This window comes from Streptomyces sp. NPDC005195, assembly GCF_040608315.1.
Lineage (GTDB): Bacteria > Actinomycetota > Actinomycetes > Streptomycetales > Streptomycetaceae > Streptomyces > Streptomyces kaempferi.
Map to the genome: position 1 here is coordinate 56589 of NZ_JBEXHZ010000022.1, position 56152 is coordinate 112740.

Below are 56152 nucleotides of genomic sequence, written 5' to 3' on the forward strand. Positions count from 1 at the left end.
TCGGCGTCGGCGTCGTCGTCGGACAGCCGGGGAGTCAGCCGCCGAGCCCCCGGTACCTGGCCTCCAGACCCGCCGCCCCCTCCTGCGTCAGCGAGCCGAACAGCCGCAGCCGGGAGATGCCGCCGTCCGGGAAGATGTCCACGCGCGCGTGCGTGCCGACGGCGGGCGCGGTGAGGGTGAAGCGATGGCCGGTGTCGGGCTGGAGGCGGGTACGGGGGAGGATCTCCCTCCACTCACCGTCCTCGCCGTCCCGCACCGACACCGACGCCCAGCCCGCGCTGTTGCCCTTCAGGTAGGCCGTGTCGATCTCCAGGGCGCGGATCTCCGACCGGGCGACGAGCTGGTAGCGGATCCAGTCGTGTCCGGTGTCACGGCGTCGGCGCGTCTCCCAGCCGTCGTCCATCTTGCGGGAGCGCCCCGGCTGGATGGTGTTGGTGGCGGGCGAGTAGAAGCGGTCGGAGGCGTCGTCGGCCCGGCCGCCGTTCTCCAGGGCGACGACGTCGAAGGTGCCGAGCGCGGAGAGCCACGCCGGGTCGGGGACGACCTCGCCGTGGACCCGCAGGCGCGCGATACCGCCGTCGGGGTGCTGGTTGACGCGCAGGTGCGTGAAGCGCTGTTCGACGTCGACGGCGAATCCGTTCGCCGCGTGACCGCCGACCGCTGTGCGCGGGACGAGGGTCGTCCACTTCACGTCGTCCGCCAGCAGCTCGCTCGGCGACGGGGAGCCGGGCATCGACACGCCCTCGACCGACACCGCCTGCGGGTAGTTGCCGCGGAAGTGGGCCGTGTCGACGACGATGCCGTGGATCACGCCGGGCGCGCCGAGGCGGACCAGCGCCCAGTCGTGGTCCTCGGCCGTCGGCCACGGGTGGTCGGCCGAGACGCCGCGCCTGCGCCGGGTCTCCCAGCCGTCCATGATCTTGCCCTTGTGCCCGAAGTGCTCGGGGTCGAACTCGGCGCGCCCGGGGACGAGGAGGTTCTCCCGTTCGGCGAAGAACTCGTCGTTGGCGGCGACGACGCCCGCGCCGAGCCGCCGGTCCGCGAGGTCGGCGTCCTGCGCGAACGGGAACTCGGCGGTGCGGTAGTCGGCGTACGGGTCGCCGCCGCCGTAGGGGTTCGCGTCGCCGGTGAAGCGGGGAATCGCCGTCACGATGATCAGGTCTGCCTTTCGGGGAGTCGGCCGGTGCGGGCGCACGTGCGGGTGCGGGTGCCGGTGCCGGTACAGCGGGTACGGGTAGGGGGTACGTCACGTGGCCACGGACGGCCACGGGGGCTGGGGATGACCACTGGGGCCGGAGGGCGGCTACGGGTGCCGGGAGAGGAGTTCACCGGCCGGCTCGGTGAACCGGCCCTCGGACATGACGCGTTCGCCACGCAGCCAGGTGGACCTCACGACCCCGCTGAGGGTCCTGCCCGCGTAGGCCGTGACCCGGTTGCGGTGTTCCAGCGCGGCGGGGTCGACGGTGAACGTCCCGTCGGGCGCGAGGACGGCGAAGTCGGCGTCGTGGCCCGCCCGGATGGCCCCCTTGCGGTGGCCGAGGCCGACCAGCCGCGCCGTGCCGGCGGACATCCAGCGGACGACGTCCTCCAGGCCGTGGCCACGCCTGCGGGCTTCGGTCCAGACGGCCGGCAGGCTCAGTTGCAGGCCCGAGATACCGCCCCAGGCGGTCGCGAAGTCGTCCGTCTTCAGGTCGGCCGTCGACGGCGAGTGGTCGGTGACGATGCAGTCGATCGTGCCGTCGGCCAGCGCCTGCCACAGGAGGTCCTGGTTGGCGGCCTCACGGATGGGCGGGCAGCACTTGAACTCGGAGGCCCCGTCCGGGACTTCCTCGGCGGTGAGCGTGAGGTAGTGCGGGCAGGTCTCCACGGTGAGCCGGACGCCCTCGGCCTTCGCCGCGGCGATCAGGGGCAGCGCGTCGGACGACGACAGGTGCAGCACGTGCACGCGCGCGTCGAGGCGCCGGGCCTGCGCGATCAGGTTCTCGATGGCGGTGTTCTCCGCGTCGCGCGGGCGTGAGGCGAGGAAGTCGGCGTACCGCCGGCCGCCCTGGTGAGGGGCGGCGTCCAGGTGGTGCGGGTCCTCGGCGTGCACGATCAGCAGGCCGCCGAACCCCGCGATCTCGGCGAGGGACCGGGCGAGCCCGTCCTGGTCCAGCTCCGGGAACTCGTCCACGCCGGACGGCGACAGGAAGGCCTTGAAGCCGAACACGCCGGCGTCGTGCAGGGGGCGCAGGTCCTTGACGTTGTCAGGCAGCGCGCCGCCCCAGAACCCGACGTCGATGTGGGCCTTGGAGCGCGCGACGTCCCGCTTCGTACGGAGGTGGTCGACCGTCGTCGTCGGCGGGAGGGAGTTGAGCGGCATGTCGACGATCGTGGTGATGCCGCCGGCCGCGGCGGCGCGCGTCGCCGTCCAGAAGCCCTCCCACTCCGTGCGGCCGGGATCGTTGACGTGCACGTGGGTGTCGACGAGGCCGGGAAGCAGGACGTCGTCCCCGAAGTCCTCCAGACGGGCGCCGGGCGGCACCTCGGCGTCGTGCGCGAGCACGGCCGTGATCCTGCCCCCGGTGACCGCGACCGAGGCGGCACGCGTTCCCTCGGGAGTGATGACACGCGTCGAACGCAGCATCAGTTCGATCTCTCCGACCTCGGACACCCGGACCCCTCTCGCCGCCGCTGTCGCCTTCCGATACCGCTGTTTACTTCCACGTAACGGAATTCAACGTTCTGTTGAAGGAGTCTTCACTCCCGCCTTCCCGCCGTCAAGAGCACACTCCACGCTCCACGGCGGGTACGCGCTCCCTGGATGTTTCCACAAAATGGAAATATACTTCCACAAAGCAGAACGTAGTCATGCGCCACGGAGGAGTCAACCGACACACGGGTAGGCTGCATCACTGCCTGTCAGCCTCGAAAGGACCGCGCCGTGCCGACGTCCCGCGCCAGCGACGCCCCAGCGCAAAACGCCTCCGCCAAGTCGTCCGCGCCGAGCGGTGGTGTCCAGTCCCTCGAGCGTGCCTTCGATCTGCTCGAACGCATGGCCGACGCCGGCGGCGAGGTCGGCCTGAGCGAGCTCTCCGCCAGCAGCGGGCTGCCGCTGCCCACCATCCACCGGCTGATGCGCACGCTGGTGGTCTGCGGTTACGTACGCCAGCAGCCGAACCGCCGCTACGCGCTCGGCCCCCGGCTGATCCGGCTCGGCGAGTCCGCGTCCCGGCTGCTCGGCACCTGGGCCCGCCCCTACCTCGCGCGTCTGGTCGAGGAGACCGGCGAGACGGCGAACATGGCGCTGCTCGACGGGGACGAGGTCGTCTACGTCGCACAGGTGCCGTCCAAGCACTCGATGCGCATGTTCACCGAGGTGGGCCGGCGGGTGCTGCCGCACTCCACGGGCGTGGGCAAGGCCCTGCTCGCGCACACCCCGGCGGACGAGGTGCGCGCGCTGCTCGCCCGTACCGGCATGCCCGCCGCGACGGAGAAGACCATCATCACACCGGACGGTTTCCTCACCGCGCTGGAGGAGGTGCGCCGGCTCGGCTACGCGGTCGACGACAACGAGCAGGAGATCGGCGTCCGTTGCCTCGCCGTCTCCGTTCCCGACTCCCCCACCGCCGCGGCCATCTCGATCTCCGGTCCCGCCGGCCGGGTCACCGAGGCGGCCACGGAGAAGATCGTGCCCGTGTTGCAGCAGGTCGCCGTGGAGCTGTCGGAGGCCCTGGCGAGTTCCGGCCCGAACGCCTGACGGGACCCGCCGCCCGGATCCACGCCGGATCCACGCCTGGAACGCGCCGCCAAGCGCGCCCGGCGCGCACCGAGCCGTCACGGCCCGAGCCGCCGCTGCCGTGACGGCCGACTCGCGCGTCCGGCGGCCGGCCTGCGCATCCACGCACCCAGGGGCACCCCCGGCATCCGCTCCTCCTCCCGCCGATCGGCATCGCTCCGCTCCCCTTCCCGCACCCATGCGTGGGCGGCTTCCCCGCGACTCCCCCCGGGTCCCCGAAGTCGGTAGGCTGATTGGCCTGCCCCACAGGGCCAATCAGAGGGAGTTGGCATGGTGAACGGACCGGTCGTCCACGGAATGGACAGGACGCTGGGAAGCCGGCAGCTCGCCGGGCTGCTGTCCGCCGCGCCCCGCACCGACGGCCGCCTCGGATACCGCGCCCTCGCCGACGGGGTCCGTACGCTGCTCCTGCACGGCCGGATCGCGCTGCACGTCCGGCTGCCCGCCGAGCGCGAACTGGCCTCGACGCTCGGGATCAGCCGCGCCACGGTGACGGCGGCCTACGACCTGTTGCGGGAGGACGGGTTCGCGCGCAGCAGGCGCGGTGCCGGGACGTGGACGGAACTGCCCGACGGTCACCGCCCGGCCAATGTGGCCTCCTTCCCGGCCGCCGACGGGGTGATCGACCTGGCCGTCGCGGCGCCCGGCGCGCCCGAGCCGCAGCTCTCGGAGGCGTTCGCGGAGGCAGCGGGACAGCTGACGCGGCAATCCTCGACGCCCGGTTATCACCCTTACGGGATAACGGAGTTGAGGGCCGCCGTCGCCGAGCGGTTCACCCGGCGCGGGCTGCCGACGCTGCCGGACCAGATCCTCATCACGAACGGTGCGCAGCAGGCCCTCTCGCTGACGCTGGGGCTGCTCGGACGGCCCGGTGACCGCATCCTGGTCGAGAACCCCTCGTATCCGAACGCGCTCGACACGATGCGGCGCATCGGGCTGCGCACCACCCCCGTTCCCGTCACGGAGGACGGCTGGGACCCGGGGCTGATCGACGGCGCGCTGCGGCAGGCGGCGCCCAGGCTCGCGTATCTGATCCCCGACTTCCACAATCCGACGGGCCGTCTGATGCCGCCCGAACAGCGTCTGGCCGTACTGGAGTCGGTGCGCGCGACGGGTACCTGGCTGGTGGTCGACGAGACGATGACGGACATCGCGCTGGAGATGCCCTCGCCCGTCCCGTTCGCCTCGCTCGCCCCGCGGGGGACGGGCGAACAGATCGTGACCGTGGGGTCGTTGAGCAAGACGCACTGGGGCGGGCTGCGGCTCGGCTGGGTGCGCGCGGGGACGCGGCTGATCACGGAACTGGCGACGGCGCGGGTGCCGGTGGACATGGGCGGTTCCGTCCTGAACCAGTTGGTCGCCCTCGGACTGCTGGCGCGCACGGACCAGGTGCTGGCCGAGCGGCTGCCGCGGCTGCGGGCCCAGCGGGACGCGCTCGCCGGGTCGTTGGGCCGCCATCTCCCCGACTGGCGCTGGAAGTTGCCGCCGGGCGGTCTGTCCCTGTGGATCGACCTGGGACGTCCGATCGCGTCGCCGCTGGCCCGCGCGGCTCTCGCCCAGGGGGTGCGCATCGAGGGCGGCGCCCGCTTCGGCGCGGACCCGGGCACCCATGAGTCCCGGCTGCGCTTCCCCTACACCCTGGCGCCGGAGGTGCTCGACGAGGCCGTACGCCGGGTCTCCGCGGCCCTGGACGGCGGGCTCGACGCGGCCGGCGCGGACACCGGACGCCCGCGCTGGGTCGCCTGACCGCGTCCGATCCGGCTACCGCAGCGGCGGCCGTCCGAACAGTTCGACCGCGCTGCGCACCTCCGCGAGGCCTGTCGCCAGCGCGCTGACCGAGCCGATCGCGCCCGCGATCAGCAGCAGGGAGCGGCGCAGCCGCGGGATCTCGGGGGCGCCGCTGAGGGCCATCGCGGCGAGCGCCGCGAGTTCGTCCTCGGCGATGCCCCGGTCGGGGAACTCCGCGGGATGCACCGCGAGTTCACGGCGCAGCCGGGAGACGGCCGTCCGCAGTTCCGCCACTCTCGGGTCCTCGTCGCTGCCGGTCACTGACCTCTGCCCCAAGCTCCGCAACACAGCTCTCTCCCCCCTCGCCCATCCCGGCGCGCGGGTGTCTCGCCCGCACGCCCGCATGTCCTGCGCCCCAGGGCGTCGGTCGGGCACCGAGGGACGCGGGCCAGTAAACGCCACCCGGTGAGGTGGGCGCCACAGCACGGACCGAAATTCAGCCCCCCGAAACCGTGCGGTTGACGCGCGGTCAGGTATGCAGGACGTATGACGCACAGGGAAGACCAGGTCGCCGGGCTGCTCCTCGCGGCGGGCGGCGGGCGGCGCCTCGGCGGGCGGCCCAAGGCGCTGCTCGAACACCGGGGGCGCCCCCTCGTGGAGCACGCCGTCGAAGTGCTGCGAGCGGCCGGGTGCACGCGCGTCCACGTGGTGCTGGGGGCGGACGCCTCCGTCGTTCGGGAGCGGGCACGGCTCGACGGATGCGTGCTCGTCGACAACCTGGAGTGGGAGCGCGGGATGGGCTCGTCCCTGCGGGCCGGGCTCGGCTCGCTCGACGGTACGGGCGCGCGGGCGGCGCTGGTCTCGCTGGTCGACCAGCCCGGCATCGGGCCCGGGGCGGTCGCCCGGGTGCTCGCCGCGTACCGGGACGAGACCTCCCTGGTCTCGGCCGCGTACGAAGGTACGCGTGGCCATCCCGTCCTCTTCGGCGCCGCTCACTGGGCGGGCGTCGCGGCGAGTGCGACCGGCGACCGGGGGGCACGTGCCTATCTCAGGGAGCGGGACGCGGCGATCACCCTCGTCGAGTGCGGGGACGTGGCGGAGCCGTACGACATCGACACGGAGGACGATCTGGGACACCTTGAGTGAGCGGCGTGGCACTGAGCGCCATAGTGCCTCGACCCGGAGAATCTCGATATCAACAAATCATTGAACTTCCACCATGAGGAAACTACTATCCACTGTTCAGAAGCGCCGTGCTGCTCTCCAGGCGCTCACTGCCCTGCCCGGGTCGCCTGGCACCCGGTGCCACGCTCGCTGAAGGAAGTGACAGCTCATGTCCGCACCAGCGCCGTCCCCGCTGGCCATCGTCGACGCCGAGCCCCTGCCCCGGCAGGAAGAGGTCCTCACGGACGCGGCCCTCGCGTTCGTGGCCGAGCTGCACCGGCTGTTCACGCCCCGGCGTGACGAGCTCCTCGCCCGCCGCGCGCTGCGCCGCGCCGAGATCGCCCGCACCTCCACGCTCGACTTCCTCCCGGAGACCGCCGCGATCCGCGCGGACGACTCCTGGAAGGTGGCGCCGGCCCCTGCGGCCCTGAACGACCGCCGGGTGGAGATCACCGGTCCCACCGACCGCAAGATGACCGTCAACGCCCTCAACTCGGGGGCCAGGGTGTGGCTCGCGGACTTCGAGGACGCCTCCGCACCCACCTGGGAGAACGTGGTCACCGGCCAGCTCAACCTGACCGACGCCTACACCCGGAACATCGACTTCACGGACCCGAAGTCCGGCAAGTCGTACGCCCTGAAGGCGGACGAGGATCTCGCGACCGTCGTCATGCGGCCGCGCGGCTGGCACCTGAACGAGCGTCACCTCGTCGCCGCCGACGGCACGGCCGTGCCCGGCGCGCTCGTCGACTTCGGCCTGTACTTCTTCCACAACGCGCGGCGGCTGATCGACCTCGGCAAGGGCCCGTACTTCTATCTCCCGAAGACGGAGTCGCACCTGGAGGCCCGCCTCTGGAACGACGTCTTCGTCTTCGCGCAGGACTACGTCGGCATCCCGCAGGGCACGGTCCGCGCGACCGTCCTCATCGAGACGATCACGGCCGCGTACGAGATGGACGAGATCCTCTACGAACTCCGTGACCACGCCTCCGGGTTGAACGCCGGACGCTGGGACTACCTCTTCTCCATCGTCAAGAACTTCCGCGACGGCGGGCAGAAGTTCGTCCTGCCGGACCGCAACGCGGTCACGATGACGGCCCCGTTCATGCGCGCGTACACCGAACTCCTCGTGCGCACCTGTCACCGGCGCGGCGCGCACGCCATCGGCGGTATGGCGGCCTTCATCCCGTCGCGGCGCGACGAGGAGGTCAACAAGGTCGCGTTCGAGAAGGTCAAGGCGGACAAGGACCGCGAGGCGGGCGACGGGTTCGACGGGTCGTGGGTGGCCCATCCGGACCTCGTCCCGATCGCGATGGCCTCCTTCGACGCGGTCCTCGGCGACCGGCCGAACCAGAAGGACCGGCTGCGCGAGGACGTCTCGGTCGCCGCCGGTGACCTGATCGCCGTCGACTCGCTCGACGTCAAGCCCACCTACGGCGGTCTGGTCAACGCCGTGCAGGTCGGCATCCGTTACATCGAGGCGTGGCTGCGCGGCCTCGGCGCGGTCGCCATCTTCAACCTGATGGAGGACGCGGCGACGGCGGAGATCTCCCGCTCGCAGATCTGGCAGTGGATCAACGCGGGCGTCGTCTTCGAGAACGGTGAGAGCGCCACGCCGGAACTCGCCCGCAAGATCGCCGCCGAGGAACTGGCCGCCATCCGCGCCGAGATCGGCGAGGAGGCCTTCGCCGCGGGCAACTGGCAGCAGGCGCACGACCTGCTGCTGACGGTGTCCCTGGACGAGGACTACGCGGACTTCCTCACGCTGCCCGCCTACGAGCAGCTCACCGGCTGAGCCGCCGAGCCGTCATCTCTCCGAGTGGCCCAGGGACCTGCCCGGGGCCACTCGGTCGCGTACGAGCCTCTTGACCGCCGTCGGTTCCGGGAAGCCGTGCTCGCGGCGGTCCCAGACGATCTCGTCGTCGACGCGGACGACGAAGACGCCGCCGGTGCCGGGCCTGAGGGACAGCTCACCCAGCTCGGTCTCGAACGTGGTGAGCAGCTCCTGCGCCAGCCAGGCCGCGCGCGGGAGCCAGCGGCACTGGGTGCAGTACTCGATCTGCACGCGGTGAGCGCTCGCTGAGGGCGTCGTGGTCATTCGAGATGCACCGACCAATCCTGTTCCGCCGACGGTTTTCCATGCAGGTCCGGCACCCGCTTGAGCCAGTTCGGCCGCTCCCGTTCGGTCCGCGCCGCCCGGTCCGCGTTCTCGGCGGCGAGCTGTTCGCGGCTCGGGAAGTCCGTGGGCAGCCAGGCCGCCGACGCCCTCACCCGGGCGAGGAGGTAGCCGACGTACGCGTCCCGGGCCTCGTCCGGGGTCGCGAAACCGGGCTCGTCCGCGAGCCAGGCGTCCGGCACCTGGGCCGTGACCTCCCGCAGCAGCGACTCCGTCACCCTGGGCGCGAGCTCGGCGTCCGCCGCCCGGGTGTCCGGGGCGCAGCCGCCGAGCGCGTGGTGCCGGAAGTCGTAGGCCCTCTCCGGCGCGGAGGCGTCCCAGCGGTGGTGGAAGACGAGGGCGGCGCCGTGGTCGATCAGCCACAGGCGCGGCGGCGCGATGCCGAACGTGGGCCAGATCATCAGGTTCGAGCTGTGCACCGTGCGGTCGACGTTGACCGTCAGGGCGTCCAGCCAGATCACCCTGCCCGCCTCCAGCGGGTCGACCGCGAAGGTCCTGGCGACCTCCGGGGTGAAGTCCCGCGCGCCCGGCAGATAGTCCATCCCGAGGTTCACCCCGGCGCTGGCGCGCAGCAGGTCCTGGACCTCCTGGTGGGGTTCGTCCTCCGCGACCGCGGGGTCGAAGTGCACGAGGACCAGCTCGGGGAAGCGGAGCCCGAGGGCGCGCGCCAGCTCACCGACGATCACCTCGGCGACCAGCGCCTTGCGGCCCTGCGCGGAGCCCGTGAACTTCACGACGTACGTGCCCAGGTCGTCGGCCTCGACCAGCCCCGGCAGCGAGCCGCCCTCGTGCAGGGGCTCGACGTAGCGGTTCGCGATCACTTCTGTGAGCATTTTCCCAGGCTATCTGGCGGATGGGCCCCATCCTCGGGCACGAGGTGAGCATAGTGGTCGAGTGTGATCGTCGAGGGTGAGAGCCCCGGCCGGCCCGTGGACGCCACCACCGGCACGCCGCCCCCGTGCGGCCCGGGCGGCCGGTGCGGCCGGTGCGGCGCCCGTCGCGGTCACCGGTGGTTCACCGCCGAACCGGCGCCGCTGTCCATGGCAGGCCCCGGTCCCAAGCCCCGGCACGCACACCGCACTTGGACAGGAGGAACGAACATGACCACGACCGACCACGACGACATCGCCGTGCTGGACGCCGCCTTCAAGGCCGACGCGCACGACCGGTACGCGGAACTGCGTGCCCGCGGTCCCATCCACAAGGTGCAGATCCTGCGCGGCCTCGACACCTGGGTGGTGGTGGACCACGACCTGGCGAAGGTCGCTCTGACCCACCCCGCTCTGCTCAAGGACGCGACGCCGGCCGCCGACGCCCTCGAAGCGGTCGGGTTCACCGCTCATCGGCCGGAGTCCGGTCTGGGTGTCAACATGCTCAACGCCGACCCGCCCGACCACACCCGGCTGCGCGGTCTGGTCGCGGCCGCGTTCACCAGGCCCCGGATCGAGGCGCTGCGGCCGCGCGTCGCCGAGATCGCCGAGGGCCTCGCCGACGCGATGGCGCCGCTGGGCACCGCCGACCTCGTCCGGTCGTTCACCGGCCCGCTTCCCGTCCAGGTCATCTCGGAGCTGCTGGGCGTGCCGGAGGACGGCCGCGCCTCGTTCCGCGCGTGGACGTCACAGGCCCTCGGTTCGAAGGCGGAGAGACAACGGGAGGCCTTCGTCAAGCTCAACGGCTATCTGGCCGAACTCGTCGCCGAGAAACAGCGTTCACCCGGTGACGACCTGCTGTCCGCCCTCACCGCGGTGTACGACCAGCGGGACGGCCGGCTGTCGAAGGCCGAGCTGGTGGGCACCGCGAACCTCCTGGTGGTGGCCGGTCACGACACGACGGTGAACCTCCTGGGCAACGCCATGGTGGCGCTGTTACGCCACCCCGAACAGGCGCTGCGGCTGCGTGAACGGCCGGAGCTCCTGCCCGGCGCCGTCGAGGAGTTACTGCGGTTCGACCCGCCGGTCGAGTTCACACCGATGCGGTACGCGGCCGAGGAGATCACCCTCGGCGGCGCCCGGATACCGCGCGGGGGTGCCGTCGTGGTGGCACTGACCTCGGTCGGACGGGCCGACCCCGCCATGTCGGAGACGGAACGCGACGTCCTCGACGTGAGCCGCGCCGACGTCCGTCACCTGTCGTTCGGCCACGGCATCCACCACTGCCTCGGCGCGCCGCTGGCCCGTCTGGAGGCGGAGGTCGGTCTGGAGACACTCCTGCGCCGCTTCCCGGATCTGACCTCGGCGGTGCCGCCGGCCGACATCCCGTGGATACCCGTCGGGCTCATGCGTGGCCCGGTCAGCCTGCCCGTCACCTTCACCCCGGTTCCCGCGACGAACTAGGCCGAATCCGACCGGCGTACGGCCCGGATCCCGTCGAGGACCCCCCGTCGAGGACCATGCGAGGAGGCCCGTTCCGTCCGTGCCACGCGGTGCCACCGTGCCCTGCCGTGCCGTGCCGTGCGTTGCGGCGGCCGGTGTCGGTAGTGGTGGCGGTGGCACGGACGACGGGGCCTGGCAGGTCCGCGCGGGCCGGCGGGCGGCCGGGTCAGTCGCCGGCCAGCGGGTTCGGCAGCGGCAGATAGCGGGCGTCGGCGCCGTCCGCGCCGGTCCAGCGGAGCAGCAGATTCGTCTTGCCGGGCAGCGTGGGGGCGGTGAGCAGGTCCGTGACCGCGTCCGTGATCCCGGGCAGGCCGTGCCCGGCCAGTACGGTCCGTACGGCGGGCCAGGGGTCCCAGCCCGGGTGCCGCTCCGCGAGCAGGACGGCCAGCTCGATCACGTTGTTGACGATCAGGCAGTAGACCAGCCGCTCCCACCCGGCAGCCCGGTCCACGTCCGTCAGGAGTTTCACGCCCTCCGCGTCCCGGAACAGCGCCTGGACGGGCGTGCCGTCGGCGTCCACGGCCACCAGGGTGTTCTGCAGGTGCGCCTCCAGGACGACACCATGGCGCGCGAACGCCTCCAGCACCGGCGGTACGACGTGACGCAGATACGCCGCCCACCAGGCGGACGGATCGCCGAGTCCGTCGAGGGGGCTGCCCTCGAAGCCCTCCACGAGGGCGGCCGCGAGCAGCGGTGTGGCGCCCGGCGCGACGTGCTCGCGCAGCCCGTCGCGGACGAGGACGGCGAGCTCCTCGAAGGCGAAGTCGGCGGTCCGGTACCCCCGGTCGCTCAGCCAGGCCGCGGGGGCACCCGGTGGTGTGCGGTCCGTGGGCGTGCTCGCCGTACGGTCCGCCGGGGCGCTCATGGCCGTGAAGGCGGCCGCGGTCGCCGCGTCCGTGCGGCGCAGCTTCAGCAGGTCGTGCCGCCACAGTCGGCGGATGTCGTTGGTGATGCGCACGTCGAGGCTGAACTTGACGAAGAGGTCGTCCTCGGGCGCGTACAGCGTGCGGATGGCGGCCGTCGGCCACAGCGGGCGCGCCGTGCGGCCGAGGCGGACCAGCCGGCCGTCGGCGAAGGCGGCCAGGATCGCCGGGCGGGAGCCGGCCAGGTCGAGCTGCCAGGGGTGGGCCGGCAGCAGCCGGTAGCCGGCCGGTGCCTGTCCGAAGACGTCGAGCGGCGCGGTGTCGCCCTCCTCGACGACCGCGTCCTCCCGCACGGCGAGCAGTTCCAGCGGGAAGCCGGCGTACGCCTCGGGCGCGTACGGCAGCCAGCCGGCGGCGGGGCCGCCGCCGCGTGCCTTGGGCGCCGGGTGGTACGGATGCCCGGTGAGCAGGGACTGCTCGGAGCGCACGTACGGGTCGGCCGGCGGCTTCGCGACGGAGCGCGCGGCGAGCAGGGCGGCGACCGTGTCCCGGCTGTCGGTCATCTCCGCGGGCAGCTCGGAGTTGGGCAGACCGGTGAGGAGGAGCAGTTCCCCCGCGGTGAGCTGGACCAGCGCGGTGTGGTCGAGCCGCTGCCAGGCGCCGTCGGCGTACACCTCGGGAGCGTGGGGCCGTCGTGTGCCCCGCACCCGCATCAGCCGGCCACTGGCGCGGAGCCGGAACGTACCGGGGTCCCCGGCGGGCTCCGCCGCCTCCCGCAGCAGACAATTGAGCAGCGGCGCGGCGGCGTACGCGTCGGCGGTGTCTTCACCCTCTCCGTCGCTCCCGGCGGGCGGTGGCAGTCTGGGGGGCATGGAGTCCACGCGATCCATTCGTTCCCTACGGTGCACTGGTGATCATTATGTCTGTCGGCGCGTGCGACCGCGACGCAGTCCCCGTATCCAAGGAGCCCGACCGTGCACCGTCTCCCCATGCCCGAGGCCGAAGCCGTGCTCGCCGACGAGCTGAGCAGCGTGCGCCCGGACCTGTCGGCGCCGTACGCGGCGGGCCTGCCCGGCGCCCGGGCCGCCGTGCTGACCCGGCTGTGGCGGGCGCTGGCCCATGAGCCGCTGCCGTGGATCGCGCGTCGCGAGCGGGGGCGCGAGGGTCTCACGCTGTACCTCGCCGACGGGCGGCGGCTGCACGGCCCGCACGCGGACCCGTACGCCACCACCGCGTACGTGACCGAGCTGCGGCTCGACGGCCGGCCCTACGACCGTCCGGACCGGTTGATGACGGCCCTGGAGGTCCCGCACGCCCGCGCCTTCGCGGCCGAACTCGGCCACAGTGCCGCGTCGCTGGCCCTGTCCCGTACGCGGCCCGCCCCGGCCGGCCCGGAACCCGCGGCGAGCTGGGAGTGGGAGCAGTTGGTGACCGACGGGCATCCCTACCACCCGAACTGCCGCTCCCGTCCCGGTTTCTCGGCGGCCGAGCAGCTCGCGTACGGCCCGGAGCACCGGCCGGTCGTGGAGCTGGGGCTGGTCGCCGTGGACGACTGCCTGGTGCGCGGCGAGTGGCCCAAGTGGCTGCGGGACGAGGACCGTGTGCTGATCCCGGTGCACCCCTGGCAGGCGGCGCATGTCCTCGACCGGGGCCACCAAGAGGGTTTCGCCGCCCATCCGTTGATGTCGCTGCGGACTCTGGCACTGCCGGACGGCCCGCATGTCAAGACGGCCCTGAGCGCCCGGCTGACCTCCTCCGTCCGGGACATCTCGGTCTACTCGATCGAGACCTCGGCGACGGTCTCGGCGTTCGCGGAGGAGATCGCGGCCCGCATGGACGGTCTGCTGCACGTGACCCGCACCCTGGGCGCCGTCTCGGCCCACTCCCCCGCTCTGGCGGCGGTGCTGCGCGAGTCGCCTGACCTGTACGCCCGCGACGGCGAGCGTGTCGTCCCGGTGGCCGCCCTCGCGGCCACCGGGCTCACCCGGACCCCGGGCTGGACGGCGAAGTTCGCCCGTCTCACGCTCACCGTGGGGCTGCGGCTGCTCGACCTGGGGGTGGCCCTGGAGGCGCACGGACAGAACCTCCTCGTCGTGCTGTCGGCCACCGGTGAGCCGCTGCGGCTCGTCTACCGCGACCTGGCGGACATCCGCGTCAGCCCGCTCCGGCTGGCCCGGCACGGCATCGCGGCCCCCGCGATGTCCGGACGGATCGTCACGGACGACGAGACCACGCTGCGCCGGAAGCTGTTCGGCTCGCTGGTCGCCGGCGCTCTGGGCGCGACGGCGGGCTCCTCGGCCGTACTGCGCGAGGAGCTGGCGGCCGTCGTGGACGATCTGCCCCGCACCCCGGACCTCGTGGCACTGCTCGACGGGCCCCTGCCGACCAAGGCGTTGACCCTGATGAGGCTGTCCCCGGAGACTCCCGGGGACATCTGGGCACAGCTTCCCGGCCCGTTCACCGGCCGCGCGTCCTGAAGATCGTTTTGAAGCCCGGCCCCTTTGATCAATAGGATCCGGCGATGATCACAAGACAACGGCTGGCGGCGGGAGTCTGCGCCCTGCTCGCCGCCCTGACGGCCGGGATGGCCTTCCCGGCCGGAGCGGTCGCCGACGAAACGGCGGCGCAGGCCGCCCCCAAGGTCGAACTCGTGCTGGACGTCAGCGGTTCGATGCGGGCGAACGACATAGACGGCGGATCACGGATGGCCGCCGCGAAGCAGGCGTTCAACGAGGTGCTCGACGCGACACCCGAGGAGGTCCAGCTCGGCATACGCACCCTCGGCGCCAACTACCGCGGGAACGACCGCAAGACGGGCTGCAAGGACACCGCCCAGCTGTATCCGGTGGGAACACTGGACCGCACGGAGGCGAAGACCGCCGTCGCGACCCTGACCCCGACCGGCTGGACACCGATCGGCCCCGCACTCCTCAAGGCCGCCGCCGACCTGGACGGTGGCGACGGCACCCGGCGCATCGTCCTCATCAGCGACGGCGAGGACACCTGTCAGCCGCTCGACCCCTGCGAGGTGGCCCGGGAGATCGCCGCCAAGGGGGTCGGCCTCACCATCGACACGCTCGGGCTGGTGCCCGACGCCAAGACCCGCGACCAGCTCAGCTGTATCGCGGACGCGACCGGGGGCACCTACACCTCGGTCCAGCACAAGGAAGAACTCACCGATCGCGTCGGCCAGTTGGTCGACCGGGCGGCCGATCCGGTGGCGACGCCGGTCGCCGTCGAGGGCGCCGACGCCTGCGCCAAGGCCCCGGCACTGAAGTCCGGGCTCTACACCGACCGTGAGGAGTTCGCGCAGCACCGCTGGTACCGGGTGGACGTCGAGCCGGGCAAGGAACTGCGCGCCTCGGTGAGCGTCGCGGCCGACCGCGCCGTCCACCCCGACTACGGGGTGCTGCTGCGCGCCGTCACGGTGCACGGACGGGAGATCGTGCGGGGCGAGGCGGCGGGCGACGGCCGTACCGACGTCATCTCGACCGGTCTGCGCTATCCGAAGGCGAAGAGCGACGACGAGGACGCCCCGGCCGAGACCGTGTGTCTCCAGGTGTCCAACTCCTTCTCGGCGGCGAGTGGTGTGAAGACCACGCCCGGCATGCCGCTGGAGCTGACGGTCGACGTCGTCGACGGGCCGGACCAGGCGAGCGACGTGGCCTCCTTCGGCCTCGGGCGCGGCTGGTGGCTGCTCGGCGCCCTCGTGATCATCGGCTTCCTCGCAGGTGTGCTGTGGGGATGGATCTCCCGCCTGCGGATCGCTGTCTGGAGGAGCAACTGATGCGTTTCGGACGTGTGTTGAGTACGGCTCTGCTGCTGCTCGGGGTCGCGGCGGCACCCGCCGTCGCCGACTCCTCGCCCTCGCCGAGCCCGTCGGGTGACGACAGCGCGCCCACCCGGGCCGGTACGTCGTTCCGTACGGCGACCGAGATCGAGCAGGGCACTCGGGCGACCGCCAGCGGGTCCGCGGGCGACTACCTGTACTGGTCGTTCCCCGCGGACGCCGGTCAACGGCCCACCGTGAAGGCGACGGTGAAGCTGCCGGAGGCCTCCACGCGGGGGGCTTCCGAGACCTGGCAGGTCGACGTGTACGACGGGCTGCGGCGGCGCCAGGCGTGCCAGTACGGGGCGCAGACGCGGACGGCGGCGCGGGACGCGGCCACCGTGGAGCTGTCCTGCACCCTGCGTACCGTGCGTGCCTGGTCGGAGACCTGGGCCGACGACCCGCTGCCGGGCACGTACTACATCCGGCTGACGGCCACCGGACTGCCGGCGTCCGAACTGGGCCTGCCGGTCGGCGCGGAGGTGAAGGTCGGCTCCAAGGACATCGGCGGCGCGGCGGCGGTGGACGGTTCGCTGGGCAAGCCGCTGGTGCCCGGGATCGCGACGAGCGCCAAGGAGTCCGACTCCGGTTCCGGCTCTTCGAAGACCGCTCTGTCGTCGATCGAGCCCGACGACGGCTGGACCTCCGGCTGGTGGTCCGACCGCTGGGTGTGGACCGCGATCGGCGGCATCCTCGCGGCGCTCGCGGGGATCGGCGGCTACGCGCTGACCCGCGGATCGGGACGGCCCTCCCGGGTGCCCCCGGGCCTCTAGGGCCCCGGTGCCGTACGGCGGCGGGGACGCCCGTACGACGGCGAGGGCCCGCCGTGCTCCCCCCACAGCACGGCGGGCCCCGTCCCCGTCCGGCACGTCACCCGTCCGGGCCCCGGTCCGGCGGGCGGCGTGCGGGACACCCCGCGCTCGGTCGGGCCGCCGCCGTCGCAACGGCGTTCGCACCGGCCGGGATTGCCACCCTGTGGTCGCCGCCCCGCCGCGCGCAATGCTTTCGAGCACGCTGGAAGTGTCCGGCGCGGGCGGCACGCCCTCGTCGCGGAGTACGCCACCGAACACGCGGCCGGCACACCGGTGTCACTCCCCGCGCAGCACCTTGGCGAGGGTGCTCTCCCCCGTGACCCCGATACGGCCCTCCCGCACCGCCTCCAGCACGGTCGAGGCCCCGCGGCTCACCGCCGTGCAGGTCGCGGTGTCCAGGGACAGCCGGACGTCCGGCTCCTGCGGGGCGGGCCCGTCCCCGTAGACAGGGCCGTCCTCGGCGCCCAGCCTGACATGGAACTCGCCCTCCTCCAGCCGGACTTCGACCAGTCCCTGGCCCTCCCCCGCGAGGCCCCGCAGCAGGGGCAGCGCGAACCAGTGCGCCCGTACGGCGTCGGTGGCCCCGCGCTCGCCGAGAGCGGGCGCACCCCATTCCCCGAGCGCCTGCAGAACCGGGAGCAACCCGGCTCCCCGGTCCGTGAGTTCGTAGACGTACACGGCGCCGGGCGGCGGCAGCCTGCGCCGGGTGGCCAGCCCGTCGCGCTCCATGTCCCTGAGCCGGGAGGCGAGGACGTCCGTGCTCACGCCGGGCAGATCCGCGTGCAGATCGGTGTAGCGGCGCGGGCCGCCGAGCAGCTCACGGACGATCAGAAGGGTCCAGCGGTCACCTACGGCGTCGAGCGCGCGGGCCGCGGAACAGTACTGGTCGTAGCTTCGGCGAGGTGACATGCGACGCAGTCTAGACATGTTGTTGGACTTTCCAAGCGTCTACTTGGTAAAACCAAGCAACACCACGAACCGGAGGACGCAGCTCATGGAGTTCCGGCAGTCCAGCAAGCTCAGCGAGGTCTGTTACGAGATCCGTGGCCCGGTGATCGAGCACGCCGACGCACTGGAGGCGGCCGGCCACAGCGTGCTGCGCCTCAACACCGGCAACCCCGCGCTCTTCGGTTTCGAGGCGCCGGAGGAGATCCTCCAGGACATGATCCGGATGCTGCCCCAGGCGCACGGGTACACCGATTCGCGCGGTGTCCTCTCCGCCCGCAGGGCCGTCGCCCAGCGGTACCAGGACCGTGGCCTGGAGGTGGACGTGGACGACGTCCTCCTCGGCAACGGCGTCTCCGAACTCGTCTCGATGGCCGTCCAGGCCCTGGTCGAGGACGGCGACGAAGTACTCATCCCCGCACCGGACTTCCCGCTCTGGACCGCCGTCACCACGCTCGCGGGCGGCAAGGCGGTGCACTACCTCTGCGACGAACAGTCGGACTGGTACCCGGACCTGGCCGACATGGCGTCGAAGATCACCAACCGGACCCGCGCCGTCGTCATCATCAACCCGAACAACCCCACCGGCGCCGTCTATCCGAAGGAGGTCGTCGAGGGCATCCTCGACCTCGCCCGCCGGCACGGCCTGATGGTCTTCGCGGACGAGATCTACGACCAGATCCTCTACGACGACGCGGTCCACCACTCGGCCGCGGCGCTCGCCCCCGACCTGGTGGTCCTGACCTTCTGCGGTCTGTCGAAGACGTACCGGGTGGCGGGCTTCCGCTCGGGCTGGCTGGTGGTGACGGGCCCCAAGCAGCACGCCCGCAACTACCTGGAGGGCCTGACGATGCTGGCCTCCATGCGGCTGTGCGCCAACGCGCCCGCCCAGTACGCCATCCAGGCCGCGCTCGGCGGCCGCCAGTCCATCCACGAGCTGACCGCGCCGGGCGGCCGGCTGCGCGAACAGCGCGACCGGGCCTGGGAGAAGCTCAACGAGATCCCGGGCGTCTCCTGCGTCAAGCCGAAGGGCGCGCTGTACGCCTTCCCGCGCATCGACCCCGAGGTGCACCGCATCCACGACGACGAGCGGTTCGTCCTGGACCTGCTGCTCCGCGAGAAGATCCAGGTCGTCCAGGGCACCGGCTTCAACTGGCCCCGCCCCGACCACTTCCGCATCCTCACCCTCCCGCACGTCGACGACCTGGACGCGGCGATCAGCCGGATCGGGCGGTTCCTGAGCGGGTACCGGCAGTAGGGCGCGAGGGCCGAACCCGCGGGCGGAAGCCGCGACATCCACGTTCAGGTCACTCAGCGTGGCCGGTCGTCACTAGGCTGGGCACCGACATCGGTGATACGCGGGTCACTGTCCGGTCGCGGTCCGACGCCGTCCGGCCCGCGCCGTGTGGAGGTGCGGGACATGGACGTCACGGCCGACGAGCCGCGGCTGGAAGGCAACGACGACGAGTCGGCGGCCGTGCTGCGCACGGTGGGCAAGGTCATCAAGATGTGGCGCGAGCGGGCCGCGCTCAAGCAGTCCGAACTGGGCACCGCGATCGGGTACAGCGAGGAACAGGTGTCGTCCGTGGAGCGCGGACGACGGGCGCCGAGAAGGCAGTTCCTCGAAGCGGCGGACCATGCGCTCGGTGCGGCCGGAATGATCGCCGGGCTGGCGAAGGACGTGGAGGAGGCCCGGTACCCGAAGAAGGTGCGGGATCTGGCGAAGCTGGAGGGTGAGGCGGTCGAGATCTGCGCGTACGGCAACACGGTGGTCCACGGTCTGCTGCAGACCGAGGAGTACGCGCGAGCCCTGTACGGCATGCGTCGCCCGCTGTTCACGGAGGACCAGATGGAAAGACTGGTCGCGGCGCGGCTGGCACGCCAGGAGATCTTCGCTCAACAGCCGCCTCCCATCTCCAGTTTCGTGCAGGAGGAGGTGACGCTGCGCCGTCCGCTCGGAGGCAGGACGGTGATGCGTCGACAACTCGAACACCTCTTGGACATCGGGCGGCGGCGTGATGTCGAGATCCAGGTCATGCCCACGGACCGCGAGGACCACGCGGGACTCGCCGGGTCGCTCCATCTGCTGAAGCTCCGAGGAGGCGACACGGTGGGACACAACGAGGTCCAGCTCACCAGTCGGCTGATCTCCGACCCCAAGGAGACTCAGGTCCTGGAGATCCGCTATGGGATCATCCGGGCCCAGGCCCTCACGCCGCGGGATTCGCTGGCCTTCATCGAGAAAGTGCTGGGAGAGACATGACCACCGGTAGGTCCGAGCTGAAGTGGTACAAGAGCAGCTACAGCACGAACGACGGCCCTGAGTGCGTCGAGGTCGCCGCCGCCTCGCACACGGTCCACATACGCGACTCAAAGAACATCGACGGCCCCCTCCTCGGCTTCACCCCGGACCACTGGACCGCCTTCGTCACCTTCGCGGTCGCCTCCTCCCCCTCCTGACGGCCACGCCCCACCCGTGCGCGTCCGCGGAGTCGGAGGTCCGGGCTCGTAGCCTGGGTCGCGTGAACCTTCGGCGAGCAGAGGAACCACCACCATGGGCGACCTCCTTCTCGTGCGGCACGGCGAGACCGAGTGGTCCTTGTCCGGGCGGCACACCGGATCGACCGACATCCCGTTGACCGAGAACGGCCGCGAGCAGGCGCGGCGACTGGCCCCGCTGATCGCCTCGTTCCACATCTCCGCCGCGTTCGTCAGCCCGATGCGGCGGGCACGGGAGACGGCGCGGCTGGCCAGGGTCGAGGCGGCGCGGGTCGACGCGGACCTGTGCGAGTGGGACTACGGCGGGTACGAAGGTGTGACGACCGTGGAGATCCACCGGGCCCGGCCCGACTGGTTCCTCTTCGACGACGGTGTCGCGCCCGGACCGCCGGAGCATCCCGGGGAGAGCCCCGAGCAGGTCGGAGCGCGCGCGGAACGGATGCTGGCCAAGATCGACGCGACTCTCGCCGAGGTGCAGGGCAGTGTCGCCGTCTTCTCCCACGGGCACTTCCTGCGGGTGCTGACGGCGCGACGGCTGGGGCTGCCCGCGGAGGCCGGCGCGCTGTTCCAGCTCGCCACCGGGACCGTGAGCCGGCTGAGCACCGAGCACCGCCGGCATGTGGTGGCCGGCTGGAATGTCAGACCCGCCTCGTAGTCTTCGCATGGACCGGCACCGGCCGGGTCCAGGGGAAGGGGTGCGCCATGACACGACCGCCGACTGCCGCGCAGCGGCGTGTGATCGACGCCGCCGACCCCGTGACCGGCCGGCTGAAGGGCACCGAGGGCCAGATCGCGGCGCTGGTGAAGCGCGGGCTCGCCTTCCGGCATCCGCGTCCGCCGCACGCCCACTTCCTGACGCCCGCCGGACATCGCGTGCGGGAGACCCCCGAGGCGGTCGCGGAAACCCCCGAGGCCGTCCCGGTGACGCCCGCTCCCCCGGCCGCCGACGCGGGGGTGTTCGCCGCGCGGATCGGCGGCGAGGAGACCGCGGCGAGCGGGCCCTCCCGTCGGCGTGAGGTGCGCAGCGCCTGGGAGGGGCTCCTGGAGCTGCGCCGGATGACCCATCCGGACGGCGCGGTGGACCGCCCGTGCGGGTGGGAGCGTACGCATCTGGTGCAGGCGGCCGCGCTCGCCCTGGAGGCCGCCGGGCACCGCCCGGCGGGTGCGGACGCCGCCGACGGCGGCTACCGGGTACGGGCGACACCGCAGCCGGAGGCCGTCGCCGTTCACGAGCCCGACCCCGGCGCGCTGCGGGCCTGCGCGGCCACGCTGGAGAAGGCGGGCTGGCAGACCGGCGAGTACACGGAGCCTCGTACGGGCGTGCGGTACGCGCTGGCGTCTCCCCGGCGCGTCTGAGGCACGCCGGTCACTCGGTCCGTCCCCGTGCCGCCGCCGATCCGGACGTCGTGGGCCGCGGTGACCCGGCGACCCTCACGCGGTGGCGCTCGGCCCGGTCCGTCAGGGACAGCGGGCCGAGTGAATGCCCAAACTGCCTGCCTTTAGGGCCTGTTGGCCGGGACGCGTCGCCAAGTCACCTTCTCCTGAAGGGTATTCGCCGCGTCCAATCTCTGGTAGGAAACCTTCCTAACAGTAAGTGGACGCCTCACTCCCCTCATCGGAGGTACCGTGCACACCCCCCACATCCACACCTCACGACGCACCCTGCTCGCTCTGATAGGAGCCTCACTGGTGGCAGGTCCGGTCCTCGCGGCGCAGTCCGCGAGCGGTGCCGCGGCCGTCGGCCTGGACGACCCGGCGAAGAAGGAGATCGCCATGAAGCTGGTCTCCAGTGCGGAGAACTCCTCGCTGGACTGGAAGGCGCAGTACAAGTACATCGAGGACATCGGCGACGGCCGCGGCTACACCGCCGGGATCATCGGCTTCTGTTCGGGCACCGGTGACATGCTCGACCTCGTCGAGCTGTACACGCAGCGTAAGCCCGGCAACGTCCTCGCCAAGTACCTGCCCGCGCTGCGCGACGTGGACGGCAGCGACTCGCACCAGGGCCTGGACCCCGGCTTCCCCGCCGACTGGCGCAAGGCCGCCCAGGACACGGCGTTCCAGCAGGCCCAGAACGACGAGCGCGACCGGGTCTACTTCAACCCGGCCGTCCAGCGGGGCAAGGCCGACGGCATCGGTGTGCTCGGCCAGTTCACCTACTACGACGCCATCGTCATGCACGGCGACGGCACGGACAGCACCAGCTTCAGCAGCATCCGCAAGCGGGCGCTGGCCAAGGCGAAGCCGCCGGCCCAGGGCGGCGACGAGGTGACGTATCTGAACGCCTTCCTCGACGCCCGGGTCTGGGCGATGAAGCAGGAGGAGGCGCACTCCGACACCAGCCGGGTCGACACCGAGCAGCGGGTGTTCGTCAAGAACCGGAACCTCAACCTGAACACACCGCTCGACTGGAAGGTGTACGGGGACAGTTACCACATCGGCTGACGGCCCCGGGCCCGACGGCGCGGGGCGCGGCACTCGTGATGCCGCGCCCCGCGCGCGTCCCCGGGGCGTCTGCGTGCCGGTGGTGACGTCCGCGGGGTCAGTGGGCCGGAACGGCCTTCAGGTCCTCGCCGGCTTCCATGGGGTGGATGACCTCGCCCGCGTCACGCCGCCGCCCCCAGTGGTTGAAGACGAGGTTGAGGAGCACGGCGGTCACGCACCCCGTCGAGATCCCCGAGTCCAGGACGATCCGCGCGGTCACCGGGAAGGCGTGGTAGAAGTCCGGCGCGGTGATCGGGATGATGCCGAGGGCCAGCGACACGGCGACGATCAGGACGTTGTTGTCCTTGTCCAGGCCGGCCCTTACGAGGGTCTGGATGCCGCTGGCGGCGACCGAACCGAAGAGGACCACACCCGCTCCGCCGAGCACCGGACGCGGTACGACCGCGATCAGTGAGGCCGCCATCGGGCACAGGCCCATCAGGACCAGGAAGCCGCCGCCCGTGGCGACCACGTACCGGCTGCGGATACGGGTCATCGCGACGAGGCCGATGTTCTGGGCGAAGGCGCTGCACATGAAGCCGTTGAAGAGCGGGCTGAGCGCGGAGCCGAGGGTGTCGGCCCGCAGGCCCGCCGCGATGGTCCGCTCGTCGGCGGGCCGCTCGACGATCTCGCCCAACGCCAGCATGTCCGCGGTCGATTCGGTCATCGAGACCACCATGACCACGCACATCGAGAGGATCGCGGCGAACTGGAACCGCGGGGCGCCGAAGTGGAACGGGGCCGGGAAGCCCACCACGTCCGCGTCGGCGACCGGGGCGAAGTCCGTGATGCCGAGGGGGATCGCGACGAGGGTGCCGGCGACCAGGCCGAGCAGCACCGCGATCTGCTTGACGAAGCCGCGGGCGAAGCGGCGCAGCAGCAGCACGATCACGAGCGTCGTGCCGGCGAGGCCGAGGAAGGTCGGCGAACCGTAGTCGTGCGCCGCCGGGTCGGGGCCCTGCGCCCAGCCGAAGGCGACCGGCAGCAGGGAGACGCCGATGAGGGTGATGACGGACCCGGTGACGACGGGCGGGAAGAAGCGGACCGCCTTGCTGAAGAAGGGGGCGGCGACGAAGCCGAGGACGCCCGCGACGACGACCGCGCCGAAGATGACCGGCAGCGCGTCGCTCCTGTCCTCGGTGGAGGCGACGATCGCGGTCATCGGGGCGACGCCGGCGAAGGTGACCCCGTTGACGAACGGCAGCCGGGCACCGATCTTCCAGAAGCCGAGCGTCTGGAGGAAGGTGGCGAGGCCCGCGGTGAAGAGACAGGCGCCGGTGAGGAAGGTCAGTTCGCCGCCGGTCAGGCCCGCGGCGGCGCCGACGATCAGTGGTGGGGCGACGACTCCCGCGTACATGGCGGCGACGTGCTGGAGGCCGCTGGCGGCCATTCTCAGCGGCGGGAGTTTCTCGTCGACCGGGTGCTTCGGCTCGTTGTGCGGTATTGCCTCGTTGCTGGGCGTCGATGGGGCGGCCACGGCGGCTCCTCCGGTCGGTTACGCGTCGGCTCCGACGCGGGTGTCAGGGAGGTGATGCGCGGTCGTGCGGGACCGGGACGATGGCCGTCACGAGGAGAGCCCGTCCGGGCGGCGGGGACCGTCAGGAAGCGGGGTGTCCGGGTGACGGAGACCGTCCCGGTGGGGCGCACGTCCATGCGCGCCCACCGGGGACGGTGGCCATGGACCCCGCTCGGGTCCATGGCCTCCGGCCGAGGGCCGTCCCCCTCGGCCGGAGATCTTCGGGCTGCTCAGGCCCGCGCGGTGATCCGCGCGAGGCGCTGTGCCTCCGCCCGCGTGGAGCGGGCGACGGCGTCCTCGTCGACGTTCAGCAGCCGGCTGTTCTCGACGACCGGGAGGCCGCCCACGAGGGAGAGGGTGACCGGGGCCGCCGCGCCGAGGACCAGCGCGGTCACCGGGTCGGCGATCGAGGCGTGCGCCAGGGTGTCGAGCCTCCACAGCACGAGGTCGGCGACCTTGCCGGGCTCCAGGGAGCCGATCTCCGCCGCCCTGCCGAGGACCTGCGCGCCACCGAAGGTGCCCAGACGCAGCGCCTGCCGGGCGTTCAGGGCGGCTTCCCGGTGGGCGCCGAGGCGGTTGACGAGGAGGGCGTTGCGCAGCTCGGTGTGGAGTTCGCCGGACTCGTTGGAGGCGGTGCCGTCGACGCCGAGGCCGACCGGGACGCCGGCCGCGAGCATGTCGGGGACGCGCGCGATCCCGGCGCCCAGGCGGGCGTTGGAGGAGGGACAGTGGGCGACACCCGTTCTCGTACGGGCGAAGGCGGCGATGTCGGAGTCGTTCATGCGGACGCAGTGCGCCATCCACACGTCCTCACCGAGCCAGCCGGTGGACTCGAAGTAGTCGGTCGGGCCCATCCCGAACAGTTCCTTGCAGAACTGCTCCTCCTCGACGGTCTCCGAACCGTGCGTGTGCAGCCGTACGCCCTTGCGGCGGGCCAACTCGGCGCCCTGGGTGAGGAGTTCGGTGGAGACGGAGAACGGCGAGCAGGGGGCGACGGCGATCTGCGTCATCGCGCCGAAGGAGGCGTCGTGGTGCTCGTCGACGGTCGCCTCGGTGGCGGCGAGGGCGTCTTCGAGGGTCTCGACGGCGAAGTCAGGCGGCAGACCGCCGTCCGTCTCGCCGCGGTCCATGGAGCCGCGGGCCAGGGTGAAGCGGACACCCGTCTCGCGGGCGGCCCGGATGATGGCGCCGGACAGGTCTCCGGAGCCCTTGGGGAAGACGTAGTGGTGGTCCATGGCGGTGGTGACACCGCCGCGGGCCATCATCGCGAGGGAGCCCTGCGCGGCGGCGTACACCATCTGCTCGTCGATGCGCGCCCAGGTCGGGTACAGCGCGACGAGCCAGTCGAAGAGGTTGTGGTCGGTGGCCAGCCCGCGGGTGATCCACTGGTAGAAGTGGTGGTGGGTGTTGACCAGGCCGGGTGTGGCCAGGTGGCCGGTGCCGTCGACGCGGCGGACCACGTTCTCCAGCCCCTCGGGGGCGCTGCCCGCGCCGAGGGACTCGATGCGGTCTCCGGCGACGACGACGTACCCGGTGGCGTACTCGGTGTCGTCGGCGTCGACGGTCGCGATCGAACAGTTCTCGATGACGATGCGCTGGGCTGCTGCCATGATGCGTCCTTTTCGCTCTGCGGAGAGGGGACGGCAGGACCCCAGGAGCTTTGAGTGCCGCGGCCGTTGACGCCACGGGTGCCGATGGAGAGGGGTGGTGCCCCCGGCCGGCCGGGGACATCGGTGAGGTCAGAGGTTGGTGAGGTCCACCGGGATGCGCTGCTCGCAGCCGTCACGCAGGACGGTGGCCTCGATCAGCCCGTAGGGGCGGTCGGCCGCGTAGTACACCTCGTTGTCGTTCTCCAGCCCGAACGGCTTCAGGTCCACCAGGAAGTGGTGCTTGTTCGGGAGGGAGAAGCGGACCTCGTCGATCTCGCTCCGGTTGTTGATGATGCGCGCGCCCATCTGGTACAGGGTCTGCTGCAACGACAGCGAGTACGTCTCCGCGAAGGCCTGGAGCATGTGCTTCCTGACCTGGCCGTAGGACTTCTCCCAGTTGGGCATCTTCTGCTCGTCGCCGCTCCAGTTGAAGCGCCAGCGGCCGGAGACCTCGGTCGCCAGGATGCGGTCGTACGCCTCGGGCAGCGTCGTGTACTTGTCCTTGACGAAGCCCCAGAACTCGGAGTTCGTCGAGTTCATCACGACCAGGTCCTTCAGTCCCGAGACGACCTCCCAGGTCGCACCGTCGAAGGTGATCTGGGTGACCCGGGTCTCCTGGCCCTTGCGCACGAAGGAGTGCTTGACCTCGTCGGCGCCGATGAACCTGGAGCCGGCGTCCGAGGTCTCGATGCGCTCCCAGGAGTACTCCTCGATCCGGATGCGCGCCGTCTCGATCGGCTCCTGGCTGGTCACGAAGTGCCGGGCGAGGTGGATGCCGAACTGCTCGGCGGACTCGATGCCGTACTCCTTGGCGAAGGCGTACACCGTGTTCTTGGTGGTGTCCGTCGGCAGGACGTTGGCGTTCGAGCCGGAGTAGTGGACCTCTTCCATGGCGCCGCTCAGCGCCACGGACACGTTCAGGTCCTTGATGTGATGGGTGTCGCCGTCGCGCGTGATCCTGACGACCCGGTTCTCGGCCTTGCCGTACTGGTTCTGTCCCAGGACCACAGGGCGCGCGGGTCGGGAGTTGTCCGTCATCTGTCTGCTAGCTCCCTCGGTAAACGGAGTAGCCGAACGGGTTGAGCAGCAGCGGTACGTGATAGTGCTCGCCCGGCGTCACGGCGAAGGTGATCGCCACCTCGGGGAAGAACACTCCGCTCGTACCGCTGTCCCGGTTCGCGGGGGCGTCCTGCTGCGCATCGGCTTGCTTCTTCTCGAAGTACGCCTCGACCTCGAAGTCGAGCCGTACGTGGGTCATCCCCTCCGGCAGCGCCGGCAGGTCCTTGCACCGCCCGTCCGCGTCGGTCGCGGAGCCGCCGAGCGGGCGCCAGCCGGCGTCGCGGCCGGCGCGGGCGGCCAGCCGCACGGTGACGTCCGCGGCGGGACGGCCGGCGCTGGTGTCCAGGATGTGCGTGGACACGGAAGCCGTGGTGGCGGTGCTCGTGGCGTCGGTGCTCATGCCTCTTCTTCCTCCAGGAGTCGGCCGAGGCGGATGCGGTTGATCGCCGTCAGCTCGACGCGGACGATCTCGTACTCCTGCTCGGGAGCGTTGCCGAGGCGTTCCTCGGCGGCGTCGCGCATCTGCCCGCCGGTCCGGCCGGTGGCGCAGATGAGGAAGACATGGCCGAACTTCTCCTGGTAGGCCAGGTTCAGTTCGAGCATCTCCGCCCTGAGCTTCTCGGAGGCGCCGGCCATGCCGCGCTGCTCCCGGGAGGAGGTCGGGTCGCCGGGTCTCGGCCGCCCGATCGGCGGGTGCCCGGCCATCGCCTCCGCCAGGTCCGCCGCGGACAGTTCGGCCATCGCGGCGTCACTCGCGGTGAAGAGGGCGTCCGGGGTGGCGTAGGGGCGCCGGGCGAGCAGGCCGCGCACCCAGGCCGCCGAGGCGCACACCTCGAGGAGTGCGGCGTGGGCCGCCCGCTCCTCCAGGGCGTTGAACCGGGCGAGAGCGCCGGGTGTCGTACTCGACGTCACGGGATGCCTCCGCGGCCTTGTGCTGGACGGGCTGCGGACAGCTAACGCCCTCGAAAACATCACGTCAACACTTTGTTGAAAAATCCGGGTAACAAAAACCGCCGTCCGGGTGATCCGGTCGGCGGCGGTCCCACGACGGGCCGGCCGGCCGGAAGAGGAGGGTCCGCCGGGCCTCCGACCTGCTCGTCTTCGCCGGTGAGGGCGCCCGCCCCTTCCGAATCCCCCGCGCCCAGCGGGCTCTCCGGATTCCCCTCAGACCTGCTTCTCGCGGTTCAGATAGTTGTAGACGGTGAAGCGGCTCACCCCGAGCGCGCTCGCCACGGTCTCCACGCCGTGCCGCACGGAGAAGGCCCCGCGCGCCTCCAGCACCCGTACGACCTCCTGCTTGGCCTTGCGGTCGAGGTCGGCCAGGGGCATCCCGTGCTTGCGCTCCAGGGCGGCCAGGATGTGATCGAGCGAGTCGGCGAGCTGCGGCAGGCGTACGGCGACCACGTCCGCGCCCTCCCAGGAGAGCACGACGTCGTCCGGTCCGGCCTCGCCCGGCGCCAGCATCTCGCCGCCCATGGCGTCGACCAGCGGCTTGACCGCCGCGACGAAGGGATCGTCCCCGGTACCGGTCACTTATCGCCCTCCCCGACCACGTTCACCTGCAGCGAGACCCGCGTGGCGCCCGCGGCCAGAGCCTTGCGCAGCAGTGCGTCGACGGCGTCCAGCACGGCATCGGCGCCGCCCTCCGCGGTGTTGCCGAACGGGCCGACGTCCACGGCGTCCAGCGCGGCCGCCTCGACGACCTCGCGGGCGACCAGCGCGTGCGGGGGTGCCTCGTCGAGGTCGAAGGGCTCGGTCGTGAACTCCACTCTCAATCGCACCCGCTCAACCTACTGCTCGGCGTCGATTTTCCGGCAGCCCCCTCTTGACAAGCCCCGCGACCCGGCGGCAACCTTCCATTAAGCAGAAACTAACTTCCACAATGTGGAATTAGCTAGGAAATTGGGTGGCCGGCGCGAACACCGGCCGCCGGACCTGTCGACATGAAAGGGGGCGCCGAGTCCATGACCGGTTCTGCGTCGAGCACGGCCGCGCAGCAGCGCTTCAACGTCAATCTGTCGATCCTCTTCACGGAACTCCCGCTCCTGGAGCGCCCCGCGGCCGCCGCGGCGGCCGGCTTCACCGCGGTCGAGCTGTGGTGGCCCTGGGTCGACTCCCCCACTCCCGCACCCGCCGAACTCGACGCCCTGAAGCGGGCGATCGAGGACGCGGGCGTCCAACTGACGGGCCTCAACCTCTACGCCGGGCGGCTGCCCGGTCCCGACCGGGGCGCGCTGTCGATCCCGGGCGTGGAGTCGGAGAGGTTCCGCGCCAACGTCGACGTGGCGGCGGACTTCGCGCGGTCGCTGGGCTGCGGGGCGCTCAACGCCCTGTACGGCAACCGCGTCGAGGGCGTGGACCCGGCCGAACAGGACGCGCTCGCACTGGAGAACCTGGTCCTCGCGGCGCAGGCGGCCCACCGGATCGGCGCGATCCTGCTGATCGAAACGCTCAACCGGCCCGAGTCACCGGACTATCCGCTGGTGAGCGCCGCGGCCGGCGTCGCCGTCGTCGACCGGGTCAACGAGGCGACCGGCCTCGGCAACGCCAGATTCCTCATGGACCTGTACCACCTGTCCATGAACGGCGAGGACCTGTCGCAAGCGGTCTCCGCGTACGCCGAGAAGACCGGCCATGTGCAGATCGCCGACAACCCCGGCCGCGGTGCGCCGGGCACCGGCACGCTCCCGCTGGACGACCTGCTCGGGCAACTGCGCGAGGCCGGTTACGCGGGCTGGGTCGGCCTGGAGTACAAGCCGGGCGACCGCCCGAGCGCCGAGGCCTTCGGCTGGCTGCCCGCCGCGGCCCGAGCCGCCCGCTGAGCGGCACCCCACCGACGCGCAGAGCCTGTCAGAGACGTCAGGAAGGCACCCTCATGAGCAAACTCCCGAAGGTCGCGTGGATCGGGCTCGGCATCATGGGCTCCCCCATGTCGGAGAACCTGATCAAGGCCGGGTACGACGTCACCGGGTTCACCCTGGAGCGGGACAAGCTGGAGCGGCTGGCCGCGGCCGGCGGCACGGCGGCGGGGTCGATCGCCGAGGCCGTGCGCGACGCCGACGTGGTGATCACGATGGTGCCCGCCTCCCCGCAGGTCGAGGCCATCGCGTACGGGCCCGACGGCATCCTGGAGAACGCGCGGTCCGGAGCGCTGCTCATCGACATGTCGTCGATCACGCCGCAGACCTCCGTGGACCTCGCGAAGGCCGCCGCGGCCAAGGGCATCCGCGTCCTCGACGCCCCGGTCTCCGGCGGTGAGGCCGGCGCCGTCGAGGCCGTGCTGTCCATCATGGTCGGCGGGGAGCAGGCCGACTTCGACGCGGCCGAGCCGGTCTTCGAGGCGCTCGGCCGGACCATCGCGCTGTGCGGTCCGCACGGCTCGGGCCAGACCGTGAAGGCCGCCAACCAGCTGATCGTCGCCGTGAACATCCAGGCGTGCGCCGAGGCCGTGGTGTTCCTGGAGAAGTCCGGCGTGGACCTGAGGGCCGCGCTCGACGTCCTGAACGGCGGCCTGGCCGGCTCGACCGTCCTGACGCGCAAGAAGGACAACTTCCTCAGCCGCGACTTCAAGCCGGGTTTCCGCATCGACCTGCACCACAAGGACATGGGCATCGTCACGGACGCAGCCCGCACCGTGGGGGCCGCGCTGCCGGTCGGCGCCGTGGTCGCCCAACTGGTGGCCTCGCTGCGCGCGCAGGGCGACGGCGGCCTGGACCACTCGGCCCTGCTGCGGGCCGTCGAGCGGCTCTCCGGCGCGCGGCTCTGAGACTTCCGGGCGGTGCCGCCGCCGACACCTGTCCTGTCGCGCCCAGGCGGTGGCACCGTCCGGAACCGATCGCCGGCGACCTCGCGCGGGGCCTCCCGCACGGCGTCGCCGGGAAACAGCCCACTTCCACGCGGCCGCCCTGCGGTCACGCGTGGCGGAGGCGGCCCGCGCCCGGCGCGAGGCCCGAGCCTCCACTCCAGCCGCCCGAGGCGGCGTTGGACCCGGATGAGGGGTGATCCAGCGCCGGCCGGGCAGGACCGGGACCGCGGCGGCGGGCGAGCCAGTGCGGTGGTCGGGGTACCGGAGTCCCTTCTCGACCTGAGGGAAGGAGCACCGGTCCCGGCGCCTCCGCCGCGGTCCCCGCTCCGCCTTCCACGACCCCGAGTCACGGTGGGGCCGTAGGGCATGTCCGACACACGCCGGGCAACGGCCCGTGCACGGCGGTGGACGATGCCGGAAAGCCCGGTGCGGGAGAACCGCCGGCCCGGTTCGAAGGGGCCGGGACTGGTAGCGGAGCATCAGCCATTGCACCAGTCCCCGACCTTGCCGACAACGTCCGTTCATCGCCCAGGCGTGCCCTCCGAAGCCGCCCTGCTCCCATCTGGGGACGCAGAAGGAAACCCCGCCGGGAATTACCTGACGGGGTTCGACCTCATCGGTCTGTCGAGATCACTCTTCGTTCAAGGCAGCTCGCAGGCAGGCGATCAGATCACCGGCCGGCACCTCGACCCAGGAGGCCCCGGGCACCCCGGCGCAGACTTCATAACGCTCTCCGTCCAGCTCATGAACCCGGACCTGCCGGCTCGCTCCGTCGAACAGATCCACCCGCAGGCGGACCGCACCATGTGACATCACCGGGAACATGTTCCGCAGTACCTCATCCGCATGGAGGCGGCGCAGAAGGTTCCATTGCCTCCGGTGGTATTCGACCGACAGAAGGTCAGCCCACTGCGAAGAAGTGGGCTCCCCCCTCTCGAGCGCCCTGGCGAAATCGTCGAGCTCCAGAAACGTGAATCTCGCCGCCAACTCGTCGAACGACACACCGTCCCGCCATGTGACGACCATCTCCACGAGCAACCTGAGATCACCCGTCGAGCCGATATCCCAGGTGAACCCGGGAACGTCCCAGGTGAACCCGGGAACATGGACACGCACCCGGAATAGACGCTCCTCGGTGGCAGGAACGACCGACACATGACCCCTTGCCGTCTCGATGACAATGGCGTCGGTGATCCAGGGCACCGGCCAGATTTCACCTCCGTCCAGCTTCGCGGCCTCTTTCATCGCCGGTAGAAGGCCGCCGGCAGCGGTCACGTCCAGGTACGGGTCTTTCCGATGGGGATCCATGTATCGACTCCTCAGCAGTGGCAGTAACCGATGACCGAACCCTTCACGGGGGCAAGGTCTCCCTTCGACATCGACAGATCCGGCATATCTGTCAGGGGCTCCAGTCTCATGGCTCCATCCGGACCCGACGGGGAGTAGAACTTGATGGAACTCCACGGCCGCTGACCATGGGCGAGCGCCCTCGCGATCAAGGACATCTCGTAGTCCGTGGCAGCAGCTCCGGCCTCCCCGCCCGTCAGGCCGCGCTGGGCAGCGTGCATGAAGGTTCCCTTTTCGGCCAGTCCCGTCATGTTGATGTGCAACATCACGCTCGGGTCGGCGATGGCCATTTCCGCCATACGTGCGAAGTCCCTCGGTGACACGTTGGAGAAGGTGGTGAACTTGTTCTCGGGCAGCCGAGCCCACTCGTCGAGCTTCCCACCCCTCTGCCACCCCAGGGCGACCTTGCAGTTGTGGACAAGGATCGGGGTGGCGCCCGCGCACACGAAGAACGTGTGCAGGTCGTCGACGGTGAGGTCGTAGACCGTACGGGGAGTCAGGCCCGAGCGGTCGAGGAGGGCGGTCACCACGCCCGGCCCCGTCCGGCGGCACGACCGCGCCGTCACGCCCGGCCGCGCGCCGCCGGACGGACACCACCTCGTACGTCACCGAGCCAGGGACACCGGATACGGGATACGGGATACGGGATACGGGATACGGGATACGGGATACGGAATCATCTTCCGTATCCGGCGTCCCCGGGTGCGTCGGCGTGCGCATCCGCCCCGCCGGCAGCAGCCTGAGGGCATGGACTATCCCAGCATTGTTGTGCACGCCCCAGGGCTGGACGGGTCGCGACGGGTCACCGCCGGGGACGAGACACTCGGTATCGCCTACCACCTGGACGATGTCGTCGAGATCCTGCGGCTGGCGGACCTGGACGAGATCGAGGTCGAGGAGAGCGACATCATCGACTGGCAGGGCGGTGGCCCGGACGACTGGCCGGGGCTGTCCGAACACCCGTCACCGTGACGGCCGGCACCGCGCGCCTCCCCTGTACGCCACCGGACGTACGCCGCCTACGGAACCCTCAAATCAAGCTCTGAACAACGCTCCGAGGGCTTCACCCCGCCCCCGGCGAGGGCACATTCTCGGCACATGAGGCCCGCCGGCACGGGGGCGGCGGGCCTCATGGCGGGAGTGACACGGGGGGCGCCATGGGCGACGGCATGTCGGAGTAACCGGATCCCTGTGCCGTCGCCCTGGTGCGCGGCGGACCCCGCGCCGCGGTGACGGTCGCCGTGCTCGCCCTGCGCCTGCGGGGCGCGGTGGAGGCCGGCCGGCCGGGCACGATGCGGGCGTCACGGTCGCGCGCGGCCGCTGAGCACCCGTCGCGCCGGACGGCGCACCCGCTCGAACGGGCGGGGCACGCCTCCCTCTACCGCCCCGCGGGCATGGGCGAGTTGCTGCGGCGGACCGGCGTACGAAAGGCACTCGCACAGTTCCGGACCGAGCTGACCGAAACCGGAATGCTCCGGACCTTTGTGTCATGACCTCCGGCGCGACCGATGTCCGTGCGCACAAGTCGTCCTGACGTCCCGTCGGAAAATGCCCGGCATCTTGGCCCGATGTCCGAACCCGGGGCCGCCCAACAGGTCTGCCGGCAGCGTCGGTTCGCCCGTCGAGGCGTCACGGTGACGGCCCCGCCTCCGGACACGGGGGGCGGGCCGTACGGTCGGCGCCCGGGCTTGGGGCGACGCGCGCCCGGGGTCAGACCTTCAGCGTCCTGATCGAGGTCGGCGCGTGGGCCGGGTCGGTCGCGACCTCCTCGAACTCGACGACGTTGCCGATGTCGTTCGTCGTCGACATGGAGATGTTGGTGACCCTCTCCAGGATCGCCTCGACGACCACGGGCACCCGGAACTCCGCGGCGAGCTTCTTGGCCTGTTCGAAGGCGGCGCCCAGGTCGGCCGGGTCGGTGACCCGGATCGCCTTGCAGCCGAGGCCCTCGACGACCTTGACGTGGTCGACGCCGTAGACGCCGAGTTCGGGCGAGTTGATGTTCTCGAACTCCAGCTTGACCTGGAAGTCGATGTCGAACGCCCGCTGCGCCTGCCGGATGAGACCCAGGTAGGAGTTGTTCACCAGGACATGGACGTACGGAATCCGGTGCTGGGCGCCGACGGCCAGTTCCTCGATCATGAACTGGAAGTCATAGTCGCCGGAGAGGGCGACCACGGGGGCCTCCGGGTCGGCCGTGGCGACGCCGAGCGCGGCCGGCACGGTCCAGCCGAGCGGGCCCGCCTGGCCGCAGTTGATCCAGTGCCGGGGCCGGTAGACGTGCAGCATCTGGGCGCCGGCGATCTGGGAGAGACCGATGGTGGAGACGTACCGGGTCTCCGGCCCGAAGGCCTTGTTCATCTCCTCGTAGACGCGCTGCGGCTTGATGGGGATGTCGTCGAAGTGCGTACGGCGCTGGAGGGTGGCCCGGCGCTCCTGCGCGGCGGCGGCCCACCCGGACCGGTCGGGCAGACTCCCCGCGGCCTTCAACTCCCGTGCCACCTCGACGAACAGCGCGAGGGCGGCCTTCGCGTCGGAGGCGATCCCGTAGTCCGGGGCGAAGATCCTGCCGATCTGCGTGGGCTCGATGTCGACGTGGACGAACGTGCGCCCCGCCGTGTAGACGTCCAGCCTGCCGGTGTGGCGATTGGCCCACCGGTTGCCGATACCGAGGACGAAGTCGGACTCCAGGAAGGTCGCGTTGCCGTAGCGGTGCGAGGTCTGCAAACCCACCATGCCGGCGTTCAGCTCGTGGTCGTCGGGCAGGACACCCCAGCCCATGAGGGTCGGGACGACCGGAATGCCCGTCAACTCGGCGAACTCCACGAGGAGTTCGGAGGCGTCGGCGTTGATGACACCGCCTCCGGCGACGATCAGCGGGCGCTCGGACCCGCCCAGGAGGGTGAGCGCCTTCTCGATCTGGGCGCGGGTGGCGGTGGGCCGGTACGCGCGCAGCGGCTCGTAGGTCTCGGGGTCGAACTCGATCTCCGTCTGCTGCACGTCGACGGGCAGGTCGATGAGGACCGGGCCCGGGCGGCCCGAACGCATCAGGTGGAAGGCCTGCTGGAAGACGCCGGGGACCTGCGCGGCCTCCAGGACGGTGACGGCCATCTTGGTGACGGGCCTCGCGATCGAGGCGATGTCGACGGCCTGGAAGTCCTCTTTGTGGATCACGGCGGTCGGGGCCTGGCCCGTGACGCACAGGATCGGGATCGAGTCGCCGATGGCCGAGTACAGCCCGGTGATCATGTCGGTGCCGGCCGGTCCGGACGTACCGATGCAGACGCCGATGTTGCCCGGGTGGGTCCGGGTGTACCCCTCCGCCATGTGTGAGGCGCCCTCGACGTGCCGGGCGAGCGTGTGGCTGATCCCGCCGGCGGCTTGCAGGGCCGCGTAGAAGGGGTTGATCGCCGCACCCGGGACGCCGAACGCGTTGCTGACGCCCTCGCGCTTGAGGATCTCGACTGCCGCGCGGGCAGCGGTCATACGAGCCATGGAGTACTCCTGCTTCGGCTGTCGGTTTCGCGCTCCGTCGCGCCCCGCGGAGAGCTGGTGATTCCGTAGGTGATCCGTGGATGACTTCGCGTTCCGTTCCGCATGCTGTAATCGCTAAATTCCACATTGCGGAAACTAACTTCTACTATCTGGAAACAATGTAGGTGGCTTGCCAGGAGCCGTCAAGGGCGGCCGCCCGGCGCCCTCCCCCGGGGGGAGGGCCTGGCGGCAGGCCCGGAGGAAGGTACGGCGGCAGGCCCTGAGGAAGGCGCGGACGCAGGCCCGGAGGAAGGTGCGGCGGAAGGTCCCGAGGCTGTCGGGGCGTTTCGCTGTCGGCGGCCCCTTCCCTGGAGGACGATGGACGCGCTGTCCCGACGTGACGTCCTGGAGTGGGCCATGGCCGAGAGCGTGCCGGTGCGGTGTCCGGCCTGCCGCCGCGAGCATCTCTTCGCCGCGTCGTCGTACCCGTGCGTCTGCGGCGCCCCTGTCACTCCCGCGCTCGACCGCCTCGCGGATCCCGTACCCGTGACGCACCGCGTCTGGGACGACGACTGGGTGAAGGTGCCCTGCGACGCCTGCGGCCGCGAGGACGAGTGGCCCCATCCCGAACTGGGCTGCGTGTGCGGGACCGTGCTGCGGATTCCGGTACGAGCGATACGGCCGGGACGGGTACGGCGACCGCCGCGCGCCGGGATCGCGCCGGGCACCGCCGCCGAGCCGGACGCCGGCCGGGACGAGACCCCCGAGCGCGCACCGCACCCGGCCGAGGCCCACACCCCGCACACCGCCGAGGCGTCCGCCCCACGCGGCGCCGAGACGTCCGCCCCGCACGGGGCCGGGGCGACGGCCCCGCCGGCCGGCGAGGCGTCGTCGGCTTCCGGTGCGGGCGCCGCGCCCGCGCGGTCCGCCGAGGGCCCCTCCCACGACGGTTCCGCTCCGGGCGAAGGCCACCACGCCGACGTTCCGCCCCCGGAGGGCGGCGCGCCCGACCACTCCCCGCCTCCCTCCACCGCCCCGACACCCCGCCGGGCGTTCCAGCCGGTCACCATCCGCACCGCGCGGGACGCCGTGACGGCCGCCGCGCTGTATCTGCGCTGGCTCGGCTACCGCGACATCCGCAGGGCCGACCAGCGGCCGCCGTCGGGAATCGGGCTCGCGGCCCGGGGTGTCCTGGCCCAGGTGGACCCGACGGTCCGCCCCGCCTCGCTGCGGGACGTGGAGTGCCTGTGGCTGACGGCGATGAGCGAGTCCACGCGGTGCGTCTACTTCTCGCTGGCCGGCTACACGGACGACGCACGCTCCGGCGCCGACCGGCTCGGGATCCCCCTCTTCGTCCTCGACCTCACCGGCACCCCGCAGCCGGTCAACGCCCCCGCGGACGAACTCACCGCCACGGGGGCCTGACCGGCGGGCGGCCACCGGGGCGGCCACGGGAGAGCACGGGGCGGCCGTCAGTCCCGGTCGGCGTACTTCTCGCGCAGTTCGATCTTCCGGACCTTGCCGGACACCGTCATCGGGAAGGCCTCCAGGATGCGCAGGCGGCTGGGAATCTTGTAGTGGGCCAGCCGGCCCTCGCAGAAGGCGCGCAGTTCCGCCATCGTCGGCGGGTCGGCCGGGTCACGGGCGATGACGCAGGCGAGCACCTCCTCGCCGTACCGCTCGTGGGGCACTCCGACCACCTGGACGTCGGCGATCTTCGGATGGGCGTAGAGGAACTCCTCGACCTCCCGCGGATAGATGTTCTCGCCACCCCGGATGATCATGTCCTTGATGCGGCCGACGATCTCGACGTACCCGTCCTCGCGCATCACGGCGAGGTCCCCGGTATGCATCCAGCGCCCGGGGTCGACGGCCTCGGCGGTCTTCCCGGGCTCGTTCCAGTAGCCGAGCATCACGCTGTAGCCCCGGGTGCACAACTCGCCCGAGGTTCCCCGGGGCCGGGTCACACCGTCCACCGGGTCGACGACCTTGACCTCGAGGTGCGGAAGCACCCGCCCGACGGTGCCGGTGCGGTGTTCCAGGTCGTCGTCCCGGCGGGTCTGCAGGGAGACCGGTGAGGTCTCGGTCATGCCGTAGCAGATGGAGACCTCCGCCATGTGCATCTCGGCGACCACCCGTTTCATCACCTCGACCGGGCACGGCGAGCCCGCCATGATCCCGGTGCGGAGCGAGGACAGGTCGTACGTCGCGAATCCGGGGAGGTTCAACTCCGCGATGAACATGGTCGGGACGCCGTACAGCGAGGTGCAGCGCTCGTCCTGGACCGCGCGCAGCGTCGCGGCCGGATCGAAGGACGGGGCCGGGATGACGATGCACGCGCCGTGCGAGGTCGCCGCGAGGTTCCCCATCACCATGCCGAAGCAGTGGTAGAAGGGCACGGGGACGCAGATGCGGTCCTGCTCGGTGTAAGCGATCGACTCGCCCACGAAGTAGCCGTTGTTGAGGATGTTGTGGTGGGAGAGCGTGGCCCCCTTGGGAAAGCCGGTGGTCCCCGAGGTGTACTGGATGTTGATCGGGTCGTCGCAGGACAGCTCGCTCCCGCGGGTCCAGAAGTCGTCGTACAGATCGGGCGTCCCGCGCCGGATCAGCGCGTCCCAGCTCGGGTCGCCGATGTAGACGGTCTCCCGCAACCGCGGGCAGTTGCACCGCACTTGCTCGACCATCGCGCGGTAGTCGCTGGTCCTGTGCCGGAGGGAGGCGACCAGCAGCGAGACGCCGGCCTGCTGGAGGACGTACTCGACCTCGTGGGTGCGGTAGGCGGGGTTGATGTTCACCATGACGGCGCCGATGCGGGCGGTCGCGTACTGGACGAGCACCCACTCCGGGCAGTTGACCGCCCAGATGCCCACCCGGTCGCCCTTGGCGACACCGGAGGCGAGCAGCGCGTACGCCAACCCCTCGACGTCGGCGGCGAATTCGGCGTACGTCCAGCGTCGCCCCGAGGGCACGTCGACGAGGGCCTCCCGGTCCGGCCAGGCCGACACCGTCCGGTCCAGGTTGGCCCCGATCGTGTCACCCAGCAGAGCGGTCCCGCTCGTGCCGTGCGTGTAGGAGAGTTCGGTCACCGGAAGTCCTCCTCGCGGTACTCGGCGTCCGAGCCCGCGGCCGTGGCCTCGCGCAGCTCGATCCGGCGGATCTTGCCCGACACCGTCTTGGGCAGCTCGCCGAACTCCAGGCGCCGGATGCGCTTGTACGGCGCGAGGACCGTGCGCGAGTGCTCGAAGAGCACCTTGGCGACGTCGGGACCTGGCTCGTGGCCCGCCGCGAGGACCACGTACGCCTTGGGGACGGCGAGCCGCAGCGCGTCGGGCGCCGGGACGACGGCTGCCTCCGCCACCGCCTCGTGCTCCAGCAGCGCGCTCTCCAGCTCGAAGGGCGAGATCTTGTAGTCGGAGGCTTTGAAGACGTCGTCGGACCGGCCCACGTACGTGAGGTAGCCGTCGGCGTCGCGTGCGCCGATGTCGCCCGTCCGGTAGTAGCCGCCCGCCATCGCCTCCGCGGTGCGGTCGGGGTCGCCGTGGTAGCCGGTCATCAGACCCACCGGCCTGCTCGACAGGTCGAGCGCGATCTCCCCCTCGTCCACGCCCGGCGCGCCGGAGACCGGGTCGAGGAGTTCGACGCGGAAGCCGGGGCTCGGCCGCCCCATGGAACCCGTCTTGAGCCGCTGACCGGGGCTGTTGGAGACCTGGACGGCCGTCTCGGTCTGCCCGAACCCGTCCCGGACGGTGACCCCCCAGGCCCGCCGCACCTGTTCGATGACCTCGGGGTTGAGCGGCTCGCCCGCGGCGACGGCCTCGCGCGGGGGCGTCGGCAGCTGCGTCAGGTCGGCCTGGATGAGCATGCGCCACACGGTGGGCGGGGCGCAGAAGGTGGTGACCCCGGCCCGGTCCATCTCCGCGAGCAGCCGGCCCGCGTCGAAACGTGTGTAGTTGTGGATGAAGACGGTGGCCTCCGCGTTCCAGGGCGCGAAGAGGTTGGACCAGGCGTGCTTGGCCCAGCCCGGTGAGGAGATGTTCAGGTGCACGTCGCCGGGCTCGAGCCCGATCCAGTACATCGTCGACAGATGGCCGATCGGGTACGAGGCGTGCGTGTGCTCGACGAGTTTGGGGCGGGCGGTGGTACCGGAGGTGAAGTAGAGCATCAGCGGGTCGTCCGAGTGGGTCACACCGTCCGGTTCGAACGACGCGTCGGCGGCGTACGCCTCCTCGTACGGCTGCCAGCCGGGCCGTCCGCCGCCGACCGTGATCCGGGTGTGACGGCCGGGCACCTCGTCGAACTTCGCGGTGTCCTCGGCGCGCACGATCACGTGCCGGACCTGGCCGCGCTCGACGCGGTCACGCAGATCGGCCGGGCCGAGCAGCGTGGTCGCCGGGATGACGACGGCACGCAGCTTCATCGCGGCGAGGGCCGTCTCCCACAGCTCGACCTGGTTGCCGAGCATGACGAGGATCCGGTCCTCGGCGCGCACGCCCCGCGAGCGCAGCCAGTTGGCCAGCCGGTCGGAGCGCTCGGACAGCGCGGCGAAGGAGAACTCGGCGCGCGCGCCGTCCTCCTCGACGATGTGCAGGGCGGTGCGGTCGTTGCCGCGCGCGATGACGTCGAACCAGTCGAGTGCCCAGTTGAAGGAGTCCGGACGCGGCCACTCGAAGCCCTGGTACGCCGTCGCGTAGTCCTCCCGGTGCTCCAGCAGGAAGTCCCGCGCGGCGCGGAATCGCTCCGTCGCGTCCGTCGTCACCGTCATGTGTCCTCCTCGTTGCCGGACCACCGCCTAACATCGTGTATTCCGTCAGGGAGGTCTCACTACCCCCGAACGGGGGTGCGCCGCGACGAAGGGGCGAACAGGTGGCAGCAGAAACGGCCGACGCGGTGGAGATGCGCGCCGCGCTGGTAGGGCTGCGGCGCGTCACGGGACTGCCGGTCGCGTTCGGCGGCCTGGTCGAGTCCGGGCGCGCGCAGGTGCGCATCAGCGAACTCAGCGGCACGGCGACGCCCGCGCTCAGCGCGCTCGCGGTGTCGTCGGGCAACGGTCTGGGCGGCAAGGCGGTGGCCCTCGCGCGGCCCTGCGCGGTGACGTACTACTCGGCCTCGCGACAGATCAGCCACGAGTACGACGTGGCGGTCGCCACCGAGGGACTGTGCTCGGTGCTGGCGGTGCCCGTGGTCGTACGCCGCCGGGTGCGCGGCGTGCTGTACGGCGCCCTGCGGACGGCGCAGCCCCTGGGTGACCGCACGCTCGGCGCGGCCGTGGCGGCGGCCCGGGACGTGGAGCAGGCGCTGGTCGTACGGGACGAGGCGCGGGGTCTGCTGGCCGTCGCGCGGGAGCCCGAGCCGGTGACCGGAAGCGCCGCGTGGGAGGAGGTGCGGGAGGCGCACGGGGCGCTGCGGGCGCTGGCACCGCGTATCGGCGACCCGGCGCTGCGGGCCGAACTCCTCGACGTGTGCGGGCGCCTGGCCGGCGCGGCGGCCCCCGAGCCCGGCGGACCGCAGGTCGGGCTCGCCCCGCGCGAGGTGGACGTCCTGGCCTGTGTCGCGGCCGGCGCCACCAACGGAAGCGCGGCACAGCGGCTGGGGCTGCGCCCCGAGACGGTCAAGGGATATCTGCGGTCGGCGATGCGCAAGCTCGGCGCCCACACGCGCTGGGAGGCGGTGATCGCGGCACGCCGCGCCGGACTGCTGCCGTAGGAAGGGGTGCCGTAGGAAGGGGTGATGTCCGGGCGGCGGTTGCGGCGCGGTGGTTCTGCGGGCGGCGGTTTCGCGGGCGGACGGTGTGCGGTGGTGGGCGGCCGGCGGTGGGCGGACGGTTTGCGGGCGGTGGGCGGGAGGTGGGCGGCCTGGATGTTCCATTCAATGGGTCGTACTCTGAAATGCCCTATGCATAGCTCCTGTTATTTCCCTCACCACCCCGAGAGTCCGAAATTCAAAGAGTTATTGCCTAACATTGGCCCGGACACGACATGCGAGGGGAGCGGTGACCGTGCGAGGGGACTTCAAGGAACCTGCGAGACCCCGCCCCGACCTGGTCATCGGCCGGGAGGAGCTCTTCGCGGCGGCACGCGAGCAGCTCGCCGGCGGAGGCAGCCTGCTGGTGCACGGCCCCGCCGGAATAGGAAAGTCGACCGTCCTGCGGGCGCTGGCCGCGGAAAGCGCCGAATCGGCGCACACCGTGTTGCGCTGCTCCGCGACCGAGTCCGAATCGCATCTGCCCTTCCTCGCGCTGACCGACCTGCTCGGCCTGGTGGTGGACACGGTCTCGGACCGGCTGCCCGCGCCGCAGCGCACCGCCCTGGAGTCGGCCCTCACCGGCCGTGGCGAGTCGACCCTGCAAAGGGACGGGCTCGCCCTGCGGCTCGCGGTCCTCTCCGTGCTCCGGGCGCTGGCCGCGCGGGGCCCCGTCCTGATCGTCGCCGACGACCTGCAGTGGCTGGACCCGGCCAGCGCCGAGCTGCTCGGTTTCGCCGCCCGCCGGCTCGGCGAGATGCCCGTACGGATGCTGTGCGCCGTGCGTACCGACACCGATCCGCAGGACCAACAGCACGACCCCTATCTACGCACGTCCCCGCCGAACACCCTGGCCGTGCGGCTCAACCCGCTCTCCCGGACACAGACCGCCGAACTCCTCGGCCACCGCGGCCACACCGGGCTGTCGCGTTCCACCGTCCGCGACATCCACCGCACCAGCGGCGGCAACCCGCTCTTCGCCCTGGAGCTCGGCCGCGCGCTCGCCGAGAGCCCGACCCGGCCGAGCCCCGGTGAACCACTGCCCGTACCGACCTCGCTGCGCGCGCTCGTCCTCAGCCGTCTGCAGATGCTGTCCGCCGAGGCCCGCCGCACCCTGCTCGTCGCGAGCGCGGGGGCCCGCCCCACGGTGGCGCTGCTGCACGCGGCCGGGCGTGCGGACGCCGAGGCCGAGACCGCGCACGCGGCCTCGCTCGGACTGCTGGCGACCGAACGCGAGACACCGGGTATCCGTTTCGCGCATCCCCTCATCTCCGCCGCCCTGTACGCGGAGGCGAGCGCCGCCGAGCGCCGCGCCGCGCACGTCGCGCTCTCCACGGCGGCCTCCGACCCCATCGAGCGGGCCCGGCACCTCGCCCTGGCCACGACCGGCACCGATCCACAGGTCGCCGCGCGGCTCGGGGAGGCGGCGGCCGCGGCCCGCGACCGCGGCGCGCCGTCGGTCGCCGCCGGGCTCGGCCTGCTCGCCGCCCGGCACACTCCCGTGGACGCCGAGCCCGGCCCGGACGAACGGCGGTTGCAGGCGGCCGAGGACGCCCTGACCGCCGGCGAGTCGGACCTCGCGCGGGACATCGCCCGCGACGCGCTGCGCCGGGTCACCGCGCCGGCCGACCGCGTACGGGGCTGGATGGTCGTCATCGACGCGGCGGGGCAGGCCATGGCCGAGGTCGACGCCGTCTTCCCGCAGGCGCTCGCGGACGCGGGTGAGGACCCGCGGCTGCTCGCGCTGGTGCGCTATCAGCTCGCCTGGCGGGCGCTGCTGGTCGAGGGCGAGATGACCAAGGGCCGCGAGGAGGCCGCCATCGCCGCCCAGCTCGCCGCCCGCGCCGGGGACCGGCCCACCGAACTCCTCGCGCTCGGTTTCCAGGCGCAGATGGAGACCCTGATGGGCCACCCGGGCGCGCCCGCGACCATCCAGCGGGCGCTGCGCGAGCCGCAGGATCCCCGGGTGGCGTGCGATCACAACGGCGCCGGTGCCGTCCGCTTCCGCTGGCTGATCATGGGCGACCAGCTCGCCGAGGCGCGCACCACGATCACCGCCCTGCTGCGCGAGGTGCGGCGGCGCGGGATGGTCGAGAGCGAGGTGCACTTCCTGCGCGGCCTCGCGGAGACCGAGCTGCGTTCCGGACACTGCGGGCGGGCATTGGACCTGGCCCGCGAGAGCCTGCGGCTCGCCCGCGACACGGGGATCGGCGAGGCGGCGACCGCCATGTTCACCTCGCTCGCGGAGGCCGCGGGTGGTGACGTGGACCGGGCGCTCACCCTCGCGCGGGAGGCCGTGGACCGCGCCGAGGAGGACGGCGACCTCGTCTATCTCTCGCGCGCCCTCGGCGCCCTCGGGCACGCCCAGCTGGTCGCCGGGGACTCCGTGGCGGTGGTCCGGTCCCTGCGCCGGGTACGGGAGCTGGAGGAGCGGCTCGGGGTCACCGACCCGGCCCGCGGCCGCTGGCACGGCGACCTCGCGGAAGCGCTGGTGCGGATCGGTGAGCCGGTCGAGGCGCAGGACGTCATCGACGCCACACGGGCGCGGGCGCTGCGGCTCGGCCGCGAGAGCGTGCTCGCGGTGCTCGACCGGGCCGAGGCGCTGGTCCGGGCGGCGCGCGGCGAGCAGGGTCCCGCCGTACGGCAGCTGACCGCGGCGCAGGACCGGCTCGGCAAGCTGGGCTACGGGCTGGAGGAGGCCCGCGCCGCGTACGCCCTGGCGCACGTGCGGACCCTCCCCCAAGCTCTCGGCCTCGGTCGAACAGGGGGGACCCCCACGCCGGGCCCGACCTCGTACGACGAGGCGACCCGCCTGTTCCGCCGCTGCCGCGCGATGCCCTGGCTGCGTCAGGTGGAGAGAGCGACCGCGACGACTACGGCGCCGGTGACCGGGCCCACGCAGGCCGCGCCGGCTCCCGCGGCGCTCGACACCCTCGCGGCGACGGAGCGTCAGGTCGCCGCACTCGTCATGGAGGGCGCCACGAACCGGGAGATCGCGGCGCGCCTGTTCATCAGCGTGAAGACCGTGGAGGCCACGCTCACCCGGGTGTACCGGAAGCTGGGGATCCGGTCGCGGGTGGACATCGTCCGGCTGGCGGCGCGGCGCAGGAACGGATGAACCCGGTATCGGGTGACCGATATCGGGGTGGCGCGCCGGCCGTCGGGGCACCCGGGGCGTCGTGCCCCATCACTGACGACCTGTCATCAGGACTCTCACCAGGGCCGGTCGGGCCGTCCGGTGGGTGTGGGTGACGCCGTGCAGGGCGGTGCGGGCTGTCGGGAGGGGCCGGACCTTACGCTAAACCCCGGTCCGTGCAGCCAAGGGTTTTCCCTCCTCCAACTCCGCTAGGGAGTTCCCCCCTTGGAAGCGGAACGCTCCCGCTTCTAGCGTGAGCGTCGTGCCGCTCGCTCGGGCACACGGCGTCTGCCCGCAGGCGCCGTGTCCAACCCCCCACACCCGTGCGTCCCCCCACCGGCAACTTCTGAGGAGATCCATGTTCGCGCTCAACCGCGCCACGAAGACAGCCGCTCTCTGTACGGCGGCCGCTGCCGCCGCCGCGACGGCTCTCCTGTGCGCACCGGGCGCCGTCGCCGCCCCGCAGCCGATCGTCGGCGGCACGACGACCACCACGACCGCGTACCCGTTCATGATGCAGATCACGGACGCCTCGCAGAACCAGTTCTGCGGGGGCACCCTGGTCGCGGCCAACAAGGTCGTCACCGCCGCCCACTGCATGGTCGGCGAGACGACGAGCAGTGTCCGCGTCATCGGCGGCAGAACGTACCTCAACGGTACGAACGGCACCGTCAGCAAGGTCGGCAGGATCTGGATCAACCCCGGCTACACGGACGCCACCAACGGCGACGACGTGGCCGTGCTGACCCTGTCGACGTCGATGTCGTACACCCCGGCGTCGTACGTCGCCTCCACGAACACCGGCGTGTACGCGGCCGGCTCCACCGCCCGCATCGTCGGCTGGGGCACCACGTCGGAGAGCGGCAGCTCCTCCAACCAGCTGCGCACCGCGACCGTCCCGATCGTCTCGGACTCCAGCTGCAGGAGTTCGTACGGCTCCGACTACGTGGCCTCCGACATGGTCTGCGCCGGTTACACCAACGGCGGCACCGACACCTGCCAGGGCGACAGCGGCGGCCCGCTGCTCATCGGCGGTGTGCTGGCCGGCATCACGTCCTGGGGCAACGGCTGCGCGGAGGCCGGCTACCCCGGCGTGTACACCCGCCTGACGACCTTCTCGAACCTGGTGAAGACGCAGATCAACTCGTAGTCACCGAACCACTCCTGAGCATCGCTCAGGCACAGACCAGGGGGCGTTGCGGGCCTCCACGAGCGGCCCGCAACGCCCCCTGTTCCACACCCCCGTCACGGCAGGCACGTCCGGCGGAGGGTCCGGCAGGCACGTCCGGGGCGGGCCCTACCCCGTGACGGTCCCGAAGCGGATGTCGTACGACCCGTCGCCGGACATCACCCGAAGCGTCCGCTCCGCCTCCTCCACCACCTCGTCCCGCCGCCCCTTCGTGAGCCTGCCGAAGGGTTCGATGGTGAGGACGTTCCCGTCCTGCCGCCACACCCCCGCCAGGAATCCGTCGACGAGGAGGGTGCGGTGGGCCTGGTTGCCCGCCCAGGTACGGCCCTTGAGGGCGGCGGGCACCACCCGGGAGCGGTCGGCGTGCGCGAGGAGCAGGTTGTCGAACTCGGGCAGGAGACGCGGCGGGGCCGGCGTGTCCGCGTCCGGGCGGGGCGCGTCCGGAAGGTCGAAGAGTTCGACGCCCTTCTCGTCGCGGAACGTGACCAGCCGCGGCCGCAGCCGCTCGAACGCCTCCCGGAGCCGGGTCAGCCCCGCCCAGGTCTGCATGTCCTTGACGGAGGCGGGCCCGAAGGCGGCCAGATAGCGCAGCACGGTCGCGTCGGGAGCAGGCGTGGGCTCTGCGGGGCGGCCGAGCCAGTGCTCGGCCGTGGTCAGCGCGACCTGGCCGCCGCGGCCCCACAGTCCGCGCGGGGTGACCTGGACGAGCGGCAGCCCGCAGCGCGCGGCGACCGAGAGCGCGAACGGGTCGGCGTACGGCCACTCGGCGAGCAGTTCCTCCCGCAGCTGCCCCATGGTGCGCGGCTGGGCCTCCACCAGCTCCCGGCTGATCACGGCGAGCCGCTCCAGGTCGACGCCCACGAGCCCCTTGCGGAAGGCGTGGAGTTCCCGGTCCCGGGCGGCCTGCACGAGTGGGCGCAGCGAGAGCGCGTCGTCGGCCGTGTGCGTGTGGATGGTGGAGCGCAGGGTGACGATACGGACGACGGCGCGGTCCGCCATGGCCGTCGACAGATCCTCTGGACAGAACCCTTCGAGGCGGGCGGCGAGGGCGTAGTACGGCGGTTTCACGTTCTGCGCCTGGAGACCGAGGAGGTGGCCGACGGCCTCCGTGGCGGTGAGAGCGGCGGACCGGCGCAGCAGGTGCTGGCGCTCCAGGGTCGCCCGGTTGAGGGCACGGGGGCCGAGTACGGGCCCGGCGGGGGAAGCGTTGCCCGCGCGCGCGGTCGTGTGCGTACTTCCGCAGTACGCCTCGGCGCCGTACGCCTCCGGGGAGCCCGCCGTCGTGCCGTTCGTCCTCGTCATGTCCCGCACGCTAGCTAGGCTTGTGGACACCTTCTGTCCGCGATGTCCGGCGAGCCTTGGCCCGGTCGGCACGCCCGCCCCCTACCCGGGACATTTGACCCGTATATCCTGCTCCGTGATCACACACGCGTACGGACCGACATGGGAGGCAGCCGCAATGTCCGAGCGACGCCCCCGCCCGGCCGCCAGGAACGGCAAGAAGTCCGTCTGGCGGCGCGCCCTCAACGCGCCGGCCGCACCCCCCGTCACACCCCCGGCGCCCCGTCCCGACCCGCCGGCGACGGAAACCTCCGACACCGGCAGCGTCGTACAGGCGGCCCTGTACCGCGACGGCGTACGCGTCTCGACGCCCGCGTCCCTCGCCGACACCTTCCGTGAACTGCGCGACCAGCCCGACGGCATGGCGTGGATCGGCCTGGCCCGCCCCACGGAGGCCGAACTCCTCTCCCTGGCCGCCGAGTTCGATCTGCACCCGCTCGCCGTCGAGGACGCGATGGAGGCGCACCAGCGTCCGAAGCTGGAGCGCTACGGCGAGACCCTCTTCGTCGTGCTGCGCGCCGCGCGCTATCTGGACGCGCTGGAGGAGGTCGACTTCGGCGAGCTGCACGTGTTCGTGGGCCCCGACTTCCTGATCACGGTCCGGCACGGCGCGGCACCGGACCTCTCCGCGGTGCGACGCCGGATGGAGGACACCACCGAGCTGCTGAAGCTCGGTCCGGAGGCCGTCCTCTACGCGATCCTCGACTCCGTCGTCGACGGGTACGTGCCCGTCGTCTCCGGCGTCCAGAACGACATCGACGAGATCGAGACCGAGGTCTTCCGCGGCGACCCCGCGGTCTCCCGCCGCATCTACGAGCTCTCCCGCGAGATGGTCGAGTTCCAGCGGGCCACCCGTCCGCTGGTCGGCATGCTGCACGCCCTGATGGCCGGCTTCGCCAAGTACGGCACCGACGAGGAGCTGCAGCGCTACCTCCGCGACGTCGCCGACCACGTCACCCACACCAGCGAACGCGTCGACGGCTTCCGCCAGGCCCTCGCCGACATCCTCACCGTCAACGCGACCCTGGTCACCCAGCAGCAGAACGCCGAGATGCGCGCCCTGGCCGAGGCGGGCTTCGAACAGAACGAGGAGATCAAGAAGATCTCTTCCTGGGCGGCGATTCTGTTCGCGCCGACGCTGGTGGGGACGATCTACGGGATGAACTTCGACCGGATGCCGGAGTTGCACTGGATGCTCGGGTATCCCTTCGCCATTGTCCTGATGGCTGTTGTATGTACCAGTTTGTACGTGATCTTCAAACGGAAAGACTGGCTCTGAGCAATCGCCCCCGGAGGCGATTCCGGCGTCGCGGAAGAAACGCCGTGGTGACGTTCTTCCACGAGACCTATGCCGATGCCGTGAGTGCCGACGGGTCCGAAGCTCTGTGAAACGTCCTGGACGGAACCGATGACTTGCCCCTCGTCGGCCCCAGCGTGAATACGGGCCAGTTCGAGCAGCGCGAGCGGGATCCCGCACGGGCGAGTCGTCGGCCTTCTTCCGCGCGTGCTGGTGATGCCGTCGCCGCGAAGCGGGGGACGGCCGGATCATCGCCGTCCCTGTGGGCCTGCGAGAAGACCTCCAGGTCAGGGCCGGCCGTGGTAGGTGAACTCCAGGCTGTACCCATCGGGGTCGAAGACGTTGGCCGCGTAGTACCCGGGAGCGAAGTAGGGGCGATCCCCGGGCGCACCGTTGTCGGTCGCGCCCGCTTCCATGGCGGCCGCGTATGCCGCGTCGACGACCTCTCGTGAGGGCGCGGTGAATCCGACGTGGGCGGCGTGCCCTTGGCTGTCGCCTTCGCGCAGCCAGAACGTGAAGGCCGTGTCGGTGCCGAACCCCGACAGGTCGCCGACCCACTCCGGAGCGGTCGAGCCGTCGAAGTCGAACACGTGGCGCATACCCAACGGCTTCAGCGCCCGGCCGTAGAACTCCACGGAACGCTCCCGGTCGCTCACCGTAAGGAAGACATGATCGATCATGGTGCTCATCACTTTCTGGGGACCGAGGACGCTGCCTGTATCAGCGTCCAAGAGGGGTGGGATTGCTTCATCTCGGCCTCCAGGGAGGCCAGAGGCCGTGGCGGGCCACTTGTCGGCGGGCCCTCCCCCGTACTCAGCCGTTGAGCAGCTGCATCTGGTCGGGGGTGTAGCGGTCGCCGGCGACGATCCCGTGCGGGGCCACCGCGTCGATGGCGGCCCTCTCCGCCGCGGTGATGGTGACGGCGGCTGCGGCGCTGTTCTCTTCCAGGTAGCGGCGGCGCTTGGTGCCGGGGATGGCGACCGCGCCCTGGTGCAGGACCCAGGCGAGGGCCAGCTGGGAGGGAGTGATCCGCTTGGCGGCGGCGATCCGGCGGACCTCGTCGACCACGGCGAGGTTGCGCTGGAAGTTCTCGCCCTGGTACCGGGGGTCGATGCGGCGGTAGTCGTCGTCGAAGTCGTCCGGGCTGGTGATCGCGCCGGTGAGGAAGCCCCGCCCCAGCGGCGCGTAGGCGACCAGGCCGATTCCGAGCTCGTTGAGGGTGGCCATGACCCCGTCCTGCTCGATGCCGCGCTCGAAGAGCGAGTACTCGGTCTGGACCGCGGCCAGCGGGTGGACGCGGTGGGCGCGGCGGATGGTCCCCGGTGAGGCTTCGGACAGGCCGATGTGGCGGACCTTGCCGGCGTCCACCAGCCCCCCCAGCGCGCCGATGGTCTCCTCGACCGGCACCTGCGGGTCGACGCGGTGCAGGTAGTAGAGATCGACGTGGTCGGTACCCAGGTGACGCAGGGAGCGGTCCAGAGCGCGGCGGATGTACTCGGGGCGCCCGTTGAGGCCGCTCACCGCGCCGTCGTCGCCGATCTCGATTCCGGTCTTGGTGGCTATCACTGCCTGCTCCCGGCGGCCGGTGAGCGCCTTGCCGAGGAGCTGCTCGTTGGCGAAGGGGCCGTAGATCTCGGCGGTGTCGAACAGGGTCACGCCCAGCTCCAGGGCGCGGTCGATGGTGGCCAGCGATTCGGCCTCGTCGGTGCTGCCGTAGAAGGCGCTCATCCCCATGAGGCCGAGTCCCTGGGCGGAGACAGTGAGGTCCCGGCCGCCGAGCGTGCGGAGTTCCATCGTGATCTTCCTTGCGTCGAGGTCACCCAGCCATAGAAACCAACTGGATGGTTGCCATGATGAACCGCATGCCCGCACGCGTCAAACCAACTGGATGGTTACTTGTTAGTGTGGTGACATGCCACGAGACTCCGCCGCGACCAAGACCCGTCTGCTCGACGCCGCCTTCGCCGAGTTCGCCGCGTACGGCCTGGCCGGCGCCCGGGTGGACCGCATCGCCGAGACGGCGCGCGCGAACAAGCAACGGATCTACGCCTACTTCGGCAGCAAGGAGCAGCTGTTCGACGCGGTGATCGACCGGGTGCTCGCCGTGGGTACGGAGACCGTGACCTTCGACGCCGAGGATCTCCCTGGAGTCGCGGGACGGATCTTCGACGACCTGGTCGCCAACCCCGACCTGATGCGCCTGCTCTCCTGGAAGCTGCTGGAGCGCCCCGGCGCCACCGGCCAGGAGGCCGCCACCTACACCGCCAAGACCACAGCCGTGGCGGCGGCCCAGGAGCGGGGCAGGGTCGAGCCGGGGCTCGGCCCGGAGGACCTGGTGGCCTTCGTGCTGGCGCTGGCCCAGGCCTGGTTCAGCCTCACCGGCGGCATGAGCCCGACCAGCGGAGGCACCCCGTGGTCGGCGCAGCGACTGGCCCGGCATCGCGCCGCCGTCGTCGACGCCGTAGGGCGGATCACCACGCCACTCGGGTAGAGCAAGTGGCGGATCACGCACGCCGGTCCACTCAGAAGCAGCGCCGGGACCGGGCGCGCCGGACGCGTCATGGCGCGCGGACCATCGCGCGGGACCGTGCTCCGGCGGCACGGCTCCGCCCGCCGCGCGGCTCGCCCGCACCGGATGACGGACAATGAGAGTGATCGCGATCGTCACGAGACTGCTCCCGGACGGAAAGTAGGCTCAGACGTATGGAGGAGGTCGCCGCCGAAAGCGCTGCGGTCGAGCGCGTGAGCGCAATCGCCGAGATGACTCGGGCCCTTGCCGGTGCGGTCACCGGACATGACGTGGCCGATGTCATGACAGCCCACATGGCGTCCCTGTTCGACGCCAAGGGCGTCGGCGTCTGGGCTCACGAAGACGGTCGCGGGCTCCTGATGGGCAGCGCCGGCTACTCGGAGGAGAGTCTGCGCCGGTTCGAAGGTGTCCGCATCGCGGAGCTTCCGTCGTCGGTCCAGTCCTTCATCGAGGGCACCTTGACCTTCGTCTCCTCCGCGGAGGAGTTCATGGCCCGCTATCCGGAGATTGCCGACCTGCCTGCCGCGACCGGGCTCCAGGCGTGGGCGATCCTGCCCCTGGTCGCTTCGGGGCGCACCGTGGGCGCCGCCTGCGTCGGATACGACCTTCCGCACTCGTTCGACAGCGAGGAACGCGCTCTGCTCACGGCGATGAGCGGGATGGTCGCCCAGGCCCTGGAACGCGCCCGGCTGTACGACGCCGAGCATCGACGGGCCCAGGAACTCCAGCGCGGTCTGCTCCCCCGCCACCTGCCGACCCTGCCCGCCGTGACCACCGCCGCCCGTTACCAGCCCGCCTGTGACGGCACGGACGCGGGCGGCGACTGGTACGACGTCATCCCGCTGTCGGCCGAGCAGGTCGCCCTGGTCGTCGGAGACGTCATGGGGCACGGCGTGTCCGAGGCCGTCGCCATGGGCCGACTGCGTACCGCGGGCCGTACGCTCGCCGATCTCGAACAGCCTCTCGACGAGCTTTTCTTCCACCTCAACGAGGTGGTCGGCAGCCTCGGGGACGGCTTCTACGCCACCTGTCTCTGCATCGTCTACGACCCGGTCAGCCGCATGTGCCAGGCCATCAGCGCCGGCCACCCTCCGCCCGTCATCCTCCGGCCCGACGGAACCAGTTACTTCCCGGACCTGCCCGTCAACCCCCCGCTCGGCGCCGCCACTCCGCCGTTCGACACGGTCGAGTTCAGCCTGCCCGACGGCACCACCATCGCCCTCTACACGGACGGCCTCGTGGAATCCGGCGGACTGGACATCGACGAGGGCATGGGCCGTCTCGCCCGCTGCCTTCGCCCGGCCCGCTCCGGCCCCGACTCCGGCCCCGCCTCCACGGGTGCGGCGACGGAGTCCCTCGACGCTCTGTGCGACCGCGTGATCGCCGGATTGCTGCCCGACCGGGGCAGCCTCAGGGACGACAGCGCGCTGCTCGTCGCCCGCACCCACGCGCTGGCCGCCGAGGACGTCTCCTGCCTGCGGCTGCGGAACGATCCCGCCGCCGCCGGCCAGGCACGCAGGCATGTCCGGGCCCAGCTCACCGCCTGGGGCCTGGACGAGGTGATCATGACCACCGAACTCGTCGTCAGCGAACTCGTCAGCAATGTCGTCCGCCACGCGAGCGGACCGATCACCCTACGGCTGCTGCGCGGCCGAACCCTTGTCTGCGAGGTCGCCGACGCCAGCCCCGTGATGCCCAGGATCCGCCGAGCGGCCGACACCGACGAGGGTGGCCGCGGGCTTCAGCTGATCGCCGCCGTGAGCAGCCGGTGGGGCGCCCGCTACACGGCGTCCGGCAAATGCATCTGGACCGAGCAGCTCCTGCCGGCCTGCCCGCACGGTGGGTGAGGCCCGTACACCCGTTCGGGCCTGGACTGCAATGGGGACCAAGCCTCGTACGGAATCATGACCTCGTTTTGATCCCTGGTATAGAATGATTCCATGGCTGCAGAAGAGCGCTCGGCGATCGTCGACCCAGACCGTCCGATGAACGTCCTCGACGCGCTCTGCCCGAGTCGTGACGTGTTCGTGGACCTGGCGGACAAGTGGGCGCTGCTCATGCTGGTGAGCCTTCGCGAACTCGGTGTCCAGCGCTACTCCGAGCTGCAGCGGTCCCTCGGCGGCATCAGCCGCAAGATGCTGTCCCAGACCCTGAAGACGCTGGAACGGGACGGTCTCGTCCTGCGCACCGTCGACCCCAGGATGGCTCCGCCCCTGGTGCTGTACAGCCTGACCGACCTCGGCAGCGAGCTCTCCGCGGAGATGCGGGCCCTGTGCACCTGGACCGAGAAGCGGGCCGCGACGGTCCATGAGGCCCGCGGCGCCTACGACCGCCGCCAGGCCGTCGACCAGGAAGTCTGACCCTGCGGCGAACGTGAAGGCGCATGGGGCGAAAGCGAGGCTTCGACGAGGCCGCCGTGCTCGGTGTCGTCCGCGACCAGTTCTGGACGACCGGGTTCGCCGGCACACATCGGCTGCTCAACATCATCACGGGCATCGGCTCCGTCGCCGAGGCCGATGCCGACGGGGCGACGCCCGAGCGGACGGCGCGATCCGCCGTGGCCCTGATCCTGGGCCATCACCCGGCACGGGAGCCGGTCAGCCGTTGTCCGTGACCGGTTCCAGGAGGAAGAGCGGGATGTCACGCCCGGTCCCGGCCCGGTACTCGACGAACGACGGGTAGGCGGCGTCCGCACGCTTCCACCATTCGGCCTTCTCCTCCCCTCGGAGCTCGCGAGCGAGCATGTCCTGCTTGACCGCATGGTCCTGCACCTCGACGCGAGGGTGCGAGACGACGTTGTGATACCAGGACGGGTGCGTGTCGGCGCCCCCGTTGGACGCGGCCACCGCGTAGGAGCCTTCGTACTCGACCCTCATCAGGGGCATCTTGCGGACCTTTCCTGACTTCACACCCATAGTGGTCAGGATGATGACCGGCAGGTCCAGGAAGGTTCCCCCTTCCTCGCCGTCGGTGGCCTCGTACTGGGCGACCTGGTCGCGCACCCACGAGGTTGCGCTCGGCTCGTACTCACCGTGGAGAGGCATGGGTCGTACTCCTGGCTGTTTGTCCTGGCGGAGACTTCGAGAAACCCTCGCGATCCCGGTGCGGAGGAGGGATCCCAGGACTCCCTGGGAGGTCGACCACCTCGCGGGAAGTCAATAGTCTCTAATGTAGACCAGACCTCTTCTCGTGTCTAACCCTGTAAAAGAGTTCAGATTCATAATGGAGTGCGCCGGCGGGATGCCGGGCGCGCCGCAGCGGGAGTGGGCGCCGCGGGCGGGTGCCCCGCACGGAAAGGCCTCTGTTCATCAGGCGCCGAAGACCTGGAAATCCGAGACCTGCCCGGCCGGCCAGCCGCTGTTGGCGGTGAAGGTGAGCCGTACGTAGCGGGTGGTGACGGTGGAGGGGAACGTCAGAGTCGCGGTGTTCCCGGTCGCCGGGTCGAAGGTGTAACCCGCCGGGGCGAGAAGCGTGGCGAAGCTTCCGTCGGTACTGCCCTGGACGGAGATGGTCTGGGTGCGGGTGCCCCAGGCGGTCGCCGGGGGAAGCCGAAGGACGATCCGCCTGACGCCGGTGGAGGCGCCCAGATCGGCCTGGACCCACTGCGGGAAGGCGTTGTTGGTGGACTCCCAGTAGGTGTTCGCGTCGCCGTCGGTCGCGTTGCCCGAGGCGTACGTCTGGGTGTGACCGCTCTCCGTGGTGGCCCGGTGGAGGGCGAGGTCGGCATTGCCGGACGGGGCGTCGGTGGTGACGGTGACCTGGTTGGAGGGCCCCGACACGTTTCCCGCCGCGTCGAGGGCGACGACGTCGAAGGTGTACGCGGTGGCCGCGCCGAGTCCGGTCACCGTGAACGAGGTGGCGCCGGTGGTGCCCACCTGGGTGCTGGTCGAACCGGACACCCGAAGGATCCGGTAGCCGGTGACACCGACGTTGTCGGTCGAGGCGTTCCAGCCCAGCGAGACGGAGTCGCTCGTGTGCCCGCTGACGGTCAGCGCAGCCGGCGCGGCGGGCGGTGCGGTGTCGCCGCCGGTGGGGACGACCGGCCGGGTGGGACGGGTGGCGGTCAGCGCGAGCCCGCCCTTGAGCATGCGGCCGCCGTCGCCGGTCAGGCGCAGGTAGTAGTCGGCGGAGCAGGCGGTGCCGTCCTCGTCGAGGGCGAGGAACCCGGAGTCGGTGGGCACCCAGGCCTGCGTCTCGGCGGTCTTGGCGATCTGGTTGCCCTCGTTGTACTCGTCGAACATCGAGATGTAGATGCCCTGCGCCCCGGCCCGGACCACGTTGTAGAACTGCCGCCACATGAAGTCGCCGTGCGCGCGCTGGCGTCCGGACAGGTCGCCGGGCAGCACACACGGCTGGTAGTCGATGCCGTTGGCATCGCAGTCGGCCTGGTCGCCGACGGTGTAGGTGGTGTAGGCGTTGTCGGCCTCGGCCACGTTGCCGATGGCTCCGACCATCCACGGCGAGATCATGTGGAAGGCGTGGTAGACGCCGAGATAGCCGGCCCGTGACCCCCCGGTGCCCGTCCGCCATTCGCGCGGGACGCCGCCGATGACGTAACAGCCCTGCCCCTTGAACCAGTTGACGACGTCGAGGCAGGCGTCGGCCGTGAAGGGGTGGTTGTTGTCGTCGAAGCCGAAGCCCCAGATGCAGACGACCGGCTTGCCGTTCTGCCTCGCGTACGCCGGGGACGCGGTGTGCGCGGACATCTTGTTCGTCCAGTCCGCCTTGATCTCGGACTGCATGTTCGTCCAGTTGGTGACGTCGTACATGAGGTAGAACCTGCGGCCGTACGACTCGGCGGCGCTGCGCACCTTGGCGGCCATGGCGTCGCGGGTGGGACCCTCGCCGCCGGTGGGGTTGAAGCGCTGGAGTGCCGCGGTGTCGATGCCGTTCTGCTGCATCCACAGGAAGTGCGTGTTCACCGTCTGCTGGTCGTACGAGGAGAACAGCGTGGCGGGCCTGCCGTTGCCGAAGGCGGCGTACGACGTCTGGTACGTGTTCGTGTAGTCGCGCAGGTCGGGCCAGCACTTGATGCCGGTGTTGGACGGGGACGGCGACTGGCCCCAGTTCTGGGTCCAGTGCCACCAGCCGTTGACGGGGGCGCCGTCGCCGACGCACGCGAACCAGCCCTGGTACCCGACGCTGACCTTGCCGACCACGTCGCCCGGCGAGCCGGCCGCCGACGCGGGTGCGGCGAGTACGGTCTCGGCGACTCCCGTCGTTCCCACAGCGGTGGCCGCGATCGCGGCCTGCAGGAAGACCCTGCGTGTGACACCCATCTGGACTCCTCCGGCCGGCTGTCGACTTCCGTCGATCACGGGCGTGCGGACTTGGGTGACCGACGCCGACCGGGCCCCTGTGGGGGCCGGTCCCGTCGGGTCGGGTGGGTGCCGCCGGGCACAGGCGCGCCTGTGCCCGGC

The 56152-nt window shown here is 71.4% G+C and carries 51 protein-coding genes; 27 read left to right on the forward strand and 24 right to left on the reverse strand.

Annotated features, from left to right (window positions below; all coding sequences use genetic code 11):
* Window positions 1-34: 34 nt before the first annotated feature.
* Together alc and allB are read right to left on the reverse strand one after the other, a co-directional pair.
* Window positions 35-1150, reverse strand: a complete 1116-nt coding sequence (gene alc / locus ABZV34_RS22490; protein ID WP_356279304.1) for an allantoicase — start codon at window positions 1148-1150, stop codon at window positions 35-37.
* 153 nt (window positions 1151-1303) lie between these two features.
* Entirely contained in the window at window positions 1304-2626 is a 1323-nt protein-coding gene (gene allB / locus ABZV34_RS22495; protein WP_356279464.1) for an allantoinase AllB, read from the reverse strand.
* A gap of 297 nt (window positions 2627-2923) precedes the next feature.
* On the opposite strand from allB, the gene ABZV34_RS22500 reads away from it, so the two are divergent.
* A complete protein-coding gene (locus tag ABZV34_RS22500) occupies window positions 2924-3739 on the forward strand; it encodes an IclR family transcriptional regulator (protein WP_356279307.1) in 816 nt (271 codons plus the stop codon).
* A 309-nt stretch (window positions 3740-4048) separates the two neighbouring features.
* Window positions 4049-5524, forward strand: a complete 1476-nt coding sequence (locus ABZV34_RS22505; protein ID WP_356279310.1) for a PLP-dependent aminotransferase family protein — start codon at window positions 4049-4051, stop codon at window positions 5522-5524.
* A gap of 15 nt (window positions 5525-5539) precedes the next feature.
* Here the strand turns inward: ABZV34_RS22505 and ABZV34_RS22510 are convergent, their stop codons facing one another.
* Complete coding sequence (locus ABZV34_RS22510) at window positions 5540-5854, reverse strand: DUF5955 family protein (RefSeq protein ID WP_356279313.1); 315 nt, start codon at window positions 5852-5854, stop codon at window positions 5540-5542.
* 198 nt (window positions 5855-6052) lie between these two features.
* On the opposite strand from ABZV34_RS22510, the gene ABZV34_RS22515 reads away from it, so the two are divergent.
* Together ABZV34_RS22515 and aceB are read left to right on the forward strand one after the other, a co-directional pair.
* A complete protein-coding gene (locus ABZV34_RS22515) occupies window positions 6053-6652 on the forward strand; it encodes a nucleotidyltransferase family protein (protein ID WP_356279316.1) in 600 nt (199 codons plus the stop codon).
* Window positions 6653-6839: 187 nt separating this feature from the next.
* Complete coding sequence (aceB, locus tag ABZV34_RS22520; RefSeq protein WP_356279319.1) at window positions 6840-8465, forward strand: malate synthase A; 1626 nt, start codon at window positions 6840-6842, stop codon at window positions 8463-8465.
* A 12-nt stretch (window positions 8466-8477) separates the two neighbouring features.
* Here aceB and ABZV34_RS22525 read toward each other — a convergent pair whose 3' ends face one another.
* Together ABZV34_RS22525 and ABZV34_RS22530 are read right to left on the reverse strand one after the other, a co-directional pair.
* A complete protein-coding gene (locus ABZV34_RS22525; protein ID WP_356279322.1) occupies window positions 8478-8768 on the reverse strand; it encodes a SelT/SelW/SelH family protein in 291 nt (96 codons plus the stop codon).
* On the reverse strand, window positions 8765-9679 hold the full coding sequence (locus ABZV34_RS22530) for a HipA family kinase (RefSeq protein ID WP_356279325.1): 915 nt from the start codon (window positions 9677-9679) through the stop codon (window positions 8765-8767). Before ABZV34_RS22530 ends, ABZV34_RS22525 begins: the two co-directional genes overlap by 4 nt.
* A gap of 267 nt (window positions 9680-9946) precedes the next feature.
* Here ABZV34_RS22530 and ABZV34_RS22535 point away from each other — a divergent pair, with 267 nt between their 5' ends.
* Window positions 9947-11179 carry a cytochrome P450 gene (locus tag ABZV34_RS22535; protein WP_356279328.1) on the forward strand — a complete coding sequence of 411 codons (1233 nt, stop codon included), beginning with the start codon at window positions 9947-9949 and terminating at the stop codon, window positions 11177-11179.
* Window positions 11180-11384: 205 nt separating this feature from the next.
* Here the strand turns inward: ABZV34_RS22535 and ABZV34_RS22540 are convergent, their stop codons facing one another.
* Entirely contained in the window at window positions 11385-12953 is a 1569-nt protein-coding gene (locus tag ABZV34_RS22540) for an IucA/IucC family protein (RefSeq protein WP_356279331.1), read from the reverse strand.
* A 102-nt stretch (window positions 12954-13055) separates the two neighbouring features.
* On the opposite strand from ABZV34_RS22540, the gene ABZV34_RS22545 reads away from it, so the two are divergent.
* The 3 genes from ABZV34_RS22545 to ABZV34_RS22555 are packed head-to-tail and all read left to right on the forward strand — an operon-like array spanning window position 13056 to window position 16683.
* Entirely contained in the window at window positions 13056-14558 is a 1503-nt protein-coding gene (locus tag ABZV34_RS22545; RefSeq protein ID WP_356279334.1) for an IucA/IucC family siderophore biosynthesis protein, read from the forward strand.
* A 44-nt stretch (window positions 14559-14602) separates the two neighbouring features.
* On the forward strand, window positions 14603-15868 hold the full coding sequence (locus tag ABZV34_RS22550) for a VWA domain-containing protein (RefSeq protein ID WP_356279337.1): 1266 nt from the start codon (window positions 14603-14605) through the stop codon (window positions 15866-15868).
* On the forward strand, window positions 15868-16683 hold the full coding sequence (locus tag ABZV34_RS22555; RefSeq protein ID WP_356279340.1) for a hypothetical protein: 816 nt from the start codon (window positions 15868-15870) through the stop codon (window positions 16681-16683). The genes ABZV34_RS22550 and ABZV34_RS22555 overlap by 1 nt, the downstream gene beginning before the upstream one ends.
* 315 nt (window positions 16684-16998) lie before the next feature.
* On the opposite strand, the gene ABZV34_RS22560 is transcribed toward ABZV34_RS22555, so the two are convergent.
* Window positions 16999-17631: a helix-turn-helix domain-containing protein gene (locus tag ABZV34_RS22560; protein ID WP_356279343.1), complete on the reverse strand. Its 633-nt coding sequence runs from the start codon at window positions 17629-17631 to the stop codon at window positions 16999-17001.
* Between the two features lie 85 nt (window positions 17632-17716).
* On the opposite strand from ABZV34_RS22560, the gene ABZV34_RS22565 reads away from it, so the two are divergent.
* From ABZV34_RS22565 to ABZV34_RS22590, 6 genes are all read left to right on the forward strand, one after another.
* The gene (locus ABZV34_RS22565; RefSeq protein ID WP_356279346.1) at window positions 17717-18925 is read left to right on the forward strand and encodes a pyridoxal phosphate-dependent aminotransferase; all 1209 of its coding nucleotides are present in this window, start codon (window positions 17717-17719) and stop codon (window positions 18923-18925) included.
* Window positions 18926-19087: 162 nt separating this feature from the next.
* Complete coding sequence (locus tag ABZV34_RS22570) at window positions 19088-19930, forward strand: helix-turn-helix transcriptional regulator (RefSeq protein WP_356279349.1); 843 nt, start codon at window positions 19088-19090, stop codon at window positions 19928-19930.
* Window positions 19927-20127, forward strand: coding sequence for a DUF397 domain-containing protein (locus ABZV34_RS22575; RefSeq protein WP_356279352.1), 201 nt, complete (start codon window positions 19927-19929; stop codon window positions 20125-20127). The genes ABZV34_RS22570 and ABZV34_RS22575 overlap by 4 nt, the downstream gene beginning before the upstream one ends.
* 94 nt (window positions 20128-20221) lie before the next feature.
* Window positions 20222-20821: a histidine phosphatase family protein gene (locus tag ABZV34_RS22580; RefSeq protein WP_356279355.1), complete on the forward strand. Its 600-nt coding sequence runs from the start codon at window positions 20222-20224 to the stop codon at window positions 20819-20821.
* A gap of 47 nt (window positions 20822-20868) precedes the next feature.
* Complete coding sequence (locus ABZV34_RS22585) at window positions 20869-21522, forward strand: hypothetical protein (RefSeq protein WP_356279358.1); 654 nt, start codon at window positions 20869-20871, stop codon at window positions 21520-21522.
* A 270-nt stretch (window positions 21523-21792) separates the two neighbouring features.
* On the forward strand, window positions 21793-22611 hold the full coding sequence (locus ABZV34_RS22590) for a chitosanase (protein WP_356279361.1): 819 nt from the start codon (window positions 21793-21795) through the stop codon (window positions 22609-22611).
* 97 nt (window positions 22612-22708) lie between these two features.
* Here the strand turns inward: ABZV34_RS22590 and ABZV34_RS22595 are convergent, their stop codons facing one another.
* The 7 genes from ABZV34_RS22595 to ABZV34_RS22625 form a co-directional block, all read right to left on the reverse strand.
* Complete coding sequence (locus ABZV34_RS22595) at window positions 22709-24040, reverse strand: nucleobase:cation symporter-2 family protein (RefSeq protein ID WP_356279467.1); 1332 nt, start codon at window positions 24038-24040, stop codon at window positions 22709-22711.
* Between the two features lie 356 nt (window positions 24041-24396).
* Entirely contained in the window at window positions 24397-25776 is a 1380-nt protein-coding gene (locus ABZV34_RS22600; RefSeq protein WP_356279364.1) for an 8-oxoguanine deaminase, read from the reverse strand.
* Between the two features lie 129 nt (window positions 25777-25905).
* A complete protein-coding gene (pucL, locus tag ABZV34_RS22605) occupies window positions 25906-26853 on the reverse strand; it encodes a factor-independent urate hydroxylase (protein WP_356279367.1) in 948 nt (315 codons plus the stop codon).
* A gap of 7 nt (window positions 26854-26860) precedes the next feature.
* Window positions 26861-27274: a hydroxyisourate hydrolase gene (gene uraH, locus ABZV34_RS22610; protein ID WP_356279370.1), complete on the reverse strand. Its 414-nt coding sequence runs from the start codon at window positions 27272-27274 to the stop codon at window positions 26861-26863.
* Window positions 27271-27786: a 2-oxo-4-hydroxy-4-carboxy-5-ureidoimidazoline decarboxylase gene (gene uraD, locus ABZV34_RS22615; protein WP_356279373.1), complete on the reverse strand. Its 516-nt coding sequence runs from the start codon at window positions 27784-27786 to the stop codon at window positions 27271-27273. Before uraD ends, uraH begins: the two co-directional genes overlap by 4 nt.
* A gap of 252 nt (window positions 27787-28038) precedes the next feature.
* Complete coding sequence (locus tag ABZV34_RS22620; RefSeq protein ID WP_356279376.1) at window positions 28039-28407, reverse strand: helix-turn-helix domain-containing protein; 369 nt, start codon at window positions 28405-28407, stop codon at window positions 28039-28041.
* Window positions 28404-28655 carry a hypothetical protein gene (locus ABZV34_RS22625; RefSeq protein ID WP_266702829.1) on the reverse strand — a complete coding sequence of 84 codons (252 nt, stop codon included), beginning with the start codon at window positions 28653-28655 and terminating at the stop codon, window positions 28404-28406. Before ABZV34_RS22625 ends, ABZV34_RS22620 begins: the two co-directional genes overlap by 4 nt.
* Window positions 28656-28838: 183 nt before the next feature.
* Between ABZV34_RS22625 and ABZV34_RS22630 the strand changes: the two genes are divergently transcribed.
* Window positions 28839-29696 carry a TIM barrel protein gene (locus ABZV34_RS22630; protein ID WP_356279379.1) on the forward strand — a complete coding sequence of 286 codons (858 nt, stop codon included), beginning with the start codon at window positions 28839-28841 and terminating at the stop codon, window positions 29694-29696.
* 53 nt (window positions 29697-29749) lie between these two features.
* Window positions 29750-30640, forward strand: a complete 891-nt coding sequence (locus ABZV34_RS22635) for a 2-hydroxy-3-oxopropionate reductase (protein WP_356279382.1) — start codon at window positions 29750-29752, stop codon at window positions 30638-30640.
* A gap of 669 nt (window positions 30641-31309) precedes the next feature.
* On the opposite strand, the gene ABZV34_RS22640 is transcribed toward ABZV34_RS22635, so the two are convergent.
* Together ABZV34_RS22640 and ABZV34_RS22645 are read right to left on the reverse strand one after the other, a co-directional pair.
* Window positions 31310-31987 carry a hypothetical protein gene (locus ABZV34_RS22640; protein WP_356279385.1) on the reverse strand — a complete coding sequence of 226 codons (678 nt, stop codon included), beginning with the start codon at window positions 31985-31987 and terminating at the stop codon, window positions 31310-31312.
* An 11-nt stretch (window positions 31988-31998) separates the two neighbouring features.
* Entirely contained in the window at window positions 31999-32556 is a 558-nt protein-coding gene (locus tag ABZV34_RS22645; RefSeq protein WP_356279388.1) for a hypothetical protein, read from the reverse strand.
* 217 nt (window positions 32557-32773) lie between these two features.
* Here ABZV34_RS22645 and ABZV34_RS22650 point away from each other — a divergent pair, with 217 nt between their 5' ends.
* Both ABZV34_RS22650 and ABZV34_RS22655 read left to right on the forward strand, forming a co-directional pair.
* Window positions 32774-32998, forward strand: a complete 225-nt coding sequence (locus ABZV34_RS22650; RefSeq protein ID WP_356279390.1) for a hypothetical protein — start codon at window positions 32774-32776, stop codon at window positions 32996-32998.
* 233 nt (window positions 32999-33231) lie between these two features.
* A complete protein-coding gene (locus tag ABZV34_RS22655; RefSeq protein WP_356279393.1) occupies window positions 33232-33519 on the forward strand; it encodes a hypothetical protein in 288 nt (95 codons plus the stop codon).
* Window positions 33520-33736: 217 nt separating this feature from the next.
* Here ABZV34_RS22655 and gcl read toward each other — a convergent pair whose 3' ends face one another.
* Window positions 33737-35521 carry a glyoxylate carboligase gene (gene gcl / locus ABZV34_RS22660; RefSeq protein ID WP_356279396.1) on the reverse strand — a complete coding sequence of 595 codons (1785 nt, stop codon included), beginning with the start codon at window positions 35519-35521 and terminating at the stop codon, window positions 33737-33739.
* A gap of 357 nt (window positions 35522-35878) precedes the next feature.
* On the opposite strand from gcl, the gene ABZV34_RS22665 reads away from it, so the two are divergent.
* The gene (locus tag ABZV34_RS22665) at window positions 35879-36925 is read left to right on the forward strand and encodes a hypothetical protein (protein ID WP_356279399.1); all 1047 of its coding nucleotides are present in this window, start codon (window positions 35879-35881) and stop codon (window positions 36923-36925) included.
* 47 nt (window positions 36926-36972) lie between these two features.
* Here ABZV34_RS22665 and ABZV34_RS22670 read toward each other — a convergent pair whose 3' ends face one another.
* Together ABZV34_RS22670 and ABZV34_RS22675 are read right to left on the reverse strand one after the other, a co-directional pair.
* Window positions 36973-38586, reverse strand: a complete 1614-nt coding sequence (locus tag ABZV34_RS22670; protein ID WP_356279402.1) for an AMP-binding protein — start codon at window positions 38584-38586, stop codon at window positions 36973-36975.
* Entirely contained in the window at window positions 38583-40262 is a 1680-nt protein-coding gene (locus ABZV34_RS22675; protein WP_356279405.1) for an AMP-binding protein, read from the reverse strand. The genes ABZV34_RS22670 and ABZV34_RS22675 overlap by 4 nt, the downstream gene beginning before the upstream one ends.
* 101 nt (window positions 40263-40363) lie before the next feature.
* On the opposite strand from ABZV34_RS22675, the gene ABZV34_RS22680 reads away from it, so the two are divergent.
* From ABZV34_RS22680 to ABZV34_RS22690, 3 genes are all read left to right on the forward strand, one after another.
* Window positions 40364-41203, forward strand: coding sequence for a helix-turn-helix transcriptional regulator (locus ABZV34_RS22680; protein ID WP_356279408.1), 840 nt, complete (start codon window positions 40364-40366; stop codon window positions 41201-41203).
* A gap of 286 nt (window positions 41204-41489) precedes the next feature.
* Window positions 41490-44357 (forward strand): AAA family ATPase, encoded by a 2868-nt coding sequence (locus ABZV34_RS22685; protein ID WP_356279410.1) that lies wholly within the window; start codon window positions 41490-41492, stop codon window positions 44355-44357.
* Window positions 44358-44733: 376 nt separating this feature from the next.
* Window positions 44734-45525: a serine protease gene (locus ABZV34_RS22690; protein WP_356279413.1), complete on the forward strand. Its 792-nt coding sequence runs from the start codon at window positions 44734-44736 to the stop codon at window positions 45523-45525.
* A 147-nt stretch (window positions 45526-45672) separates the two neighbouring features.
* Here ABZV34_RS22690 and ABZV34_RS22695 read toward each other — a convergent pair whose 3' ends face one another.
* A complete protein-coding gene (locus tag ABZV34_RS22695; RefSeq protein ID WP_356279416.1) occupies window positions 45673-46866 on the reverse strand; it encodes a winged helix DNA-binding domain-containing protein in 1194 nt (397 codons plus the stop codon).
* Window positions 46867-47023: 157 nt separating this feature from the next.
* Here ABZV34_RS22695 and ABZV34_RS22700 point away from each other — a divergent pair, with 157 nt between their 5' ends.
* Window positions 47024-48184 (forward strand): magnesium and cobalt transport protein CorA, encoded by a 1161-nt coding sequence (locus ABZV34_RS22700; RefSeq protein ID WP_356279419.1) that lies wholly within the window; start codon window positions 47024-47026, stop codon window positions 48182-48184.
* Between the two features lie 305 nt (window positions 48185-48489).
* Here the strand turns inward: ABZV34_RS22700 and ABZV34_RS22705 are convergent, their stop codons facing one another.
* The gene (locus ABZV34_RS22705; protein WP_356279422.1) at window positions 48490-48891 is read right to left on the reverse strand and encodes a VOC family protein; all 402 of its coding nucleotides are present in this window, start codon (window positions 48889-48891) and stop codon (window positions 48490-48492) included.
* 124 nt (window positions 48892-49015) lie between these two features.
* Entirely contained in the window at window positions 49016-49996 is a 981-nt protein-coding gene (locus tag ABZV34_RS22710) for an aldo/keto reductase (protein ID WP_356279425.1), read from the reverse strand.
* Between the two features lie 118 nt (window positions 49997-50114).
* On the opposite strand from ABZV34_RS22710, the gene ABZV34_RS22715 reads away from it, so the two are divergent.
* The 4 genes from ABZV34_RS22715 (at window position 50115) to ABZV34_RS22730 (ending at window position 53346) form a co-directional block, all read left to right on the forward strand.
* A complete protein-coding gene (locus tag ABZV34_RS22715; protein ID WP_356279428.1) occupies window positions 50115-50693 on the forward strand; it encodes a TetR family transcriptional regulator in 579 nt (192 codons plus the stop codon).
* Window positions 50694-50944: 251 nt separating this feature from the next.
* Complete coding sequence (locus tag ABZV34_RS22720; protein WP_356279431.1) at window positions 50945-52579, forward strand: SpoIIE family protein phosphatase; 1635 nt, start codon at window positions 50945-50947, stop codon at window positions 52577-52579.
* A gap of 93 nt (window positions 52580-52672) precedes the next feature.
* Window positions 52673-53092, forward strand: a complete 420-nt coding sequence (locus ABZV34_RS22725) for a helix-turn-helix domain-containing protein (RefSeq protein ID WP_356279434.1) — start codon at window positions 52673-52675, stop codon at window positions 53090-53092.
* Window positions 53093-53115: 23 nt separating this feature from the next.
* Window positions 53116-53346 (forward strand): hypothetical protein, encoded by a 231-nt coding sequence (locus tag ABZV34_RS22730; RefSeq protein ID WP_356279437.1) that lies wholly within the window; start codon window positions 53116-53118, stop codon window positions 53344-53346.
* On the opposite strand, the gene ABZV34_RS22735 is transcribed toward ABZV34_RS22730, so the two are convergent.
* The gene (locus tag ABZV34_RS22735) at window positions 53330-53776 is read right to left on the reverse strand and encodes a nitroreductase family deazaflavin-dependent oxidoreductase (RefSeq protein WP_356279440.1); all 447 of its coding nucleotides are present in this window, start codon (window positions 53774-53776) and stop codon (window positions 53330-53332) included. The genes ABZV34_RS22730 and ABZV34_RS22735 overlap by 17 nt on opposite strands.
* Window positions 53777-54040: 264 nt before the next feature.
* The gene (locus ABZV34_RS22740) at window positions 54041-56011 is read right to left on the reverse strand and encodes a discoidin domain-containing protein (protein WP_356279443.1); all 1971 of its coding nucleotides are present in this window, start codon (window positions 56009-56011) and stop codon (window positions 54041-54043) included.
* Window positions 56012-56152 lie beyond the last annotated feature (141 nt).

What these genes read in the sequence shown, in the direction of transcription:
- ABZV34_RS22600 (WP_356279364.1), bottom strand. Translation starts at nt 25,776, where the DNA reads ATGGCAGCAGCCCAGCGCATCGTCATCGAGAACTGTTCGATCGCGACC.
- ABZV34_RS22565 (WP_356279346.1), top strand. Translation starts at nt 17,717, where the DNA reads ATGGAGTTCCGGCAGTCCAGCAAGCTCAGCGAGGTCTGTTACGAGATC.
- ABZV34_RS22580 (WP_356279355.1), top strand. Translation starts at nt 20,222, where the DNA reads ATGGGCGACCTCCTTCTCGTGCGGCACGGCGAGACCGAGTGGTCCTTG.
- ABZV34_RS22665 (WP_356279399.1), top strand. Translation starts at nt 35,879, where the DNA reads ATGGACGCGCTGTCCCGACGTGACGTCCTGGAGTGGGCCATGGCCGAG.
- aceB (WP_356279319.1), top strand. Translation starts at nt 6,840, where the DNA reads ATGTCCGCACCAGCGCCGTCCCCGCTGGCCATCGTCGACGCCGAGCCC.
- ABZV34_RS22535 (WP_356279328.1), top strand. Translation starts at nt 9,947, where the DNA reads ATGACCACGACCGACCACGACGACATCGCCGTGCTGGACGCCGCCTTC.
- ABZV34_RS22540 (WP_356279331.1), bottom strand. Translation starts at nt 12,953, where the DNA reads ATGCCCCCCAGACTGCCACCGCCCGCCGGGAGCGACGGAGAGGGTGAA.
- ABZV34_RS22675 (WP_356279405.1), bottom strand. Translation starts at nt 40,262, where the DNA reads ATGACGGTGACGACGGACGCGACGGAGCGATTCCGCGCCGCGCGGGAC.
- ABZV34_RS22585 (WP_356279358.1), top strand. Translation starts at nt 20,869, where the DNA reads ATGACACGACCGCCGACTGCCGCGCAGCGGCGTGTGATCGACGCCGCC.
- ABZV34_RS22650 (WP_356279390.1), top strand. Translation starts at nt 32,774, where the DNA reads ATGGACTATCCCAGCATTGTTGTGCACGCCCCAGGGCTGGACGGGTCG.
- uraH (WP_356279370.1), bottom strand. Translation starts at nt 27,274, where the DNA reads ATGAGCACCGACGCCACGAGCACCGCCACCACGGCTTCCGTGTCCACG.
- ABZV34_RS22710 (WP_356279425.1), bottom strand. Translation starts at nt 49,996, where the DNA reads ATGGAACTCCGCACGCTCGGCGGCCGGGACCTCACTGTCTCCGCCCAG.
- ABZV34_RS22740 (WP_356279443.1), bottom strand. Translation starts at nt 56,011, where the DNA reads ATGGGTGTCACACGCAGGGTCTTCCTGCAGGCCGCGATCGCGGCCACC.
- gcl (WP_356279396.1), bottom strand. Translation starts at nt 35,521, where the DNA reads ATGGCTCGTATGACCGCTGCCCGCGCGGCAGTCGAGATCCTCAAGCGC.
- ABZV34_RS22560 (WP_356279343.1), bottom strand. Translation starts at nt 17,631, where the DNA reads ATGTCACCTCGCCGAAGCTACGACCAGTACTGTTCCGCGGCCCGCGCG.
- ABZV34_RS22730 (WP_356279437.1), top strand. Translation starts at nt 53,116, where the DNA reads ATGGGGCGAAAGCGAGGCTTCGACGAGGCCGCCGTGCTCGGTGTCGTC.
- ABZV34_RS22505 (WP_356279310.1), top strand. Translation starts at nt 4,049, where the DNA reads ATGGTGAACGGACCGGTCGTCCACGGAATGGACAGGACGCTGGGAAGC.
- ABZV34_RS22640 (WP_356279385.1), bottom strand. Translation starts at nt 31,987, where the DNA reads ATGGATCCCCATCGGAAAGACCCGTACCTGGACGTGACCGCTGCCGGC.
- pucL (WP_356279367.1), bottom strand. Translation starts at nt 26,853, where the DNA reads ATGACGGACAACTCCCGACCCGCGCGCCCTGTGGTCCTGGGACAGAAC.
- ABZV34_RS22575 (WP_356279352.1), top strand. Translation starts at nt 19,927, where the DNA reads ATGACCACCGGTAGGTCCGAGCTGAAGTGGTACAAGAGCAGCTACAGC.
- ABZV34_RS22570 (WP_356279349.1), top strand. Translation starts at nt 19,088, where the DNA reads ATGGACGTCACGGCCGACGAGCCGCGGCTGGAAGGCAACGACGACGAG.
- ABZV34_RS22550 (WP_356279337.1), top strand. Translation starts at nt 14,603, where the DNA reads ATGATCACAAGACAACGGCTGGCGGCGGGAGTCTGCGCCCTGCTCGCC.
- ABZV34_RS22595 (WP_356279467.1), bottom strand. Translation starts at nt 24,040, where the DNA reads ATGGCCGCCAGCGGCCTCCAGCACGTCGCCGCCATGTACGCGGGAGTC.
- ABZV34_RS22555 (WP_356279340.1), top strand. Translation starts at nt 15,868, where the DNA reads ATGCGTTTCGGACGTGTGTTGAGTACGGCTCTGCTGCTGCTCGGGGTC.
- ABZV34_RS22635 (WP_356279382.1), top strand. Translation starts at nt 29,750, where the DNA reads ATGAGCAAACTCCCGAAGGTCGCGTGGATCGGGCTCGGCATCATGGGC.
- allB (WP_356279464.1), bottom strand. Translation starts at nt 2,626, where the DNA reads ATGCTGCGTTCGACGCGTGTCATCACTCCCGAGGGAACGCGTGCCGCC.
- ABZV34_RS22695 (WP_356279416.1), bottom strand. Translation starts at nt 46,866, where the DNA reads ATGACGAGGACGAACGGCACGACGGCGGGCTCCCCGGAGGCGTACGGC.
- ABZV34_RS22735 (WP_356279440.1), bottom strand. Translation starts at nt 53,776, where the DNA reads ATGCCTCTCCACGGTGAGTACGAGCCGAGCGCAACCTCGTGGGTGCGC.
- ABZV34_RS22705 (WP_356279422.1), bottom strand. Translation starts at nt 48,891, where the DNA reads ATGAGCACCATGATCGATCATGTCTTCCTTACGGTGAGCGACCGGGAG.
- ABZV34_RS22630 (WP_356279379.1), top strand. Translation starts at nt 28,839, where the DNA reads ATGACCGGTTCTGCGTCGAGCACGGCCGCGCAGCAGCGCTTCAACGTC.
- ABZV34_RS22725 (WP_356279434.1), top strand. Translation starts at nt 52,673, where the DNA reads ATGGCTGCAGAAGAGCGCTCGGCGATCGTCGACCCAGACCGTCCGATG.
- ABZV34_RS22700 (WP_356279419.1), top strand. Translation starts at nt 47,024, where the DNA reads ATGTCCGAGCGACGCCCCCGCCCGGCCGCCAGGAACGGCAAGAAGTCC.
- ABZV34_RS22690 (WP_356279413.1), top strand. Translation starts at nt 44,734, where the DNA reads ATGTTCGCGCTCAACCGCGCCACGAAGACAGCCGCTCTCTGTACGGCG.
- ABZV34_RS22515 (WP_356279316.1), top strand. Translation starts at nt 6,053, where the DNA reads ATGACGCACAGGGAAGACCAGGTCGCCGGGCTGCTCCTCGCGGCGGGC.
- ABZV34_RS22525 (WP_356279322.1), bottom strand. Translation starts at nt 8,768, where the DNA reads ATGACCACGACGCCCTCAGCGAGCGCTCACCGCGTGCAGATCGAGTAC.
- ABZV34_RS22530 (WP_356279325.1), bottom strand. Translation starts at nt 9,679, where the DNA reads ATGCTCACAGAAGTGATCGCGAACCGCTACGTCGAGCCCCTGCACGAG.
- ABZV34_RS22715 (WP_356279428.1), top strand. Translation starts at nt 50,115, where the DNA reads ATGCCACGAGACTCCGCCGCGACCAAGACCCGTCTGCTCGACGCCGCC.